The organism is Sphingomonas pseudosanguinis (genome assembly GCF_014196255.1).
Classification (GTDB): Bacteria; Pseudomonadota; Alphaproteobacteria; order Sphingomonadales; family Sphingomonadaceae; genus Sphingomonas; species Sphingomonas pseudosanguinis.
In genome coordinates this window covers 1-57,671 of the sequence record NZ_JACIDH010000012.1, presented here as the reverse complement: position 1 = coordinate 57,671, position 57,671 = coordinate 1, and the positions used below count along the sequence as shown (strand labels likewise).

The following is a 57,671-nucleotide window of genomic DNA, read 5'->3' as shown; positions in this document are numbered from 1 at the left end:
GGACAGGCAACGCTCGACAACATTCTCGACGTGACCGAGAAACTCGCCTTTATCCAGAGACTTGATCTTCCCCATGATCTCCTGACGGCTACGGGCAAGCCATGGGTCGATCAGATTGTTCGCCGCGTTGCCGGTGAAAAGGCCTCGGAGATGCGCCGGCATGCGCCGGCGCGACAGCTCGGCCTTTATGCGATTTATCTAATGTCGCGGGAGGCGCAACTCACTGACGCGATGATCGACCTGCTGATCGAAACCGTTCACAAGATCGGAACGCGCTCGAAACGCAAGGTGGTGGGCGATATCGCGAAAGACATCGAGCGGGTCTATGGAAAGGAGCGCCTGCTGGTCGAGATCGCCAGCGCCTCGATCAATGAACCATCGGGGCGCATCTGCGATGTCATTTTCCCGATCGCCGGTAAGGCCAAGCTGGCGGCGATCGTCAAGGAGAGCCATGCGAAGGGCGCTCTGGACCGGCGCATCTACAAGGTGATGCGTGGTTCCTGGGCCAATCATTACCGGCGCATGCTGCCAAGCCTGCTTTCCGTACTTGAGTTCCGGTCGAACAACGCGGTGTGGCGGCCGGTCCTGGCGGCCCTCGACTGGATCAGGAGCAAGGTGGATGGCGGATGCCGCTTCGTGCCATTGCAGGATGTTCCGATCGATGAGGTGATTCCAGCGCGATGGCGCAGTTCCGTCATTGATGACGATGGGCGGGTAAACCGGATCAGCTATGAGCTTTGCGTCCTGACGCAACTGCGCGACCGCATCCGCTCCAAAGAAATCTGGGTGGTCGGGGCGGATCGCTATCGCAATCCCGATGACGATCTTCCCAAGGACTTCGAGATCAGGCGAGATGCGTACTATTCCGGCCTCAGCCTGACGCCAGATGCGCAGGCGTTTTGCGCCTCGATCCGGGAGGAGCTTGAACGGGAACTGTTGCTCCTCAATGCCAATATTCCACAAAACGACAAGGTCCGGCTCCTGTGGCGCGGCGACAACCGGATATCGATTACACCGTTCAAGCCCTTGCCCGAACCGAAGGGTCTCGCTTCGATCAAAAGCGAGATCGGTCAGCGCTGGCCGATGACCGGACTGCTGGACGTGTTGAAAGAGGCTGCTCTGGACACGGGATTGATGGATGCTTTCGAAACGTCGGCCTCGCGGGTTACCCTGTCGAAAGCAGCCTTGGCTCAGCGTCTTTTGCTGTGTCTCTATGGCTTGGGCACGAACGCCGGGCTCAAGCGGGTCGCTGGCGCAACACCCGATGTCAGTTACGAGGAATTGCTGCATGTCCATCGCCGTTTCATCCACGCGCCAGCGCTGAGGGAGGCGTGCGCGCGGGTAGCAAACGCGACACTGGCAATCCGCAATGCCGCAGTATGGGGAGATGCGGGCACGGCATGCGCGTCCGATTCAACGAAGTTCGGCGCGTGGGACCGCAACCTGATGACGGAATGGCACGCCCGCTATGGCGGCCGTGGCGTCATGATCTACTGGCATGTGGAGAAGCGCGCGACCTGCGTTTATTCCCAGCTCAAGCGGTGCTCTTCCTCGGAGGTCGCCTCCATGATCGAAGGCGTGCTACGCCATTGCACCGACATGGAAATCCAGCGCCAGTACGTCGATAGCCACGGCCAGAGCGCAGTCGGCTTTGCGTTCTGCCGACTCCTTGGATTTGAGCTTGCCCCGCGGCTGAAAGCAGTGGCACGCCAGAAACTGGCCCTTCCCCAAGCCGGCATGCGCACGCGGCTTTCCAATTTACTGCCGATCCTCTCCAGCCCGATCGACTGGGACGAGATCGAGCAACAATATGACGAAATGGTCAAATATGCCGCTGCCATGCAATCGCGCACCGCCGATCCGGAAGCGATCCTGCTCCGGTTTGCCAGAGCCGAAGTGATGCACCCGACCTACAAGGCGCTGAGTGAACTCGGCCGCGCGGTCAAAACAATCTTCCTATGCCGGTATTTGCGTCAGGAGGCATTCCGCCGCGAGATCCACGAAGGGCTGAATGTGGTTGAGAACTGGAACGGCGCTAATGGTTTCGTGTTCTTCGGCAAGGGCGGCGAGATCGCCACCAACCGCATCCATGAGCAGGAAATCTCCGTTCTGGCGCTACACCTCCTGCAAGCGTCGCTGGTGTATGTGAACACCCGCATGCTTCAGACCGTACTGGTTGAGCCGAAGTGGGCGGGGCGGATGACGCCGGAAGATTATCGTGGTCTCACGCCGTTGATCTACAGTCATGTGAACCCTTATGGCCGCTTCGACCTCGACCTGAACGACCGGATTGATTTTGGACGGCTTGCAGCGTGAGGCGGCTGATCGGCCTATAACATTTGGGTACACCCCAGAGTGATAGGGCCGAGTGACACCATTCGTCTGTCACAAAAGGGTGGGTTTGCGCTCAATGTGACGATACACTGCAAGAGCCACCCTAATGTGACGGATTTTGCACTTGGCTCGTATCGGATATGCCCGCGTCAGCACCACGGACCAGGATCTGGATATCCAGATTGGCCGCCTCAAGAATGCAGGTTGCGAAATTATCCGTTCCGAGACCGGATCGGGGGCCTCGCGGAGCGGGCGCACGGAACTGGAAACGATCATGCAGTTTATGCACACCGGCGACGAGCTGGTCGTGCTGCGGCTCGACCGGCTCGGCCGCTCCACGCGCGATGTCCTGAACCTGGTGCATGAGCTTGATGAAAAGGGAGCTTCGCTGCGCATCCTTGAGCCAGAGGTGACGACGGCGGGCGACATGGGGCGAATGGTCATCACCATACTCGGCATGGTCGCCGATATGGAGCTGAAGTTCATCAAGGATCGTCAGCGCGCCGGGATCGAAGCGGCGCGCGCCGAAGGCGTTTACAAAGGCCGGAAGAAGAACGTCGATGACGATGAAATCCGCCGTCGCCTTGCCGCCGGCGCCAGCAAGGCCCGCGTTGCCCGCGACCTGAAGGTCTCACGAATGACCGTCTATCGGGCGCTCGACATTATTCCGTCACAGACCAAACTGCCGGAAAAGCCGCCCACTGCCAGCATCGCCCTGCATCTGATTATCGAGAACTTCAACAAGCGTGGAAGAGGTAGAAAACCCGCTCGGGAGCGGATTGAGGCGATGCTGGAACGCGACTACGCCATGGTAAAAAACGGCAATTGTGATTACAAACTGACCGTCGCCTATGACCCCGATCCGGATGGCATTTCCCTTGATGAGGAAATCCAAAGCCTCCTCTCCGAGATGTTCAACATCGCAGAGAGCTACAATTGCTCCATGGAAGCCGATATCTACGAGGTCGGTGGTCAGCAACGGTCCTGGTAGAATCAATCAAGCGTTCAGTGTTCGTTCTTCAACCTGGCCAAAATCGCAGCTTCGGGCCGACTGGGCCTAATCGGTGGTGACGGTCAGTTGCGCCTCGCCGGCGGGCAGGCGGACGATGGGGCCATTGGCGGTCGCCTTGATCCCCAGCGTGTCGGAGGTCGCACGGCTGCGGTTGACGAGGCGCTGCGCCGCGATCGCCGGATCGATCGGTGCCATGGGATCGCCGCCCGCATCGATCGCCGCCTGAAGCGCCCCCAACGGCACGCCCGTCTCCGAACTGTTCCGCGAAACCAGCCGGTCGTAATTGCCCGTCACCGCCCAGCTCCAGCGGCGGACATCACCCAGAAGCGTGCCGCCCGCATGCAGCGCCATGCTGGTCGTCCGCTGGTGCAGCACGCTTGCGGGCAGATAGCGATAGAGCAGCGCATCATTGGCGAAAGGCAGCGCCCCCGCCCCGCCGGGCACCCGCAGTACGGCCGGTGCTAGCCCGTTCAGCCCGCGATTCTGGCTCGCCTCCATCGACAGGGTCAGCGATCCCGACAGGGACTTGCCGAGCGGGCTGGCAATGCCGGTTTCGGCATGGATGGTGTCGGTGCGAGGGATCAGGGTGCGATAGGGCCCCAGATCGGTGACCGCGACCGGGGTCGTCGCATAAGCCGCCAGCGACGCTCGCGCGGCCGGATCGACCGGCACCCCCGACAGGGTCACCGCCCGCCCCGCCAGCCGGTCGAGCGCGGGGTCCAGGCCGGCACCGTTCACGCCCGTCACATTGCCCGTCGTCGCGAACAGCGTCTCGGGATCGGGCACGACATCGCGCTCGCTCTGGAGGACGGGGTTCTGCCGGAAGTGCGACAGGTTGAAGGTCAGGCGGCGGGGGCCGTCGATCCGGGCCGAGGTCAGCTCGGCATAATTAGTCTCACCGCCTCCGTCCGTCGCGATACCGGGCAGGACCTGAAGCGTGACCGCGCGGAATTTCTTCTTGGTGATGAAGTTCATCACCCGCACCGTCGGCGGATAGCCGAAGCGCGCCGCCTCCTGCTCGGGCAGCACCTCGATCCGCTCCATCGCCTCATAGGGTAGGTTCTGGAACTCGGCGAAGCCCGACACGCGCCGCCCGTTGAGCAGCATCACCGGCTCGCCCCCGCTCGCCGAACTGGTCAGCGACTTCACCCGCTTGAGCAACTCGGCCAAGCTGGGCGCGCCCAGCGCCGCAATCGCCTCGGTATCCAGCACCGCGACCGGCTCGACCGCGCCGATGACGGAGCCGGGAATGCGCTTGCCGGTGACGGTGACTTCCGCAGGGGATGCCTGTTCGCCGGGATCGGCTTGCGCCATCGCCCCTGTCGGTATCGCTAGTCCCAGGACGACCGCCGACCATCCCACGCCGCCCCTCGGCCGCGCGCGCTCCCTGTACCCCATCGTCCAGCCACTCCCATCGCCGACGTGATGGCGATGTTTAGTGTGGCAATCATGTCACAATTAAGGCTCATGGTTCGCCATATCGATGAATATCGCGGCGCAACCCTGTCGTGGTTTTCATAACTGACGTGAAGATATGGCTTGTTTACCCGTCCGACGATCGTCGAATAAGGTCAAACGATCGCGACGACATGCAGGGAGAAGCGCCCGCGATGAGCATGAATGCCGCCGCCAGAGTGGGTGATCCGATCGGCCACAGCTTTAGCCAGAGCCTGTTCGGCGAAGCATTGGACGGTTTGTTCTTTGCCCGTCGCAGCGAGGTGGACATGCGCGCGGGCAATCTCGGCCGGCTGATCGCGCGCGGACTGAGCGGCGGACGCTGGGCGCCGGCCGATGGCCAGCTGACGCTCGGATCGTGCGACGTCTTCATCAATGGCCGCCCCGCCACCATGGCGATCCGGTCGACCGGCCAGTGCCGCCAGCATAGTGGCCTGCGCAAGGTCGTCAGCGGGTCCCGTACCGTCTCCATCAACCAGCGCGAGGCGGCGCGAGTCTCCGACACGTTCGATTGCGGTGCTCTCATCCTGGAGGGATCACCCGATGTCCGGATCGGCCAGGGACCACCGCCCTCGACCTGCGACCTGTTACGTGCGGAAGCCGCGAAAATCGCGCAATTCCTCGTCGAGGCCCAGGCCGCGCAGGCGGTCTATGATCCCCCCGGCGAACGCACCCCGCCGCCCGGCTATCGCAATGCCACGCCCGAGGATCTGCGCCGGTTGAACCTGACGGAAGCGATGCTGGAGCATCCCATCGATCCCACGACGGGCGAACCCACCGAGTTTCGTGCTGTCGTGTTCGTCAACAATGCCACGGGCGCGCCGCTGGTGGCTTTCAAGGGGACGACCATGACCAGTGCTTCGGATTGGGGGCAGAATTTTGCCCAAGGCCTGGGGATGGATGCGTTCTATTATACCCATGCACAGAATATCGGCGATACGGTCGCCAATGCACCAGGCGGCATGGGGCGAAACGCGCGTTTCACTGGGCATTCATTAGGTGGTGGCATGGCCTCAGCAGCAGCGCGCTCGTCTGGCCTGCCAGCAACGACGTTCAACGCGGCAGGTTTGCGCAGCGACACCGTACCTAACGCGCTACCATCCGAAATAGACGGCGTTTATCTCAAGGGCGAAATATTGCGTTCCAGTCAGGCAATCCCGGGAATGCCGCGGACAGCTGAAACCCGCGCCTGGCCGTTGCCCCCAGACGAACCCGACATAAAAGATGGAATGCGTCAGGCTTATGAAAGCGACGGTATCGTAGCCGCCGGTAAATATGCCGCGATGCGCTCGGTCAATTTGCACTTGATGGACGAGGTTATCCCAGCGCTCCATATGAAACAGCGTTCAATTGCACTCGATCTAGTCATCAACGGATGCGGTTAGGACAGCTTATGCGACGTTACGTAATGATGATGGCTGGCAGCTTGCTGGCAGCAGGATGCTCGGGAGAAGACACGGTGACGAACAAGCAGGCGATCCAGCCGATGTTAGGTGCCGTCATGCATGCCAAGACCGATGAGGTGCGTCGCCTGGCGGATCAGGGGGTCGGCCTGAACGAACGCTATTACACCAACAATGACACGCCGATGATCTTTGCCGCAGGCTCAAACCAATGGACCGTGGTCGAAATTCTCATTGATCACGGGGCCGACATCTGGGCCTATAATCAATTCGGAATAACCGCAGCTCAGCGTACCGAAACGAGCCGCGTCATTCCCGGATCAAACGAGGACCAGGCACGACTGCGCGTGATCGCCAGGCTGAAGGCGCGTGGCTATCCCTTTCCGCCACCGAAGAGCGACGAGGTGCTGAAGCTGGTCGAGGAACGACGCTGGCCACCGACGGGAGCGCAGTCATAGGTGAGCGAAGGGTATGAAAATCATTTGGCAGGTCTATGCCGTGACGATCGGCTGCCTATTGGCGGCTGGGTGCTCGGGGGAGAGCACGGTGACGAACAATACGGCAATACAGCCGATGTTGGGGGCTGTAATGCATTCCCGGCCTAAAAGGGTTCGCCAGCTAGCGGAACAGGGCGTCGGCCTGAACGAACGCGACCCGGCCAATCAAAGCACGCCGATGATTGCCGCAGCTGAGACGATGCAATGGGGCATGGTCGAAACCTTGATCGATCATGGGGCCGATATCTGGGCGCACGACGAGTTTGGCATAACGGTTGCGCAAGAAGCCGAGACCAGCCGCGTCATTCCCGGATCAGACGAGGACCAGGCGCGGTTGCGCGTGATCGCCAAGCTGAAGGCGCGCGGCTATCCCTTTCCGCCGCCCAAGAGCGACGAAGTGCTGGAAATGGTCAAGGAAGGGCGCTGGCCACCGGCGGGGGCGCGGTCGTGAGCCGGGCGCAGGGCATGGAGATCGCTTGCCCCGAGGGATGGGCCGACCGATCGATGCTGGTGCTGACGGCACCTCCCGGCGCATCGGGGATCGCGGCCAATCTGGTGGTGACGCGTGACGTGCTGGCGGGCGGCGGACAGGCCCCTGCCGACATCGCCCGGCGGATCGAGGCGCATGTCGAGGGTGAGATTAGAGCGGGATGACGTGGAGCTGAATCATTGGGGATACACGCGGGTGCGCTGATCTGATTCAATGTGCAGGCTGGGGAAGGAGGCCGGGCTGCATGGCGAAGCCGTATTCGATGGATCTGCGTGACAGGGTTGTTCGGGCGGTCACCGCAGAAGGCATGTCGTGCCACGCGGCAGCGGCGCGCTTTGGGGTTGCGCCGAGTTCGGCGATCAAATGGATGCGGCGCTACCGCGACACGGGCAGCGCGGCTCCCGGGCAGATGGGCGGCCGCCGATCCAATATCCTGTCCGGCGCGACACGGGACTGGCTGCTGGAGCGAGTGACAAGCGACTTCACGCTGCGGGGTTTGGTGGCCGAGCTGGCCGAGCGGGGCGTAAAGGTCGACTATGTCCAGGTCTGGCGGTTTGCTCATGCCGAGGGTCTGAGCTTCAAAAAAAAGCGTGCTGCCCGCCGAACAGCTCCGTCCCGCGATCGCACGGCGTCGGGCGCAGTGGAAGAAATACCAAGGTCGGCTTGATCCAAAGCGCCTCGTCTTCATCGACGAGACCTGGGTGAAGACGAATATGGCCCCCTTGCGGGGCTGGGCACCTGTCGGTCGGCGGCTCCATGCCAAGGTTCCGTATGGCCACTGGCGCACCATGACCTTCCTGGCGGCGCTGCGCTGCGACCGGATCGATGCACCATGCGTGCTCGACCAGCCGATCAACGCCCAGAGCTTCACCGACTATGTCCAGCAGTGCCTCGTGCCGACGCTGTCGCCAGGTGACGTCGTCATCATGGACAATCTGTCCAGCCACAAGAAGCCGGCCGTCCGAAGCGCCATCAGGGCCATAGGTGCCAGGCTGGTCTTCCTGCCGCCTTACAGTCCGGACCTAAACCCCATCGAGCAGGTCTTCGCCAAGCTCAAACACCTCATGCGAAAGGCAACCGAGCGATCCCACGAACGCACCTGGCGGCGCGTCGGAACCCTGCTCGACACCTTCACACCCGACGAGTGCCGCAACTATCTCGTCAATGCCGGATACGGGTCTGCTTAATGTCATCGCGCTCTAAACGCTGGAAGGGCAAGCCGGGCTATGCGGAACTGATGCGCCGCCACGCCACGCCCGACCTGCCGACCGCCGAGATGCGGCTCGTCTGGACCGATGGTGTGGAGCCGCTGGCGCAGTGGCTGTCCTTCCTGCCGGCGGACCCCGATACGGTCGTGGTCGCGGCGGCCACCGCACCGCGCGGCGACATGGCCGCGCTCGAACCCCAGTTTCATGCCATGCTGGAAACGCTGCGGCTGACATAGCGCGACAAGCCTTATACGCCGGGCTCAGAGCTGCGGCGCGACCGGGACCTCGATATGCGGTGCGGGTGCCGGCACGGTCCGGCGGTGCAGGACGGTGCGCATCACGCGGACATAATGGTCCGCGCCATGTTCGATGGTGAAGCGGCGCGCCTGGTGCAGCGTGCGCTGGGCGTTCTGGGCCTGGGGGCGGGCGGCGCGGATGGCGGCTGCGAAGCCCGCTTCGTCGCCGACCGGCACCAGTGCACCCAGCACGCCCTGTTGCAGGAGGGCGGCCATCGATCGGCTGCAGTCGGTGGAGATGATGCCGATATTGGCGGCCAGCGCCTCGAGGATCACCGCCGGCACTCCCTCATAATGCGAGGACAGGAGCAACGTATCGTAGCGCGACAGGAGGCTGGCGGGATTGGCGACATAACCCCGGAACGCGATCCGGTCGGCCACCCCCAGCTCCACCGCCAGCGCCTCCAGCATCGCGCGTTCGGGGCCCTCGCCAAAGATGGTGAGCGTATCGGCGGGCGCGGCACCGCGCGCGAAACCGCGCAGCATCAGCGCCAGGTTCTTCTGCGGCGCCAGCCGTGCGACGGTGACGAAGCGGTGGCCGGTGCCGTCGCGCGGCTGTGCGACCGGCGCATCCTGGCGCAGCGCCGCGATCTGCGCCTCGGACAAGGCGGGATCGGGGATGATGGCGACGCGAGCGGGCGAGACGCCGATGCATTGCACGATCTCGGCGCGCATCGGCTTTTCCATGCCGACGAAATGGTCGATCGCCAGCCCCTGGATTCGCAGCCAGAGGCGGTAAAAGATGCGGTAGACCCAGGATGCGTCGGTGCGGTCGAGATTGTTGCTGATCTTGGCGACGATCGGCGGGCAATCGCCCCCCAGGATCAGCTTCAGCATCACCGCGACAAAGGCATAGGTATTGCCCGCGCAGAACAGGACGTCCGGCCGGATCGTCCGCACCGCGCGCGGCAGCGTGGCGACCATCCACAGCGTTTCCCAATGCGCGATGCCCGGCCAGCGACGTCGCGGCGTCACGAAGTCGAGGTCGGCGCCGACATCGCGCGCCATCGCACCATCGGTCCGCCCCAGGAACAGCGGCGCATCGACGCCGGTCGCGCGCCAGCGATGGACGAGGCGCAGCGCGATCCGCTCCACCCCACCCGGTTCGAAACTGTGCAGGAAGGTCAGGACGCGCACGTCATCCGCCCGCCCGATCCTCGTCGATATGGCCCATGATCCCGCTCATAGGCCGCCCGGATAGCATGACCGCCCCGTCCATAGACAGCCCCCCATGACACAGGCGTCATAAGGGACTGTCATCGCAGCCCCGACGCATTGCCGCTTGCCTTCGTGCGCAAAGCGACCCACCCGCTGGTCGTATGAAGGACGGGCAGGGTCAGCGGGGATGGACGGCGCGGCGCAGCCGGAACGGGCAGGGCTGGGGCGGGCAGGGGATCGTGCTGCTGCTCCTGACGCTGGTCGCGCTGGTCGCCCGCGCGCGGACCTTCGGCAATCCGGTGATCGGGTTCGACGAGCAATTCTATCTGCTGGTCGGCGACCGGATGCTGCACGGCGCGCTGCCCTATGTCGACATTTTCGATCGCAAGCCGATCGGGCTGTTCCTGCTCTATGCTGGCGCGCGGCTGCTCGGGGGTGACGGGTTCCTGGCCTATAAGCTGGTCACGACCGGTTTCGTCATCGCCACCGCTTATGGCGTGCACCGGGTGGCACGGCGGTTCGCCGGCCCCATCGGCGCGGTCGTGGCGGCGATCCTCTACATTCTCTGGCTGAACCTGATGGAGGGGGAAGGGGGCCAGTCCCCCGTCTTCTACAATGCGCTGATGCTGGTGGCGGCGGGTGCAGTGCTGCGCGCGGTCCAGGGGCGGGGGCGGCTGTGCGTCCAAGGCGCGGTCGCAATGGCGGCGATCGGGATCGCGCTCCAGATCAAATATTCGGTGCTGCCCGAAGGGGTGGCCTTTGGCTGCATCCTGCTCTGGCACGGGTGGCGCATGCGGGTGCCGATGGCGCGACTGGCCGGCATGGCGCTGGGGTGGATCGCGCTGGCGCTGCTGCCGACGCTGGTCGTCTATGGCATCTATACCGCGATGGGGCATGGCCCCGCCTGGCTGTTCGGAAATTTCCTGTCGGTCGGCGGACAGGCGGCGCGGCCGCTGACTGACGAACTGGAAGGGCTGGCGGCCTGTGTCGGCATCCTGTCGCCGCTGGCGCTGGTGATCGCGCTCGGCCGGCCCTGGCGGCGGGTGCCGGGCGAGGCGCGGGGCGGCTTCGGCGTGCTGCTGATCTGGCTGGCGGTGACGGTCTTGGCGGTGCTGCTCTATGGCCGGTTCGGCAGCCCGCATTATGCCATGCCGATCGTCCTGCCCGCCGTGATCGTCGCGGCGCCCGTGTTCGACCGCTGGCGGCGGACATGGATCATCGCCTTCGTCCTCGCGATCGCATTGGCCGGACAGATCGTGCTTTTCTTCAGCGAACGTACCAAGGGCGGCGCGGCCGAGGCGATCGCGGTCGCGCACGCGGCGACACCGATCAGCGGCTGCCTCTATGTCTATGACGGCTATCCGGCGCTCTATATGCTGACCCATAGCTGCCTGCCGTCGCGCTGGGTCTTTCCCGGTCATCTCAACACCCGCGACGAGGCGAGCGCGGCCGCGATCGGCACCGATCCCGTCGCCGAGATCCGCCGCATCCTGGCCCAGCGACCGGGCGCGATCGTCGACGATTATCCGCGCTTCGCCTTTGGCAATGCCGCCACCCGCGCGGTGCTGCGCGGCGTGTTGGCGCGCGATTATCACCTAGCCGCCTGCGTGCCGACGGGGCCGCATCGGATGCGGCTGGTCTATCGTCCGGGGCCGGGCACGACGCCCGCGCACTGCCCGTCACGCGCCGCTCTGGACAGCCCGACTTAACCCAGGCGAAGCGGCTACCCCCTTGTCGCCCCACGATATTGCACCCTAGGGTCCCTCCCACGTTCGCACTGAGCAACTTTCGACCACCGTCCCGATGGCGCGGCCCATCCCCCGGACGACCGATGGAGGGCACAATGCCGGATCGACTACAAAGCTATCGCAACCAGGTGAGCGATGCGGTGGATGCGTGGCAGGCCAATGTCTGCAACCCCTATATCATCGCCTACAATACGGCGTACAAAAGCTACAACGACACCTTCAAGAAGCAGAATGACAGCGACAAGGCGCGCGCCGAGCTGTTCGTGACCGCCGCGGCGATCCTGCCGGGATCGATCCTGATGGCGACCGCCGCCACCTCTTCGCTGCGGGTGCTGGCCAATCGCGGCGCGCTGCGCCTGCTGGCGGGGCGCAGCACCACCCGTGCGCTGAACGTCTATAATGCGGTGGCCGCCAATGCGACCGCCACCTTCGCGATCGGCAAGGCGCTCGACATCGTCAAGGACGAGACGGGCAAGGTCATCAAGGACTCGATCGTCAAGGCGATGAGCAACAGCCGCGACCTGCTGGCCACCGACCCGCTGAACCGCGACAAGCAGCTCAATTCCTGGCTGATCAACCACAAGCTGCTGGCGTTCGAGGCGGCCGACGCGATCGAGCGCAGCGGCTCGCTGAGCGAGCGTGACAAGGCGCGCGCCTATGACTCCTTGCGCGCCGCGCCGATCGCCAACAAGCCGAATGGCAAGATCGATCCCGCCCGGCTGGCGCCCAAGATCGAGCTCGGCTTCTATATGGTCTGGGTACTCGATTCCGACGAGTTGGTGACCCAGACCATTCCAGGCAACATGCACAGCCTGACCAGCAAGCCGATCGATGCGCTGCCCAGTTCGCGCGACTATCCCCGCGGCAATACCGATCCCTCGCGCGGCCCCGTGCAATGGGTCGGCGTCACCCGCCCGGGCGGCGATGTCGAGGATCAGATCGACAAGGTGCACAAGCATGTGCGCGGCAACGCCTTTTATGCCCCCGGCGGCTGGTTCAGCAAAAGCGATGCCGGCCAGGCCCGGCTGAAGGAGGTCGCTGCGGCCGAGCGCACCCTGACCTGGCTGTCCGACATGACACAGCCGCTGGCGCCGCTGGGGCTGCGGACGTGACCCGCGCGCTGGTCGCCGGACTGGCGCTGCTCGCCGCATGCAGCGAAGGGGCGAGCCAGCCCCAGCCCAGCGGCGAGGCGCTCGCCCAGATCCGCGCGCAGGTGGGGGGGCAGCGGCAATGCGCACCGCTGCTGTCGGGCACATGGCCGATCGAATTCAGCGCCGATGCGCTGAGCGGCCCCAGGGTCGACGCGTTGGTCGCGGCCGGGCTGATCCGCCGTGTGGCCTTGCCCGACACCGGCGATCGTCCGCGCGTCCGGATCGAGCCGACCGAGGCGGGCAAGCGTGACCTCTGGTTACGTCGCTTGGACCCCGGCAGCCCGGCCGAGCCTCTGCTCTGCTACGGCCGCAAGCAGGTGGTCGCGGTCCGTCCCAAGGCACGCGATGTCGGCACCGCGACCGGTCCGGCGGTCAAGGGTGAGGTGCTGCGCTACGACTATCGCATCGTCCAGCCGCCCGCCTGGACTCAGCGTGCCGACGTCCGCGCCGCCTTCCCCTTCCTCGTCCGTCAGCTGGGCGAGGTGCATAGCGCCGAGCAGGCCGCCACGCGCGAGGGTGATCGCTGGGTGCTGAACGGGGATACGGGGCCGGATGCCAGCGCCGAACTCCCCGCCGATCAGGGCTTTTTTCCGTAGACCTGCCGACCAATCGACATGTCTACATAGCATTAGGATTGTATACTATTGCCTTTCATAGCGGCGTGATTGCGATATCATGCCGCCATGACGATCCCTGATGACGCTCCACTCCGCTCGCCGACTCATCGCGGCAGGAGGGGGCGTCATGCGATCCTGCCCTTGCTGATCCTGCTCGTCGGTGCCGCGACGCCGTCGCCCGAGACGATCCATAGCCGTGGCAATCCGATCCTCAGCGACGGCCGCTTCTATTCGACCGACCCCGCGCCGCTGGTCGATGGCGATACGCTCTGGATTCTGGCGGGCCGCGACGAAGCCCCAGACGGCGTCAACGACTTCATCATGAACGAGTGGCAGCTGCTGTCGACCGACGACCCCGCCAGCGGGCGATGGCAACACCACCCCGCCATCGCCCGGCCCGAGACCGTTTTCGCCTGGGCCGAGCCGGGCCGCGCCTATGCCGGGCAGATGGTGAAGGGGCGCGACGGCCGCTTCTATCTCTACGCCCCGGTCCTGCAGCGCGAGAGCCAGAGCCAGGCCAAGGACCGCTTCGCGATCGGCGTGGCGGTCGCCGATCGGCCGACCGGTCCCTGGCGCGATGCACATCCCGCCGGCCCGATCATCTCGCAGGAGACGCCGGTCGCGAACGACATCCAGAATATCGATCCCACCGTCCTCATCGACGATGACGGCCGCATCTATATCTATTGGGGCACCTTCGGCCGGCTGCGCGCGATGGAGCTGGCGGCGGACATGGTCACCCCCAAGGGGCCCGAGCATATCGTCACCGGCGCGACCGGCTTCTTCGAAGCGCCTTGGCTGATGAAGCGACGCGGCACCTATTATCTGCTCTACGCCGCCAACAATGCCGGCCCCGACAGCCCCTGCACCCCGACCCTCTACCATGCGTGCCAGGCCTATGCCTCGGCCCCATCGCCCCTGGGACCCTGGACCTATCGCGGTGTGATCCTGCGCCCCGTCTCCTCCACCACCTCCCATGCCGGCGCGGTCGAATTCAAGGGGCGCTGGTACCTCGCCTATCATACGGCGGACGCGAAAGGCGGCGGCCATTTCCGCCGCTCGGTCGCGCTTGATCCGATGACATGGGACGACAGCGTCTCCCCCGCCGCCATCCGCCCGGTACAGCCGACCAAGGCCCCCGGCCCACCGCCACGCCCTACCCGCAATATTGCCCCAAGCGCTTCGGCTGCCGCCTCCAACGTGCCGGTGCCGGTGCAATATTGGCTCGCCGCGCTGAACGACGGCGTGGTGCGCGCGAACCCTCTACCGCCCGACATGTGGAGCAACTGGACCAAACAAAACCCCGCCACCGCATGGATCGAATATCGCTGGCCCCACCCCGTCACCCTGAACGCCAGCCGCATCCGCTTCTTCGCCGACCACCCCGCCGGCTCGGACGAGGGCATCGCCCCGCCAGCGGCCTGGCATCTGGAATATTGGGACAAGAGGTGGCGGCGGATTGTGGGTACCTATCACACTGGCGTGGACGGGTTCCAAGAGATCCGCTTCCGCCCCGTCACCACCCGCCATCTGCGCGGTGTGCTCGATGCGGCAGGCACAAAGGACCGTCATGCCGGTCTGGCGGTTGAGGAATGGGAAGCTCTGACGCCGAATGCGAAAATTTCGCCTTAAAGGATCGGGCCCGGATCGGGACGCTGCTACCCGGGCTGAGTGACATTCGGCGCATTCGACGCCTTGTCGATCACCCCAATGACGTGCTCCCCAAAACTCTACCAGTCATAACTGGAGTCCGGGGTTGGTATGGTGCCCCTCGGGGCGGTGTTGCACAACCCGCCTGGCAGCATCGGCGGGCGTCAGCCCGCCAACACCACTATGCGGGCGCACATGGTTGTAGTCGTCGCGCCATAGCCGCAGCACCGAGCGGGCATGGCCAAGCGACACGAACAGCGTCTCGTTGAGGCATTCGTCGCGCAGGCGGCCGTTGAAGCTCTCGACATAGCCGTTCTGCTGCGGCTTGCCCGGCGCGATGTAGTGCCACTCGATGGGGCGCTCTTGCGTCCATCTCAGGATCGCCAAGCTGGTCAGTTCGGTGCCGTAGCACATTGGGAAGCGCTGGTTCGGGAGCCGCTATGGCCCTGATGAAGACAAGGCCGCGTAGCGGCCGCAGACTTCATCAGGGCAAGCCATGGCCGGTCAGCAGGTATCTAAAGTGAGGTTGTCGAGACAACACTTTGGAGGCCGACCGACCATGACCAAGCTCACCTCTACGCCTGCCGGCGCCGTGCTGGTAGCCATCGACATGTCCAAGAGCCGACAGGAGGTTCTCATCGAGCGACCGGAAGGCGGCCGGCGCCGGCGGATGACCGTCATGGCGACCAGGCAGGACTATGACGGCTTTGCCGAGCAACTCGCTGCTATCGGGCGCCCTATCATCGTCGGGTTCGAGGCGACGGGTAATTACCATCGTACGCTGGCGCACCGGCTGCTGACGGCAGGGTTCGAGCTGCGCCTCATCTCGTCGGTCGCGCTCGCCAGAACGCGCGAGGCGCTGCACAACGGCTGGGACAAGAACGACTCCAAGGACGCGCAGGTCATCCTGCACATGCTGCGGATCGGTGCGACGCAGCGCTACGTCGACCCGCTGGTGGCCGGAATCAACGACCTGCAGGAGCTCTCGAAGACTCACGAGACGATCTCAAGGATGAAGACGCAGACCTGGCATCGGATCCTGACCCACTACCTGCCGCTGTACTTCCCCGAGATCGCCCGCTTCGCAGGCAACAGCCGGTCCGACTGGTTCCTGGCGCTCATCGAGCGGTTTCCGACGCCGGCCACCATCACGGCGCTGGACCGCGAGGCGTTCTCGGCCGCGGCATGGCCGCTCATCGGCCGCAAGGTCTCCAAGGCACGCCTCATCAACGACATCTACGAGACGGCGTCCGCCTCGACGGCACTGCCGGTGCCGGAGAACTCAGCCGCCATCACCATGTTCCGCATGGTCATCGCGCAGGGCCGCAGCCTCATCCACCAGCGAGACGAGATCGAGCGGCTGGCCCATGCGCGGCTCGCCGATGACGTCGACTACCAGCTGCTGCGCAACATTCCGGGCATCGGTCCGATCAACGCGCTGACCATCCTGGCCGAGGCCGGTGATCTGCGGCGCTTCAACCATCATCGTCAGTTCCTGAAGTTCTGCGGTCTCGATCTCGCAACGTGTCAGTCAGGCACGTTCCGTGGCCGCACGAAGCTGTCCAAGTACGGCAATGCGCGCCTGCGCCGGACCTTCTGGATGGCTGCCCAGGTCGCCGCGCGTCAGCGCGACAACAGCTTCCGCGACAAGCTCGGACGATATGTCGCCGGGCACGCGGACGATGCCGACCGTCGCCGCAAGGCGATGACGGCGCTCACCGCCAAGATGGCGCGCGTGGCTCACGCCGTCATCAAGACGGGGACAGAGTACCGGCCGTTCCTCGAACGGTCGGATGCCAGGTGGAAGGACCCCTCTCTGCAAGTGCCGTGAGGGCGCTCGTCGAGCGACCCTGTAGATAATGTTCGGGCCTTCCACCTGGGTGCGTATCTCGTTTTAAGGATGGTGAGGACCACGGCCGCCTCGGCGCTGCTGGATCCTGTGTTTGCTATGGCAGGGAGCGATCCCGTTGACGGTGGGAGCCATCTGGCTCAGATTGCATGCCGCGCCGACGGTTGTCGGCGCATGGATATCTGCTGGCCAAAACCCGCCGCTGCTTCCCGACATAGGACGTTGTCGCTGACGATCATCAGCGGCGGTCCGCCTCGGACGGCGATGATGGCGTCGAGCTCACGAGCGACACGCGCGCCTGACAGCGAGGTGTCGGCCACCAGCGCCAGGCATTCCCGTGTGAAGTCGTCGACCACCGCCAGGATGCGGATGCGACGGCCGCTGATCAGCGTATCGCTCACGAAGTCGAGGCTCCAGCGCTGGTTTGGACCTTGCGGCAGCGCCATGGGCGCTCGGGTGCCCATGGCTCGTTTGCGACCGCGCCGGCGCCTGACCCGCAGGTTCTCCTCGCGGTATAGCCGCAGCAGCTTCTTGTGGTTCATGACCAGCCCCTCACGGGCCAGCATGATCCCCAGCCGCCGGTAGCCGAAGCGGCGACGCTCCGCCGCGATCTCCCGTAACCGCGACCGCAGGTCGCCATCATCACTACGCCGGGGCGCGTAGCGCACCGACGTCCTGTCCACGCCGAAGATCGTACAGGCCCGACGCTCGCTGATGCCGAACAGCTGTCGAGCGTGCTCGACAGCTTTCCGCTGAGCGGCGGGCTTCACCAGTTTTTTCCCGCCACCTCCTTCAGCACGGCGTTGTCGAGCATGGCATCGGCCAGCAGCCGTTTGAGCCGGCCGTTCTCCTCCTCGAGCACCTTCAGCTTGCGTGCCTGCGACACGTCCATGCCGCCATACTTCGCCTTCCACGCGTACAGCGTCGCGCTGCTGATGCCGTGCTTACGACACACATCGGCGGTCTTCATCCCGCCCTCCTGCTCGCGCACCACCGCGATGATCTGCTCCTCGCTGAACCTCGTCTTCTTCACGTCCGTCTCCTCACGAAGCCGGACTCTAGCTCAAACTGGCAGAGTTTCAGGGGAGCACGTCACCAACAGGCACGAACAAATGTGATGCTCGGCTTAATAGACCATTATCCGGGCACCTCGGCTTCGTCGGTCAAAAAACGACTGCCAACTGCCCCAATCCTGCCCTCGTTACATGCAGGCATATACTCCTTATATTTGATATGATAAAAGACATTATCATATAAAGATAACACCTGCATTTTTGATATTGAGGCTCGATCCGAGCCAGAAGGTGACCACGATTGTGATGATCCCCCCTGAGAGGAAGTTGACGGCAAACCGTTTAGCCACTTGCCGGCATGATAGTCCACCTTCAACAGCCGCTTAATGGTACAGCATTATAAAATCAGCGGCGTGCTCGTCCAGATAAACGCACCTGATCGCCGGCGACCCTAAATGGGGAAGTTGAATTGGCTTGAGGATCGTAATACGGATCAATTCTATTGCGAATTCTTGACTGTACCCGATTTTGGATCCGGTTATTGATTCTTGCCATTGGTTCAATGCCCGCATCCTGCGAGATTATTTCACGCGTTTGGCGTTGCCCGGTTTGCCCAACAGTCGAACGCGCCGTTTCACCTTGGCGTGTTTCAGGCAAAGATTGCGGTGCCTGCTGAATTTGATCTGGTTCTTGATAGCGATCTTGCGCCGCAGCGGGAGTCGCTAGCCCGATTAAAAAAAGGAGACTTTTTTTCATTCTAGCCACTAGAATTATCTGTCGCACAGCATAGTCAACCCGCATCTGGTGTCAGCCGAACGTCTACAATTTGACCGGTAAAACCCGATATAGATTCGGATGGGCGAGCGACAAAAAGCAATTGCTGAATTGGGCACCCTGCTGGCACAACAAAGCGCCCAGAGAACCGGCCATGATCTTGGGTGGAATTAAATACGCTCACGCGACCAAGCTCTCGTCCCTCAGCACAAGTTAGCGTCCAATAAGGCAAAGCCTCAACCGACTGATTTATACCGACACTACGTCCTTGAAGCACGTAATTGCCTGGCATCAATAACTGTGTCTGGCGCAATATCGGTCCGCCAATAGTAGATGGTACGGCAAAATCAAAAACACCGCCGCGTTCACCATGCTGAATTGTAGCCGAAACCCCACTGTCAGTAATCGGCTGCCAGTCAAAGGAGGTCGTCGATACAGGGTTGGCTGTGAAGTCGGGATCTCGTGAACTTTGACGATTGGCACCAGGCCTGATCACCGCATAGAGGCGCCAAGCGTCATTAATATAGTTTTCGCCAAGCAACCGCGTAATCAGAGCGGCTGTTGATCCGGCGGGAAGGGCAAGGCCTCGGCGTTGCATAGCCTCAAACAAGAGCGCTGTTGCCTTTGCATCAGGTCCATTGCCCGAAACATACCCAATGAATTGATCACTCCACGCTGGCCGCTTTGCGAGGATCGTGACGAGGCCCTTACGAATCTGCTCATCGTCGATGGCGGATGCCAGCAACGGGAACATGAGATCTGGCGCAATGCGCGATGTTCTCATCGCAATATCATAATTGCGAAGAGCCCCCAAAATATCACCACGTGCCACCGCGTCCTCATTCGCCCATAACCGGGTGCGCAAATCACGACGCGACAGTTGTTCGGAATAGGCAAAAATGCGCCGGGCAGTAGCCGTATCCCCCCTGGCTTGGGCATTGATTCCCAGTGTTGCCACTGCGGCTACTGCGGTTGCATCCTGCCGCAGGGCAAGCCGAGCAAGCTCATCGGCTCGCTTGCGGTCGGCCGCGCTGGCCTTTGGCCCCGAAAGCTGTTCGGACAGTAGCGCCGTTATTCGACCATCCCAAGGCACCAGAGCGTAGGCCCGGGCCGGGTCGCTCCCACGAATCATGTAAGCCAATGAATGCGCGACCGAAAGATAGCCAAAGCCAGCGGCTAGCATCGCCAGCACACTGCGCACCGTCCATTCGGTTATAGACCGCTGGGAACGAGTGCTTCGGCGCGGCATCAGCCCTTAGCCTCACTCGCCGCCTTGTCTCGGCCATAGCCGTAGCCATATTCATAGCCATAGCCATAATGAGCCTTGCGTGCCTCGAATTTGGTAAGAACGCCACCAAAGATGCGCGCATTAGCGGAAGCAAGTCGCGCCAGAGCGGTTTTGACCAGAGTCGAACGGATACCATGCGATTCCACCGCATAGACGACGCCTTCGACCCGGCTTGCGATCAAGGGCGCGTCAGCCAACCCCATGACAGGCGGGCTGTCGATAATGACATGGTCGAAATGCTCATATAGCCGCTCGATCAGCACCGACAAACGGTTTCCGGTGAGCAATTCGGCCGCGTTGGGGGGAATTGGACCAGCCGACATGGCCGTAAAGCCTAGATCGCTCATGTCGAATGTGAGCGGCACGATATCATCCTGTCCCGTGAGGAAGTTGCTGAGGCCATTGTCGTGGCTCACCCCGCCCAAATGATGAACCGATGGCGAACGCATGTCTCCATCGACCAAAATCACTCGCTTCCCACTGCGGGCCAACATGGTCGCAAGCGCAAGTGCGGTGGTCGATTTACCCTCGGCGGGACGGGTCGAGGTTACCGACAACGAGCGAGGCACACCATGTTCAGTGGTAAACGCTAGGTTCGTTTGGATCGCCAGATAGGCATCGACGAGATCGGACTTGCGATCAAGCAACGCTTCCCGGGGGGTGTTGCCATCGACCTTCGGCACGGCCCCCAGTAGCGGCAGACCGAGCCGCCGCTCGATCTCGGCAGGATCGGCAATAGCCTCGTCCATTTGCTCCAGCGCGAATGCCAGTGCTACGCCCAGCCCCAGACCGGCAAGCAATGCTATCGCTAGGTTGATCAGCAAACGCGGGCTGGACGGCTTCTGTGGTACGTCTGCCTGATCCACCACGGATACGTTGTTGACACCCACGCCGCCAGCGACGCCGATTTCCTTGAACCGTTGCAGAAGTCCATCGTACAGGGCGCGATTAGTGTCCACTTCCTGCTGGTAGATATTATATTGGATCGAACGCCGACGTAGATCGAGATAACTGCCTTTCAGCCGCTCGACCCGTGCTTGCAACGCCCGTTCCCGCTCGACAGCTCCACGATAGTCAGTTTCAATCGACCCCGTCACGCGGCGCTCTTCGGCGGATATGCTGCGATCAAGCTGATCGATCTGCGACTTCAGTGCCTTGGCAGAGGGATATTGGGGTTCGAACTGCGTCAGCAGCTTCTGGTAGTCGGCCGCCAATTCGGCTCGACGTTGACGCAGCATATTAATGGCCTGGTTGCGCAAGGCTTCTGTGGACGCACCGGCACGGCCACTCTCACGATACCGTGCTTCAGCGGCAATACGGTCGGCTGTCGCTTGGCTTAATGCGCTATTGAGCGATGCCAAATCGTCAGCGACGATCGAGCGTTCCGAGGTTGAGCCATCCGCATTCGACTGCGCAGGAAGATTGATAATCCGTTCCTGCGAGGCGTAGGCGACCAGCTGGCGTTGGCTCTCATCAAGCCGCTCCTTCTGCTGTGCCAACTGACGCTTTAGCAGGTCCCGACCGTAGGAGGTTGCCTGAACCTTCCGCTCGAGATTGGTTTGAATGAATGCTTCGGACCAAGCATTGACGACCTTGGCAGAAAACTGAGCGTCCGGGCTCGTGAACCGAATGTCGACCAGACGCGACAGTCGAGTCGGCGCCACGTTAAGATGATCGAGAAGAATTTGAGCAGCTACGCGTTGCCGGGTATCACGGCCAGCGGCGGAATAGCGACCGTCAACCACCTGAAACGCCGGATCCGCTGAAGAGATACGGAACAGCTCATAAAATTTTGGATCGTCGATCAAACGAAGCTGTGTTGCCACACGCTCAGATAGCGAATGCGATTGCAACAGTCCGTACTGGGTCTGATAGAACTCCTGATCCGCGACGCTTGTTTCCCGTTCAACGCCTTGGAAGTTCGTAACTTGACTCGCCTCGCGTGAAATCTCGATCGTGGCTGATGCCGTATATTTTGGCGTCATTAAAAGAGTCACGATTAGTCCAAGCAGAACGAACACTATTGTCGTCCCTGCGATGACATAGCGCCAACGTCTCGCAATTCTCAAATAGTCCCGAAGCATGGAACTGTCGTCCTTGCCCGGCAGGCTCAACGCGGGCGATACCTGACCGCCCCGTAGACCGGAAATCATGGAAGTCATGTAGACAAGAACCTTATTGCAGGATCGCGATCAGCGGGGCCGCAAGTAGCGGCGAGAGCGAAACGAAGTCGCGGAACAGGCGGCGCTGCGGGGAATCGCCGACGACAATCACGTCATTGGCAAAGACAGGCGGATCGTCATAGGTACCTTGCCGGATGGCAGCGACGTTATACAATCCGGCCATCCGTCGATTACCAACGGTCCGCAGAATTACGACATCATCCTGGCGCGCGAACTCGGACAACCCCTTGGCGGATGCAATGACCCGCATGAGTGTCATCTGATTGGTCACCGGGTACAGGCCAGGCTCCACGACCTGCCCATCGATGGTCACCACTTGGCTGACCGAGCTCTTGATGTTGACGGTCACCTCGGGGTTGCGAACATAACGTGCCCGCAACGCTGCATCGATCGTCTGAGCCAGCTCGCCTGCTGTCTTGCCCCGGGCATCAATCGTTCCAGCGAGCGGCATGGCAATGCGACCACTGGCGTCCACCTGCATCTCACGGCTGAGATCGGGAACGTTGAAAACGTCCACTTGGATGGTGTCGAGCGGCCCGATAAGAGCGGGACGATCTGCAGCGGTGAGATCACCGCGATCCGGCGCCGGTAGAACCGAACTGCCTTCGACCACTGTCAACCGATCGGTCGATTCCAAACGCTGCGGACCAGCGCATCCTGATGCAATTGCGGCAATCAGGAGGGCAATACAAAGCTTACGCATGCGCTCAAATATTCCACGACATGAAACGAAATGTGGAGGCTATAGTTCGTGGCCCCGGCGAGGTAAAGCCGCACCCTCTTCTCGGTGCTGCTCGCCTAGCCAAAGACCCGACAGCGCGATCACTGCCATAATCAGCGGGGTTCGGGCGGGATAATCGAAAAAACTAGCAATCATAATAAGAAAAATTATCGACGATCCAAGTCTTGGCAATGCGTCATTTCCCTTATTTTGCCATACCAATGCCGTCCTAATTGCCCACCAGACTGTCGCCAATAATAAAACTATTAATCCTAATAAACCACCATCAAGAATTATCTCAATATAATCATTATGAGCATGGTTGAAATATGTAAGTTTTAGCAATTCAAAAGGCTCATGAATTCGAAAGACTGGATCGAATCCGCCAAATCCTGAACCAATGGGAAAGTATTCATAAGCCATGTGCATAACGGTTGGCAACGCACGCAGCCGCATATCTTCATTGCCATCGATCGATACGGCACGATTAATTGAAACCGCTCGGTCGGTGAAGATGAATAGACCTACAAAAAAAATTAAGATTAGCACTGCACCGGTTACCAGCGACGGCAACAGCCAACGCGGCCCCTTGCGAGTCAGCTTCCGTAACGCCGGCCACGAGAAGAGCAGGGCGATGATGATCGCGACAGCACCTACCATCAGACCGGCGCGTGACCCTGTGGCCAAGATCGTAAGGGCAAATAGAAGAATGAATCCAGAGGCTACTGGCAGACGCCAACTGACGAGCGTGACGCGCGTTGCCCAAGCCGGAGCGATCAGACAGCCCATTGCCAAAAACAAGGCAAAGTGATTGCGATTGGCGAACAAGCCGCTGACCTGACCGGGCGTGTCATTAACGAATGGATTGGAAAACCCCGCTCCGGAAAATTGCAAAAGCCCAATTAGAGCGGCCGCCCCGACCAAACCCAACAAGAGGGGCAGCATGTGCGACCGCTCGTCCGGACGCACCATCGTCGCCAACAGCAGGACAACGCCTGGTACGACTAAGGACGACAACGCATTCAATGTTGCTCCGGGAACCATCGATATAGGCCGCCAGACGTCGCCACTGTCGGCTCCGACAAGCATCATCCGGCCTGGCAAGGCCTTCCACAGGGAGGGGGGCAGCGGAATCAGTTGAATGAAAACGAGCATGCCCGCTAAGGCAAAGAAAAGGCCCGCCGTTCCCATTCTACGCAACGGAACTCTTGGCGCAAACAGAATCGCTGCGAGCAACACGCTCCAAGCCACGGCCTGAACAACGATCTGCCCACCTACGTCTGCACGGGACGCCCCTCCTGCGATCAGGAGAGTGACGAAAAGCCCGCACAAGAGCATGAATGCCAGACTGGGCGCTGGCACAGGACCGGAACGACGATGAAGTGGCATATTGGTAGGCGCCTATGTCTTTGGACGGGCCGGCACAACCTCGATAAGTCAGGCCGCTTAATATTGGCCGGCGACGATACGCCAGAAGGGCTTCGATCGCCAAACTCGGAACAGGCTCGCCAAGTGCCAGCGCAGATGGCGCATCGACTTATGGCTATCGCGCCGGGCATCGTGAATCACCTCAAGGTCGCGGATTAATTCGACGCGATTACCCGCGAGGCGCCATCGTGCGCATAGATCGTAGTCTTCGCAATATAGCCTGTACCGGTCGTCAAAGCCGCCGAGATCACGAAACCTCGCGATCGGCGCAATCAGGAACATACCGGCCAACCAGAAGAAGTCCGACGCGTCGGGATCCGCTTCCCATCCAGCCAATCGTCGATTCCTTCGAGCAAGCAGGTTGGGAACCGATAGATTGCGCCGGACCGAGTCCTCCTCAGCACCGTTCGGCGCGACCACTACCGGCGCACGCAACGGCGATCCCGTTGTCCAGTCCAGTGCTGCCAGCTTTTCTAGGAACCTGTCATCGGTGATGCGGATGTCAGGATTGACGATCGCGTACAACTCGCCTTCCGCCTCTATGGAGGCAGCATTATGATTGGCTCCAAAGCCCTTTGGAGAGTCGTTAGAAATCACCTTCATTCGAAGCCGGGGTACTAGCTCGAACGGCTCGGAAATATTCAATGTGACGATGACAAGCCAATGTTCGATATATGTCTGGCGAGCGAGATCCTGCAGGAGTTTACTAACGAGAGGACCATGCCCATGGCTGACGATCGAGATAGTTCCTTGAACGGAAGGCATGGAGCAATTCCTATTATATGCGGCCACAACTAATCATCACCGATAGTCGGGGCTGGGTACCGGGTCTTTATGTGGAGAAAGCGACCGTTCGCCCGCTTTCGGGACCATCAGATAGAGCGCGTCATTCGAAATGGCGGGCATAAGGATAATTGGCCATCGCCAAGGCCGTGTCCCTAGCTTGCAGACTGACTTTCTGCTGCAGTATGGGGTCAGCCATTACCGATGCCATGCGTCGAGCATCGTTTCCGACGTTCATGGATAGCATGAAGCCGTTCTGCCCATCCTGAATCATTTCGCCCATGACGTTGACGTCCGTCGTCCAGACAATACGCGCACGTCGCAACGCGTGAATCACGCTGCCGCTGGCCGGCATGACATGCTTGTACGGCGTATAGGGCAGAACTACATGCGCCGCCTGCTCGAACAAAAGGTCAAGATCGGCGTCGGGCACATAGCCGTGGAACGTCACATCAATCTTGTAACGGTCTTGCAAATCACACAGATAGCGCTCGGCGGCCAATCCGCTCGCCTGACCTACCACATGCAACTGAGTGGTAGGACGAATGGCGCGTACAGCTTCGTGTAACTCCAGCACATAATCCAGTCCCTTATTGGGACCGATGAAGCCGAAATAGATCATTGCTGGTGCCAGGGAAGCGGTTGGCGGCCATATGCGATCGGGATCTACAATATGTGGAATGACGATCACATTGGCCCTCGGAGCTAGGGCAAGTACCCTTGCCCGTCCACCTTCCGAAAGCACGAAGACCCGTCTCAATTTTTCTATCATGCGGCGCTGCGTTCCGAACGCCCCGAGATACCAATCCATCCCTCGCGACAATCGCATCAGTAAGGGCGAATTGAATTGAAAATAAGGAAAGGTTACAAAAGGCGGATCATGGATGGTCACATCAATATTGGCATACCCTGCCTGCAAGAGCCGAGTAATTGCTATGCGCTCACGATGTTGGAAAATTCCTAATTGCACATGAAACTGTGCCCCTTTCGGTATTTTGCCGATTGCATCAATGATATCTTGGGGGTCGGTTAGTATATAACCTTTAGAGGCTAGAACTTTTTCATGAAAAATTCTTGCATAATCCGTGATGCCCGAACGTGAATGTGTCGTGCAAATATGAATCTTTGGAGTGCTAAGCGAGTGATATTCAAGCATTAGCCGTGCCTCCATTACTGGTACGGTCATGGAAAATGATCGTAAATCCTAAAAATATGATTGTGTTCAGCAATAGTAGAGAGAACTCGTTAGCGACGCCGCTAGTTAGTGGATAGACCAGCATACCTAGGCCAAAGACACGAGCTATGCCTCCACCGAAATAACGCGACAGCCAAAGTATGGCGCACGTGCTGGCGATGATCGCAAACAGGTTAAGAAGGGCAACCCAGGGAGAAACATACCAAGCCATTATTAGATTACCAGGCACCCCCGTCATAAAAGTCGAGTAACCCTCATATGACTGGGATCCAGCGATCAACAAACGCTCGGGCGTCATAGTTGGTGCGATCCCGCCTAGAACCCCCGAAAGAGCCTGCTTAGCGTAAAACAATGGTTCCAAAGCGCTTGCGGACCATTCAAATGACTGGTGATTTTGGACTACATAAGCAACATTTGAAAATGAGGAAAGCCGTCCTACGAAACGCCCCATCAGCATGTCTAATATGCTAAGTTCAATGTGAACATCACCACGCAAACTACTACGAAATTCGTAGAGCTTACCAATCACAATAGGTAATATTGTAACACTTGAGATAACTAGCCAAGGTGCACGCCGAAATATGATGATCATTTCCACACTATACTTAGCACACATAGCAATCGCGACATAATTGAATACACCAAGGCCGGCTCTCAACAGGCCTATCGATATCATAATTATCACTGCCATCAGATCGGTTGACAGTCTCTTCGGCGTCGACAGAATGAAGAATGCTCCAAGATAGAACGGATCTATTCTATTCAAGACTTGGATAAAAGGCATTATTGCGCCCGGGGCAGTATAAACCTCCCTATCCATCACACCGACACCAAATAATATGGTGACCACGGCATGAGCGAGGCTTACGATCCCGAAAAACATAAGATTCGTCTTGAACGGAAGTTTGTAGACGTTTCTTGGCGGTATATTAGAGAAAACGCCAGCAACCTTCCAAGCGAATATATATGGCGTTACACATATCGCGGCAACAAATACCAGCTGTCCAAATGTAAGATAAACAGGGTTAGGGAAAAAATCACCGTTAAACTGGCCTGTAATTAAACAATAAAGACAACTCATCACTGTCGCTATAACGAACGCGCCATAAATTATGAAAAGTTGTTGCTGAACAATAGGCTTGGACGTCGTAGTCATCCAGAAATTCCAAAGCTTGAACGGCGTATTACAGGCCAACTACCACGGAAGAGTCGTAAAAATAGGATTCCGTTTGCGGCCAGTCCCATGGCACAAAACACTGCAAGAACGACGATTCCCACCAAGGGCCGTTCAATCCATGGCAGTATGAAAGCCACAGGCAGGATCACCATCACACCTGTCAGCAATGGCAAAGCCGCGGTTTTCCATAGCCATTCCGCGAGGTGGGGCCCAAGAAAGCGAGGCGTGATGATCGCAGCCAGGATCATTGCGGCCGAGGCATTCATAGCCACCCAGGGGATCGCCGCCCCCAGCAAGCCATATCGGGATGCACCGAAAAACATGGCGACGGGGAGTAAGACGGCCGACGCTGCTCCGAACATAATGTTTGTGCGGGTGTGTGCGTTGGCCACCGCCAAGTGATAGGGCATATATTGCACGGCCAGCAGTGCCCCCCCCCCTCCGAGAATACGGCTTATCATTACAAGCTCTGGACTTGGCTTTCCACCCTTAAGCAAAGCGAGAATATGGGGCGCGCCAATCACGATTCCAATTGTAGAGCAAAACGCAACTGCAGAAATGAAAAAGGAATACTGCATATATGTCTCATGGAGGCCAGAACGGTCACCACGTGCAGCCTGGCCTGTAAGCCTTGGAAGAACGGTGATTGCGAGTGGCAGTGCCAACATTGATGGAATTTGGCCAATTAGACTTGCGATAGAATACAAGCCAAGAACGTCAAGCGAGAATACTTTACTAACTACCAGCTTGTCTGATTGGGTATTGACCGCAGAGATTAACGCAATACCGAACATGCCACCCGCAAATGCCCAGATAGATTGCAATGCTGGCATAGAGAAGTGTGGCTTGTTGGGCGTTCCGATAACGCGCCATATCGTGCGCCGCAACGCCAACAGAGTTATCGCCGATACAGCGAGTTGCCATGCAAATAGGAACTCGACCGAAGGCCAGAAATAGAGCGGGATCAAGACGATGCCTGATCGGATCACGCTAAATCCAATCTGATATCCGGCAGCAGTGACGTGACGGCTCGCGCCCAGAAGTCCGCCGATATAGAGCGCCAGCATGACTTGCAAGATAGCCGAGACGATCATCAAGCCAACGCTCCATCGCACTTGAGCAGGCTCAAGTCGGGAGGCATTTAACCAATGATCTGCGATCGGCCCCGCGCCAAATATAGCAACGAGGATAACAACCAGCACGATAAGCATATAGAGCCACTCAAGGGATCGCAGTAAATCTCCGAGCTTCTGTTTATCTATTTCGCGAGCCATTTCCCTCGCAAATGTATTCGACATTCCCATGTCTACGACAAATACTATGCCTAGTAGGCTCGTACTGAATGTGACCAAGCCGAATGCTTCTGATCCCAATATCTTGATATAAAGAGGGACGAATACAAACGTCGAAAATCCCGCCCAAAGGCGCGATGCGTAATTGGCGAGGATGTTTCTGTTTATTTTCATTATGGTTAATAAGCCAGGCAACGTACTTTTATGATACCAATTGGCATCAGCAAACCTGAGAGAGCGTCCATTTCGCAAAAAGCTTCATGAAACGTCTGCAGATTGCCTTTACGGTTGCGAGTCAACGCTCCATTACGCATTCGAGCAAACGAGTCCCGCTAACAATCCGAGCTTTCCCAGACGTCCGTAAGCGGATGCGGCCGCATTGACCAGCCTTTAGTGAGCCTTCAAGCTTGCAAGGGCAACGAACCAGCCTCTTATCCCGACGACCATATCGGCGCATCGCAGCTGACTTTCGCGCGTTGGAAAGGTCATGATAGCTTCACCGCCACACACCCTCCCCCCCCCCCCCCTCACTTCCCTTCTGTTTGGTGACATTGAGTTATGAATCGACGACAGGCAATCGCAGGCGGTGCCGGATGCATGGCGATCGCTGGCCTCGCAACCGCCCGCATGTACATCGATCCCAAGCCCAGGAGTCAATCTCCAAACCTTTCCGGCAAGACTGTAAATGTGCGAGACTTCTGTACTGCCGATGGCCTGCACAGTGACTCAAAGACCTATCAGGCGTTGATTGATAGCCAGCCTTCAACTATTATTTATCCTGATAATACAACGCTTATACTGGATGCCCCCATAAGACTGAACAGCGACCAAGAGCATATTTTTGGATCAAATGTCCGAATAGAGGCTGATGTCGAAGGCTTTGCGCTATCCGCCACAGGTCTTACAGGACAAAACTTAGGTGCCTTGGTACAACCAATAGATCGCTATTCTAAGTCCATTATTCTGGATAGAAATCCTGAGATAAACCCTGGTGATGTCATCATTCTTGCCAACTTATCCAACCCCAATAGCATAAACAATGACATCAACATTGTCGACAAAGTTTATGCTAATACTATAACCACAAGGCACCCAATTGGACGGGATTTCCCTACGGAGAAATTTGCAATTTATCATGTTTATTATGTAATCAAGAATTTAACACTTCGTGGAAATTTACGCATAAAAAACCAAAACCCCTTAGGCGGAATAATCCGCTTTGTTTATACATCTAATATAGTAATTGATGGAATTGATATTGAGGATTCCGGCTATATAGGAATATCTTTTGAAAATAGTATGAATGGCCGGTTCGACAATATAAATATTAAAGGCGCAGGGGCATCTGGACTGGGATTTCGCTCATCGAAAATTATTAGCATTAATAATCTTACAGCAAATGGAATCCGCTCTGATGAGGCTCTGACATTTTATGACAATGTATCCATAGCAGATGTTAAAAATGTTAATATAAATCAGTATAATTTCAAAGATCGCAAAAAAGGGGAAAGCGCTGGAAACAATATTCTAATTGATATGTACTGTTCACATATAAAATTAGACAATGTATTCTGTCGAGGGTCTTCTACTTATAATTTTATGATAAATAACAATAGTAATTATTGCTCAATATCAAATTTTGACTTGGGTGACTCGAATCTTGGAGGTATAAGAATTTCAGATTTCAGTAAATACAATAAAATAGGCAGTGGAAAAATATCTGATATTATCGATATAAGTGACCAAGAAGCAGGGAAATTGGTTTCCGGTATAAGCATTGGTGAAAGCTGCACTGGTACCGAAATTAGCCCCAGCATTTCCTTTAAAGGGATTTTGACAGGTAAGCACATTATGAGGTGGTCCGACACGCGAAGGCTCTGAAAATGAGTGTCGCCCCCTCATTTCGCATTTCATGCACCTTGGGTTAGGACAAGGTGAACGCTCAGTTGCCACGCTAGGATATGCCCTTGACCGCGCCCGACGACGCCCCGCTGCTTTCCATCCTGATACCGACAAAAAATCGGTATGAGACGTTGCTGCCAGTTGTATCAGAAATTTTGGCCAAGATTTCGGATCCGCGATTGCAAATCGTCATATGTGACAACTCTTCACCTAGGCAGGACGTGGTCGATACCCTAGTCGCGTCTGATTCGAGGATATCCTATCACTACTTTAGCGATGAAATCTCTATTGTCGACAACACTGAACGCGGCTTGGACCTCTGCCAAGGTGAATATTTATGCTTTATAGGTGATGATGATCTGGTTTCTCCATACATCATGCGGATCGTTGGCTGGCTTAAAAAAATTGGTGGAGATTGCCTTATTTATCCGCCCGCCCGCTATTGGTGGAGTAGCGTCGCATTCGCCAAGGAGAGTCAATATCTTCACCCTGGCGCATTCTGGCTACCAAAAGCGCGAAACGGCGCAGTGCGGCAGTTGGACTCCGCCTTTGAACTGGATCGTGTATTGAAACGGGGCGGCGTCGCTTATCTGGATCTGCCTCGACTGTATCATGGCATTGCGTCCAAGCGCGCCGTTGAAAGGGTCATGAAGCAATTTGGGCGCACCGTCCCTGGATCGTCGCCCGACATGGCACTATGCGTCGCGTTGGCCCTGACCAATCGCAACCATTATTCGATAGACTATCCGGTCACAGTATTTGGGGCGTCACGCAATAGCGGCGGGGGCTGGACAGCAGCAAAAAAGCACCATGGGCGCATCGAAGACCAAAAGCATCTTCCTCGTGATATTCTAAAGAACTGGAATGATAATCTTCCTCGAATTTGGACGGAACAAATTATATATCCTCAAACCATCCATGAGGTAATGTCTCGGATCGGGCGTAAACCGAATTTGTCATATGCTACGACATATGCATCAATAGCGGCGTATGAACCCCATGTGATATCGGCACTTATTCCGATCGCGTCACGGTACCTTTCTAGTAATCCCGGTCAAATTCCAAAAACATTTTTTCAGGCTGCCTTGAAGGTTGCAGGAAGAATTCGTGTTTCGATCAACAACCGGACCGGCATCGCCATGCCATTTGACCTGTACAAGTTTCAAACAGTTGCAGATGTCATGTCATTTTCAAAAAATATTCCTCTCCCTGAGGTAGTTTTGGAGATTTTGTAGAACAAGGCTGCCTAGATATTTGGCATTTCGCTCCTTCCCTTGCGAACTGAGGCCTTTACGCATAATGACAGGGTACGACGCCTCTGTGACGTCGTAGTGGATTCCGCAATGTGGGTTTCTCGCGTTACACGAAACGGTCATGAGATGACCCCTGAATCTAAGAACGAGATCATGACAGCAATCATCGGCTTCAACCACCTGTTCATTGATTCAGGTTCCTTGACCGGACCTGGTTATTACGCCATCCAGCTACTCGAAACCGCATTGCGCCTGCCCGAGATCACCCGATCGCCGTTTACATTCAAAGTCTTTGTACAACATGGCACGACGCACCATTACTCGACAGCAGCGAAAGCACATTTGATTGAAGTTCCAGCACTGTCGGGGCGTGTATCACGCGTCTTATGGGAACAGTTTAAGCTACCGCTTTTGGCGAAGAGAGAAAAAGTCGACCTCCTGTTCAGCCCTGGCTTTGTTTCTCCCGCCTTTGGTGCGCCGATCCTCGCTACGACCATTCACGACATGTACTATCGAGCCGTACCTGATTTGGTCGAACGCTATCAGCGTCACTATTGGCGTGCGATGATTCCGTTGACTAGTCGTGTATGCGACCTGATTCTGACGGTTTCAGAAAGCAGCGGACGTGACATCGAGCATTTTCTTCCTGCGGCACGCGGGAAGGTGGTCGTAACGCCTTTGGCAAGCCGCTTTGCTCCCATTGAAGTGCTGCCACCTCGCCCCATAGGCGGCACCCCTTACATGTTGATGATCGCCAACCTCACGCCGAACAAGAACGTCACGCGCGTTGTCGAGGCGCTGGCGCTACTCCGCCATGAAGGGCGAAACGTCGACTTTGTCCATATCGGTGTCGATCTGCGCGACGAACTGGCGCAGGCGATTGCCACATTCGGCATGCAGAACCATGTTCGGATGCTGGGCAAGGTCGACGATGCAACGTTGGTCGATACGGCCGTGAACAGTCTGTGTGTGGTCGTACCTTCGCTTTACGAGGGGTTTGGTATGCCAGCGATCGAGGCCCATGCGTTAGGAGCACCCTTGGTCTGTTCAAACCGGAGCGCCCTGCCGGAAGTGGCTGGAGATGCAGCACTTTTGGTCGATCCAGAAAGTCCCAAGTCCATAGCTGCTGCCATCGCCAAACTGATGGATGACCCTGAACTTCCAATGACGCTACAGCGCAAGGGTTTGGAAAATGTTCGGAATTTTTCGTGGGATCGCACCGCTTCGTTGACGCTCGCTGCCTTCACGCGGCAACTCAATCGAAAGCGCAAATGATGTAGGGCTGCGGGCCTGCCCATAACGGCAGAGCCCACATGGCTTCAAATCACGCCCTCAGCGCGGCTTGGACATAAGGAAGCGTCAGCAGCAATTCCTTGGTCTCGTTCACGTCCAAGCGATGGGTGTTATGCGACGTGTAATCGTCAATCTCGTTAAGCGCCTGCGACCCCTCGGAGATGTAGAGCTCATAGTTGAGATCGCGATTATCAGCTGGAACCCGCCAATAGCGCCCCATGTCGTCGGCTTTCGCCATTTCTTCACGCGAGACAAGCGTTTCGTACAGCTTTTCTCCATGGCGCGTACCCAGTATACCGGTGTTAAGCGGCACTTTGAAGAGCTCGCTAATGGCTATTGCCAAAGTTTCAATGGTACAGGCTGGTGCCTTTTGAACGAAAATATCACCCTGCTGTCCGTTCTGAAAAGCATGAAGTACTAGGTCGACCGAGTCTTCGAGCGACATCATAAAACGGGTCATGGCCGGGTCCGTGATCATCATCGGCTGGCCGCTCTTCAGCTTCTCAATAAACAGCGGGATAACCGATCCACGCGACGCCATAACATTGCCATAGCGGGTTGCGCAGAGCACCGGACCGTCCGAACCGATCGCACGGGCATGCGACACCAGCACCTTTTCGGCCATCGCCTTTGAGATGCCCATTGCGTTGATGGGGTACACGGCCTTGTCCGTGCTAAGCAGGACGACCCGCTTCACACCATTGTCGATCGCAGCGCGCACGACATTGTCCGTACCCGTCACATTGGTACGGACCGCTTCCATCGGATAAAATTCGCAGGACGGAACCTGCTTCAAGGCGGCGGCATGGAAGACATAATCGACGCCGCGCATTGCCGTATTGATCGACTGCGGATCGCGCGTATCGCCGATGACGAACTGAACCTTCGAGCTCTTCAGGGCGATCCGCAGATCTTCCTGCTTTTTTTCGTCGCGTGAGAATACGATGATCCGGCGCACGCCGGTTTCGATGAAGCGGCTCAGCACCGTTGTTCCAAAAGATCCGGTGCCACCGGTTATCATCAATGTCTTGCCGTCGAGCATTTTCGTTCCCCTTGCCGCATATCAGCGGCATTGATTTCTTACGGTAGCGATGCGTTACCGCCCCTTAGCATCCGCGCCCACAACGTCCACGATCCGTGCCAGATCGTCTTGCGATAACCACCAACCGGCCGGTAGCGCGAACATCTCACGTTCCATCACATCCGTACCCGGCAGATCGCGAGACACCGCATTGAAACCACTATAGCGATCATTGCGATGGTGGAGGCGAGAGCATTGAATGCCGCTTGCCTTAAGCCGACCCATCAGCGCATCCCGACGCGGGCTACGTACTAGCGCGACCCAGAAGACGCTGTGCGCACCTTCGACCTCTTCAATAAATTGGAAGTCGCCAATACCACTAAGCGCCTCACGGATGTCTCGCACGTTCTGTCGATTGCGGTCGACACGCTCGTCCAGATCCTCGCAGCCCTGTAGGGCGAGCACCGCATTGACATGCGACAAGGAAGCCGACACCCCAATCTCGGGTACGTCCAGCAACGGATCAATCTCACCATCGGGGGTACGAAACCGCACCGTGTCGATACCAAAACGTCGCAGACGTCGTGCGCGGGTCTCATTTTCCGGCCGACAGACAAGCGCCCCCCCCTCGATCCCGTTGAGCTGACGGTTCGGGTAGAAGGACAGGATCGCCTGGTCGCCAAAGATACCTGCGGGCTGGCCGTTCCATCGGGCACCCAGCGCATTGTTTGCGTCCTCAATCAGAGGCAGGCTGGCATCGTCGCACAATTGCCTCAACGCGGCGAGATCGCCAACATAGCCCGCCACATGGTAAATCACTACCGCCCGTGTTTTGGGACCGATGCAGGCTGCAAGATCGCCGAGATCAACCACAGCCGTCCGCGGATCGACGTCGACCCAGACGGGTGTTGCACCGACCATGGCAATCGCGCTGTTCGACGACATGCAGTTCAGGGCCAGTGTTACGACTTCGTCACCCGGGCCGACACCGACCAACCTCAAAGCCAAGCAAAGGGCTTGGGTCATATCGCTGGTCGCCACGACCGGACGACCGTTGAACCTGTTGCTCAGTCGCGCCTCGAGCGCACCGACGCCCGGCCCCGCAGCAAGAGCTCCGGAGTGCCATAGCGGATCCAGAGCGGCGAGTCGTGTTGAATCGACACGACAATCGAATAGCGGGATCGACATCGACTTATCCCTTTCGCAAGGCCGTCACGATTCGCTCACGATCATCGTCACCGACCCACCAGCCACATGGAATGTGGACGAGACGCCGGTAGAAAATGTCCAGCCCCGGCAATTCGCGGCGATAGGGCGCGAACACCGAATGGAAGTGGTTGGGCCGATGCAGTTTCGATGCCGTCACCCCAATACCCGCCATGCAACGCTCGACCGCGTCTGAGTCGTCAGCCAGCAGAGTATAGAGCCAATAGCTTGGCTCGCTACCAGCCTCGATGGCCACAACCGACAGGCCGGAAATATTGGACAGTTCGGCATCAAAAAACCGACCATTGTCGATGTGCCGCGCGATCGCAGGCTGGATCACATCCAATTGCGTCAAGCCGATCGTCGCAGTGACGTTGTTCATGTTATACTTGTAGCCAGCCTGCGTAATGTCAACTTCGGTCCGCGGCACGCCCTTTTCGAGGCCAAACCACCGCAGCTTGCGCGCCGAACGGAGACGCGTCGGATCGCGCAGAACCAACATGCCGCCGTCCACGGTGGTCATGTGCTTGATCGCTTGGAACGAGAATATCGCCGCATCACCAACGGTGCCGATCGGTGCATCGCCATACCGCGCGCCCAACGCGTGAGCACAGTCCTCGATCAGCGCGACACCCTTTCGATCCGCGATCGCACGGATCTCAGCCAAGGGCACAGGATAGCCCGCATAGTGCACGATCAGGATCGCACGGGTCTTCTCGGTGATCGCCGCTTCAACCGAAACCGGATCCAAGTTGCCTGTATTCGGATCGACATCAGCAAAGACTGGAATGGCACCGACCTGCAGGATGGTGGTGTTGGTCGGTTCGGCAGTCATTGACGTCGTGACGACTTCATCGCCCGGCTGCACACCGCATTCCAGTAGAGCGACATGCAAGGCCGCAGTACCGCTTGCCATGGCTAGGACATTCGAAAGTCCGAACTGCTCGGCAAAACGATGCTCAAATTCGTAGACGGCTTCGCCTTCACCGATCATTCCGCTGTAGAGGACGTTCTCGAGAGCGGTCATCAACCGCGCACGGTCGGGCAAATGAACTTTCACGACAGGTAATATGGTTCCCGACATCAAAAATTCTTTCAAATACGGTAGATCGTTGGAACATCTTGGGGAACAAAAGCCATATCCTGGCATCTAGCCATAGTAAACGCTCCTGGAACCTCCGATATTCTATATCTATGTATAGATAAAACGTAGGCAAACGGGTCGGCACCCATCAGATTAACCGACCATTCTTCATGTCCCGCCGCATGGAGCAAATCTGCGACGGCAACTGCTTCTCCATTCCAATCCAATAGGGTTACGCCTCGCGGCCCCTTTGCGCATACGGCGGTAGCCTGATCGGACGAGTAACGGGTCGCCGATGTCGCGAATGCTGGCAATCCATTGGCAGTGCCGAGAGCGGGCCAGTCCTCAACATGTATACTGTCTCGACTGGGAGCGGCGCCAGTGCCCCGCTTTACGTGAACGAAACGATCGCGTTGGATCGTGGCATAGCCCCGACCAACATAAACCTCGGGCTTACTGGTCCATAGCAGAGCTGCCTGAAAATGCTGATCATCAACCGATGCGTTAAGCGCTTCCATCAACATTCGGCCAAGCCCATGACCACGCCGGGATTGATCAACACACACATACCCGACCATGGCTACCCCGGCCTGCGGGGCAGGCCGAATGATGGCGGTTGCAACGACCGCCCCTGCGTCGAGTACCATGACTGACCGGGTATCAGAATCGCAATACCACGGCAGATGCTGTTCGAAGGTCGTACCGCGCCCTGCCTCCAAAAAAAAGCTTCGCCAGATCAGGCTACGTGCACCATCCGGCACACCTTGCTGAATCCGCAATGACAGAGGAGATAATGCTGACATATCAGCTAACCCTATTTCCCGGCACTTGCCAATACCGGCTCACTTCGCACCAAAGCCGGTCAACATCGTGCTGATCGTTCGCCCAACAATTAAAATATCAATCCATGGGGAAAATTGCCGGATGTAATAGAAGTCATAATAAAGCTTGTCTTTTACGTCCGAAACTTCGGCAACATGCCCCTGATTAACCTGAGCCCACCCAGTCAGTCCGGGCCTGACGATGTGCCGATATCTGTAAAAGGGAATTTCCGCTTCATACCATTCGGAAAGTACCCGCGCCTCAGGGCGTGGGCCGATCCAGCTCATCTCGCCTTTTAAGATGTTGAGTATCTGCGGCAGTTCGTCGATCCGGGACTTGCGCAGGAAATGCCCGATGCGGGTAATCCGCGCATCCGCAGATTTTGTCTTGGCAGCATCGAGAGCGCCGGCTGTGGGCTTGTCCGACACCATAGTCCGGAATTTGTAGACTGTGAACGGAACACCCCGATAGCCAATGCGGATTTGGCGGAAGATTGGTGACCCGGGAGAGTCCAGGCGTATCGCGATGGCTAACACGATGAGCAGCGGTGCCAGAATGATCGCCATGACAGCGGCCATGATCCAATCACCGATATGCTTGACGGTCATGAATGCCGAGACTGGCGATAGAGTCCCAAAGCTGTTTTCGGACAGATGCTCCAGTTGGACCATACCGGTGATGGATTCAGCCAGATGCTTGGTATGATAAACTGGAACACCCTGCAGTGCATAATCCGCGAGCTTGCGATCCCAATCCGCCGACAGATCGACGCGCAGGTCGGCAGTGATTGCGTGCAATCCTGAAATATCCTGATCCGGGCTAGTCAGGACCACCCAGCGAACGCCGCTAAGTGGCAAAAGCCCCTCGAAGTCCCCTTCTGGTACAACACCGATCGAAAATGTCTGACGCCGAACGGCGATGACATGCAGCCCCATGAACCAGATCAGGACCAGCACGAAACCGACGATCAACAGCACGCGACTATAGGACAGGCGAGCGAATATGACCGCGATCAGCATGAGGCCATAGGATATGCCGAAGGAAGGCAATGTATACGCGCTAGCCTCGACGCCCGGATACTGGCTGATGCTGCGCAACAACACAACGCCGAGCAACATGGCCGCAACGCCGTAAGCCCAGGTAGCCAGCACCACATGGAGGTCGACGAACGCCTTGGGGTTCAAGCCCCAGAGCAACAGGAAGGGCAGCAGTGTCACGACCAGCGCACCCCCAATCTGATACCGAAGGCGCAACCAACCCGCCCCCACGCCGCGAACACCTGCATATCTCATGAGATCGAACGTTCTTCCGCCTTGCAGTCGTGGCAGATAGCCACCGCTATCCCATGCAAAATACCAGAGGCCGTCAGCACGTGGCTTACCTGGTAACCGTTGGCCGATGGGGTGCTATCAATTATGGACCGTCTAGCAAACACCCCTTAACCTGACAAGCGACAGCCCTATGGCTGGCCTAACGCCTTGCTATTAAGTGCGTGCATTCAGGAAGCTTGATCGTCTAAAGACAGGCGTTTCTCCGCTTAAGGAGAGCCTTTGCCGACTAAAACAAAATGGTGACTCTATGACCACCCGACGCGAGATTGCTGATATCGTCGTACGCCGCATGACCGATGAAAAGGAGCGGATGGCCGAGCAATATGCCGTCTCACGTGACGGCATTGGCCACTTCTATATCGATGATCTCCTACCAAAGGAAATGGCGCTTGCGATTCACCGTCAATTTCCTAAGCCAGAAACTATGAAGCTCAAGAAGACGCTTCGGGAATACAAGTATATTGCTGCCCAGATGGATCAGTATGACCCTATTCTGGAAGAAAGTGTTTACGCATTTCAAGACGAACGCGTTGTTGAGTTAGTCAAAGACATATGTGGCATGGCATCGGCATATCCCGACGTTCACCTCTATGCCGGTGGCATTTCGATGATGGGCAAGGATCAATACCTTAATCCACATCTTGACAACTCACATGACAAGGATCGCAATCGCTGGAGAGTCTTGAACCTTCTATATTACGTCACGCCGGACTGGGATGAGCCGAATGGCGGCAATCTCGAGCTATGGCCAAACGGCGTGGAAGGCGGCCAGACAACCATACACAGCCGTTTCAATCGCCTGGCGGTCATGGCGACGCACAATAATTCCTGGCACTCGGTTAGTCCGATCAAGGCCGACGGTTTCCGTTGTTGTGTATCCAATTATTATTTCGCCGACGAAGCGCTGCGTTCGGATGATAGCTTCCATGTTACCTCGTTCCGTGGGCGCCCCGAACAAAAGGTTCGCGACATGGTGCTTCGTGCCGACGCGGGTGCCCGTATGGCTATCCGCAAAGTCTTTACAAAGGGCGTGACCGAAGCAGACCACGTCTACAAGCGGGATCAGTAAAAAAAGGCTGGTCGGTCCTCATACCATGAGAACCGACCAAGTCGATTGATCTGCGCGATTGGATGGCCCTTTCAGGGTGACGGGGCAGAGAACAAATATTAGCGAATGTCCATGATTGAAAATCCCATCCAACTCATTCGCCCCAAGCGCTTTGGTGATGCGCGGGGCTGGTTTACGGAGGTCCACTCCGTTCCAGCCTTCGCCGCGCTTGGCATCACCTGCACTTTCGTGCAGGACAACCACTCCTATTCCGCCCCCGCCCTCACCCTACGCGGGCTGCATTTCCAGACGCCGGATCGCGGTCAGGACAAGCTGGTGCGCTGCATACGCGGACGGATATATGACGTGGCGGTCGATGTGCGACGGGGCTCGCCGACCTATGGCCAGTGGGTCGGGACCGAACTGTCGGCAGAGAACGGCAACCAGCTGTTCGTGCCCATCGGCTTTGCCCACGGCTTCCTCACGCTCGAACCCGACTGCGAAGTCACCTACAAATGCTCGGACACCTATGCACCGCAGAATGACGGCGGCATTCGCTGGGATAGCGTCGGCATCGACTGGCCGATGCCGGGCGACACCACGCCTGAGCTGAGCGACAAGGACAAGGTCCAGCCGACGCTAGCCGAGTTCGACAGCCCCTTTGCCTATGACGGCCGTCCGCTGGCCCCGCTTTCCTAAAAGGAATTCCTAAGATGCGCATCTTCATCACCGGCGGGGCCGGGTTCATCGGCTCGGCGCTCGTCCGGCATCTCATCGAAAACACGACCCATGAGGTCCTGAACTTCGACAAGCTGACCTATGCGGGTACGCTCTCGACGGTCGAGCGGGTTGCCGGCAGTGATCGCTACCGGTTCGTCCAGGGCGACATCTGCGACGCTGAGGCCGTGCGCGCCGCGATCGCCGAATTCCGCCCCGACGTCATCACCCACCTGGCGGCCGAAAGCCATGTCGACCGCTCGATCGACGGGCCGGGCGCTTTCGTCCAGACCAATGTCGTCGGCACCTATGTGATGCTGGCCGAGGCGCGCAGCTACTGGCTGAGCCTAGACGACGACGCCAAGGCCGCGTTCCGCTTCCACCATATCTCGACCGACGAGGTGTACGGCACGCTGGGCGAGACCGGCCTGTTCACCGAAGAGACGCCCTACGACCCGCGCTCGCCCTATTCGGCGTCAAAGGCGGGCTCGGACCATCTGGTCTCGGCCTGGGGGCATACCTTCGGGCTGCCGGTGCTCATCACCAACTGCTCGAACAATTACGGGCCCTATCACTTCCCCGAAAAGCTGATCCCGCTGATGATCGCCAAGGCACTCGATGGCGAGAAGCTGCCCATCTACGGCAAGGGCGACCAGGTACGCGACTGGCTGTATGTCGAGGACCACGTCCGCGCGCTGCAGGCGGTGTTCGAGCGGGGTGAGCCGGGCCGCACCTACAATGTCGGCGGGCATAACGAGCGCCAGAATATCGAGGTCGTGAAGACGCTCTGCGCGATCCTGGACGAATTGCGCCCGCGCGCCGACGGCCGCCCCTATGCCGAGCAGATGACCGAGGTTGCCGACCGTCCGGGCCATGACAAGCGCTATGCGATCGACGCGTCGCGCATCGGTGCCGAGCTCGGCTGGGCCCCGGACGAGACGTTCGAGACGGGCATCCGCAAGACGGTCGAATGGTATCTGGCCAACGAGGCCTGGTGGCGTCCGCTGGTCGCCGCCAAGGCGTCCGAGCGTCGCGGCGTGGCCGCCTGATGTCGGGCACCAGCCCACGCGCCATCCTGGTGACGGGCGCCGGAGGTCAGCTCGGCACCGAACTGCAGCGCTGCGCCTGGCCGCAAGGCTATGAGATCGTGGCGATCGACCATGACACGCTCGACCTGCGCGATGCGGGCGCGATCGCGGCCATGGTCGCCTCGCGTCCCATCGCCGCGGTCATCAATGGCGCGGCCTATACCGCGGTCGATAAGGCCGAAAGCGATGTGGTGACCGCCTGGGCCGTCAATGCGATGGCCCCGGCCGCCTTTGGCGAGGCCTGTGCGAAGGCGGGCATCCCGCTCGTCCAAGTATCGACCGACTATGTCTTTGCCGGGGACCGTCAGGGCGCCTGGGAGGTGAACGATCCGGTCGCACCGCTGGGCGTTTACGGGGCGTCCAAGCTGGGCGGCGAGCTGGCGGTGCGCACCTCGGGTGCACGCCATGCCATCGTCCGCACCGCCTGGGTCGTGTCGGCGCATGGCCACAACTTCATCAAGACGATGCTGCGGCTGGCCGAGACTCGCGACACGCTGTCGGTGGTCGCCGATCAATATGGTGCGCCGACGAGCGCGGCCGATCTGGCGAATGTGCTGATGAGGATCACACTGCGATTGGTCGAGGACGAGGACGCCCCCACCGGCACCTTCCACTTCAGCAATGCGGGCGCGATCAGCTGGGCCGATTTCGCCACCGAAATCTTCCGCCAGTCGGCCTTGCGCGGCGGTCCCTCGACCATGGTCGTGCCGATCCCCAGCAGCGACTATCCCACCCCTGCGGCCCGGCCGGCCAATTCGCGGCTGAGCCACAACGCCATCCACGCCGCTTACGGCATTGCTCCGCGCGACTGGCAGGTGGCCCTCAGCGACATTCTCGACGAATTGATCGGAGCCACGAAATGAAGGGTATCATCCTAGCCGGAGGCTCGGGCACCCGGCTTCACCCGGCCACCCTGGCGGTCAACAAGCAGCTGTTGCCGGTCTATGACAAGCCGATGATCTATTATCCGCTCAGCGTCCTGATGCTGGCGGGGATTCGCGACATCCTGATCATCTCGTCGCCGGAGTTTCTCGACAATTATCGCCGCCTGTTCGGTGACGGATCGGCGTTCGGCCTGACCATGTCCTATGCCGAACAGCCCAGCCCCGATGGCTTGGCGCAGGCCTTCACCATCGGCGCGGACTTCATCGGTGACGACAACGTCGCGCTGGTGCTGGGCGACAACATCTTCTTCGGCGCACACCTGACCGATCTCTTGGCCAGTGCGGTCGCGCGGCCGAAGGGCGCGACCGTGTTCAGCTACCGCGTCGAGGACCCCGAGCGCTACGGCGTGGTCGAGTTCGGCGAAGGCGGCCGCGCGGTCAGTCTGGAGGAAAAGCCTGCTCATCCCAAGTCCAATCATGCGGTGACTGGGCTGTACTTCTACGATAATCGCGTCGTCGAATTCGCTCGCAATCTGAAGCCTTCTGCGCGCGGTGAACTAGAGATCACCGACCTCAACCGCCTCTACATGGAGGCGGGGGACCTCTTCGTCGAACAGATGGGCCGTGGTTATGCCTGGCTCGACACAGGTACGCATGACAGCCTGCTGGAAGCCGGAGAGTTCGTCCGGACGCTGCAGCATCGCCAAGGCGTCCAAGTCGCCTGTCTGGAAGAGATCGCCTATGAAATGGGCTTCATCTCGGGCGATCAGGCCCGGGAAGCCGGTGAACGGTTCAAGAAGACGGCCTATGGTCGGGCGATCCTGAACGCGATCAAGAATTGAATATGTGAAGGGAGCGGCACGGCCGCTCCCTTCACTCTCCTACCGGGCTTTCCCCATATTTTCTGAGCACATCGTTAAAAGCCTCAGCCATCAGCGCTTGAAGGCTTCGACCTTGGCGTCGCGCCATCATATGCATCGCCAGCGACATGTCGGGCGTGAAAAAGCCTGCAATCTGTTTGCGGCCTTCACGGCTGGCGGGGCGCGGTGCCTTGTCTTCGGTCGATGCGATGGGAGGGATTTGCGCAACTGGCGCAGCGCGATCCCGCAGATTGGCGAAGCTGGGTTTGCGGCTCATGCGATAACTTTCTTGAAACGGGGGGCAGGCAGGTCGAGCTGTCGACATGTCCACTTGTAGAGTTCACGGATTTCCTCGGCCGCCTTGCCTGCCGGTTCGGTTTCCATGACGGTGCGCCCCTCCGCCGAGGCGTGGCGGTACGCGGCGCGGTCGGGGATCAGGATCGGGCATGGCGGAGTGCCATAGCTTTCGACCAGCTCGCCCGCCTCGGCATAGACGCGTGGGGCGTTGGGGTTGCCGGCGGTGAACACCACGAAGGCGGGTTTGCGGAGCAGCTGGACCAATTTGGCGGTCGTCTGGATCGCCGAGAGGTCGAAGGCGCTCGGGCGGCAGGGGATCAGCACTAGGTCGGCTGTTTCGACTGCGGCGCGGGCGGCGCTGTCGGCGTGGGGGGGCGTGTCGATGACGATCAGCTTGGCCCCCTGCCCCCTGGCCTGTTCCACCTTGGCGGCAAGGCGCGGGGGTGGGCTGTCGATGACTTCGGGGGGCGCGTCCTGGCGCCAGGACGCCCATTGGCTGGCGGTCGCCTGGGGATCGGTGTCGATGATGAGCGACACCTGTCCCGCCTCCTGTCCTGCGGCGGCAAGATGGATGGCCAGGGTCGTTTTTCCCGCACCGCCCTTTTGGCTGATGATCGCGATTGTCGGCATGTCATATGGACTACATGTCGACAGGCCGACGTGTCGAGAATGAATCGACATAAGAGCGACCGGTCATTGCTATTTCTACCTTCCATTTCCACACGACCTTGCGCGGCGAAAGACCGGCTGGCGTATCCGCTTGCTCCTCCTAGGGAGCATGGCGACGGCGAAGCCGGCGCTTCCTGGCGGTTCAGCAGACTGTACCGTTCGTGGCGCTTATTTCGCTCAATCCTCGATGAGAAAATGGCGTCTCACCCGACAAGGGTGAGGCATCAGTCTCTCTTTCAAATAAGTTGGGAAGGGGTTCAGGATTAGTGTGAGACTCTCGCACTGGCGTCTGTCGATCGAGGGCCCCACCCAGCCGAGCCAGTACACGGCCCAGCGCTCCGCCCACGGTGAACCGCGCCAATTCGCGGCATGTCAGTTGCGCCTTGAGCCGTTCCTGCTCCTCGGCCTGCTCGGCCACATGCTGAAGGGCATCGTCGGGAACCGGGGCGGGGCGGAGCCAGCGGGGCAACAGCGATAACAGCCGCTTGGGCACCACCGGGCGATAGGCGTTGGAGGTCTGTTCCCAGCGCGGCCCCGGCCCCTCCCCTTCCACCCGCCGGAACCGGCGCTGGCGGACGAGGAAGCCAGCATCCTCCAGGATCTGGAGCGCACGCGCGACGGTGGCGCGGCCGAGCGCGGTCGCGGCCGCCAGGCGGTCATAGCTGGGATAGACGCGACCCGCATTGAGCCGGGCGAGCGTGCACAGCTCCTCATAGACCCGCACGGCACCCGCCGTCAGGCTGGCCAGCGCCTGTTCGGGGCCGGTCAGCGCCCTGCCCTGCCCCCGCGCCTCGCGCTTGATCCGCCGACCGGCATCGAGCGCGGTGCGCGCCATGCGGATCAGCCGGTCGCATTCCCCCTTGGCCGGCGTGGCGAAGAACATGTCCTCGAACGTCCCCGCCTCGATGCTGTCACGGCGGACACGCGCGCCGGTGCGATGGCCCACGCGCACAGATGTCCCCGATCGCGTGGCCGCGGCCTGCGCAAGCGCGCGCGTCGTCGCTTCACCAAAGGTGAACGCCGTCATCTTCCTTCCCCTTATTTCCGGGGCCGGACCAAAAAAAGACGAGAAAGGGCGTGGCGCGAAGCGCGCATCCTTGAACCGCAGGGGCGACAGGCGTATCAGGAGGGGGTGTGTGATGCCCCGGATCGACGTTTGGCGACGTCGCTCCTGTAATACCTGGGATGCCCGGCCTTCGTGCCGGGCTTTCCTTTATGTGGTCACGACCGCTCCCATATGCTGCCTTCACAGGTCTCGACCCGCGATATGGGTTAACCTTGCAGTAAATCTCCAACAAAGTAAGCCGTGACGATTCGTGCTTTCGAGTATGAATTCAAAAAAACAGCGCTCGAATCGTGAAATTCGAGCGCGTCATTCGTGCTATCGGATATGAATTCGGCGAAGCATTCGTGCTTTCGAGTATGAATTCAACCCGACAATTCGTGCTATCAAGTATGAATTGGATCGCGCCCCGCGAATCACGCCTCAATGGGCCCCGATGTGATTCGCGGCGTCTCCGAAACCTCCTCCGCCAAGGCCGGCGGACGCGCGGTCACGATCACCCGGGCAGAGGGCGCGCGCCGCCCCCGCCCCCTGCCCTCGGCGGGTTCCTCGGCCTCGACATCCTCGATGACTTCGACCTGGTAATCGGGAATGGCGTCGGCCTGCGCGATCGCCTTCATCGCGGCGCGGAAATTGGCGAGCGGGTTCTGATAGCCGATCTGAAGCCGGAAAGTCGCCAGGTCGATCTCCAGCCGCCCCTCCTCGGCGGTCGCGCGCGCGACCTCGTAGATGCGCCGTTCGACCGGGCCGAGCTGGAAATAGGCCGCCGCATAGGCCAGCACCTGCCGATCGCGCAGGATGGCGCGGTGGAGCCAGTCGCATAGCCGCACCTTGACCGCCTTCAGCCGCCGTTCGCCGGTGCGCGTCTTGGAATAATGCAGCCGCGCCTCGGACAGCCAGGAGAAGAAGCCCTCCTCCCCCTCGCCGCCCGCCTCGATATTGGTTTTGATCTGCGTGCCCTGCAGCCGCTCCAGCGCCTCGGACAGCCGCTGATAGGAGCGTGCCGAATGGTTGGAGCTCGTCACCGAGAACAGGTCGTGCGCGGTGAAGATGAAGTCCTGCCCCACCTCCTCGCCGCGCTCGATCTTCCCCGCCATCAGGCTGGCGATGTAGAGGACGATCTCCTTGTCATAGATGGTCGCCACCCCCCGCGCCGAGGGCCGGACGTCGATCGAGACATTGGCGTGATGATAGGTCAGCGGCTTCATCCACGCGGTCTTGCTGAGCGCGAAGAAGGGAAAGGCCATCAGCGAGCGCTCGCCCCGGATCTCGCTGGTCAGCGGGCTGTCGAGGTGGAACAGGTCGCCCTGCGGGCGGGCCGGCGATCGGGGGGGACTGGCGTCCTTCTTGCGCGCGGAGGTGGGCGTACGGGTCATGTTGGATTTCATACTCGAAAGCACGAACTTTGGGGAGGCCCAGCGCCCTGCCCCTTGGGAAATCAGCCTCGTGGGCGGTTGAATTCGTGCTTTCGAGTATGAATTGGGCCGGGGCCGCGGTGCTTCTATCGATGGGGTAGCATGGCGCCATCCGGCTGCGACCACCGGAAGGAAAGGCTCGACAAAGCGAGGCTTCAGTCCCGCCGGATGCGCAGGCCGGGCCCCCTGCCCCGCAAGAGCCGCAGGACCAGGACACCCAGCCAGAACCACAAGGCCGGCAGCACAGGAAAAACGGCCCCCAGCGCCAACGCGATGAACAGCGCCGGCAAGCCATAAACCGCTTGGCCATTATAATGGACCGTGCTGCCGCCCATCATGCCGATCAGCCCGAATAGCAGGCTGACGGGAAGGACCAGCGCGAGATGCGCGAGATAGGCAAAGCGCAGCACCGATCCCGCCGTCAGTCGGTTCGCCGTGACATTCTCCATACCCCACCCCCCTTTGAAGACATGTCGACAATCCGACACGTCAGATAATCACCCGCTCCACCTCATCCAGCGTCACCGTGTCCGAGCGCCGGTCATAGAGCTGGGTGGTGCGGGTGGAGGCATGGTTGGCCATCGCGGCCGCGCGCTCGAGGGTACCGCCATTCTTCAGATAGGCGGTGATCCCCGTCGCACGGAAACAATGGTTGTTGATCGCGGTACCGATCCCGGCCGCCAGCGCCCGCCGGCGGACCATCTGATAGGCATTGGCCTGGGGCAGCGGGGTCTGGGACAGCCGGCCGGTGCCGCGCGCGATGGTGCGGAACAGATAGCCCTTGCGATCCTCGGCCAGCCCGCAGCCGTCGATATAGGCGTGGAGATATTCGTCGAGATTGTGATGGCACGGCATCTCATGCCGCTTGCCGCCCTTTTCGTGCAGCCGCACCCAGAGGCGGCGGTTCTGGACGAACACATCCTCGACCCGGCACGCCAGCGCGGCGCCGACCCGCGCGAAGCTATAGACCATCAACCCGATCAACGCGCGGTCACGAAGGCCTATACATGTCGACACGTCGATACTGTCGAGCAGCTCGCGCGCCTCGATGGGATCGAGCACCGGCGTCTTGCCGCGCCGTACGCTATAGGCCGGCCCCCGTACCGAGATCGCCGGATTGGCCGGCACGACATGACAGCGGACCAGCCAGTCGAACAGATGCCGTATCCCCGCCAGTCGCTGCTTGACCGTCGGCACCGACAGTTCGCGGCCCAGTTCCTCGATCCAGGCGGCGACATGGATGGGCTCGATCTGGGGGAGGGCGACGACACCCCGCTCGGCGCACCAGGCGAGGAAGTCGGACACGCCGCGCGCATAGGAGCGCCGGGTATGGGCATTGCGGATGGTGGCGACGAAGAATTCGAGGAAATGCTTCTGCGCCCGCTCGTCCGCTGCGGCAACGATTGCGGGCAGTTGCAGCGTGGGCGAGGGGAGGGGGGACAGCCGGGCCATGAGACGGCAGCGATGCTAGCAGCCCCACAAGCCCGCCACAAGTCTACATGTCACGGTGTCGACATTCATACATGTCGGACGAGCATCCACAGCGCCATGCCGATCATCATCAGATTTTCGGTCAGCGACAGAAAGCCCAACGGCACGTTGCTCGATCCGCCGACACAAGCGCATTTCAGTTCGCGCCGGTCGATATAGACCGCCTTGATGACTGACACCGCGCCGATGCCACCGATGACCAGCGCGATCGGCACCGAGGCCCAGACCGCCACGCCGGCAATCATCAGGATGCCGGCCAGCCCTTCGGCAAAGGGATAGACATAGGAATAGCGGACCCAGCGCTTCGCGAGCAGGTCGTAGTTCAGGAACATGGTTGCGAAGCTCTCGACATTCTGGAGCTTCAGCAGCGCCAGCACCGCCATGCTGAACGCGACGAACCATTCGGCCGCGCGGGAAGTGAAGGGCGTCGCATAGACCGCTTGCGACGCCGCCAGCGCCATCAGCGCGGTCATGGCGAACAGCGCCACTACCGGGCGATAGGTCGTCGCCTTCGGGTCGGCGACGCGCTTGCCGAAGAAGCGACGCAGATCGTCATAGCCGCCCACCCGCTCGCCCCCGATAAAGACCTGCGGCGTGGTCTTCACGCCATGCTCGGCCTTGAAGGCGTCGGTTTCCTCGCGGGTCCGCAAGGCATGATCCTCAACCACGTAACCCTGGCGTCGCAGCAGGTCCCTGGCCTTCAGGCCATAGGGACAGACATGCGTGTCCATCACCATGCGGTACAGGGTTGCGGTCCTGGGGGCGGCGCTGGCCATCGTTCTTCTCCGATCAGGGTGCGCATCCCATATGGCATCCGTACCATGGTACGGAGTCAATGGTAAGGCGTCTTGCCAACTTCATCATCGCCGACGATCCCGCATGTTAACACGTCGACATGTCCACTTTACATTCCGAGCGGACTGATACCCACCGTTAGAGCAAGATTGGGACAGCTAGGCGGGCAAATATCTGCGTTTCTGTTGCGCCCGCGAACCGAGCGTCGCATGACGTTTTCAACATCGAAATTGATCGCCTATTTTGCAAATGGTGCGACAACACAAGGAAGTCTCCATGAACATTTTGATCGTGCCGGTAATTCTGTCCGGCGGGTCCGGTACGCGTTTATGGCCAATGTCCCGGCCGGAAATGCCCAAGCAGTTGCTAGCGCTGACATCGGACGAGACGATGCTGCAATTGACCGCGCAGCGGACCAACACCGATGGTTTTGCAACCCCGATTGTCGTGGCGGGACAACGCCATGCCGATCTGGTCGAAAGCCAGCTGACCCAAGCAGGCACCCCGCCCCAGGCGCTGATCCTGGAACCGGTTGCCCGCAACACCGCACCCGCCATCGCACTGGCGGCTCTTGTCGCACAGCCCGAGGATGTGCTGCTGGTCATGCCATCAGATCACGTCATCGAAAATCTCGATGCATTCCACAGCGCCATTCGAGCAGCGCTACCCATGGTATCTCAAGGCTGGCTTGCCACCTTCGGCATTTCGGCGGACACGCCCGAGACAGGCTATGGCTGGATCCAGGTCGGTCGCGAGATTGCCAAGGGTGTGCATCAGGTTGCTCGCTTCGTCGAAAAGCCTCAGCTGGAACGGGCGGAAGTCATGCTCGCGCGGGGCGACTACGCCTGGAACGGCGGTATCTTCCTGTTCCGTGCCGACCGTTATCTGGAAGAACTTGGCCGGCATGCGCCGGAGATGCTCGCCGCAGCCAAAGAGGCGGTTCGTACCGCTAAGCACGACGGCAAGCGCATCTGCCCCGATGAGGCCGCCTTTGCCGCATGCCCGTCAGATTCGATCGACTATGCCGTGATGGAACGTGCCGACCGTGTTGCGGTAGTCCCTGTCGCCATGGGCTGGAACGATGTCGGCAGCTGGGATGCCCTGCACGCCATCAGTGAGCTGGACGGCTTCGGCAATGCCCATCGCGGCGAGGTGCTGGCCATCGATACCACGAACTGCCTGATCCGCACTGACGGCGTACGTGTTGCGGCGGTCGGCGTACAGGACCTGATCGTAGTCGCAAGCGGCGAAGACATCCTGATCCTGCCACGTGGACGTAGCCAGGACGTCAAGAAGCTGATTGAAGCCATGAAGCGCTAAATCACGGGGCCGATGATCCGGCCCCTTATCTCGCCGTGGTTGGCGTCCAGCGATAACAGGCTGACAAACTCTCTAGCATTTATCCGCACAAGGTCATTGGCAGGTTGGAGTAGCATCATGGCCGACTGGACGATCGCGGGGCTGGCGCGTGAGGGCGGGGTAGGGGTGGAGACGATCCGCTATTACCAACGGCGCGGCCTGCTTGGCACGCCCGAGCGACCTCAGGGGCCGGGCAGGGCGGGCCGCATCCGGCGTTATGGCGAGAAGGATGCGCGGCGGCTCCGCTTCATTCGCGCCGCGCAACAGGCAGGCTTCACGCTGGAGCAGATCGGCGCGTTGCTGGCGCTCGATGCCACCGATGACCGGGCGCAGGTGCGCGAGCTGGCGCGGGACCGGATCGCGGCGCTGGATGCGCAGATCGCCGCGTTGCAAAAGGCCCGTGCCTCGCTCGACCATCTGGCGCGAGAATGTGGAAGCCGGGCTGCGGGGCCTTGCCCGATCCTGACATTCTTCGACCACTAGACATGTCAACAGTCCGACATATTGCGCGGCCACGATCACCGGTGCGGGGTGGCGAGGTATAATCGCTCATCAACCCTACACGTCGATATGTCGACATGTCGGATCAGCTCGTAGGCGAGCCTTCCTTAGCCTTGGCGCGCTGCTCGGAGATATAGCGCAACTCGTTCTGCGCCTTTGCGTCCTTGGGATCGAGCGCGAGGGCGGCGCGGTACCGCGCCTCCGCTTCGTCATAGCGATGCAGTTCGATCAGCGCATAGCCCTGACACCGCAGCGCGGCGCCCTGTTGCACGGACTTGATCCCGGGTTCGGCGATCCCGGCGTCCTCTTGCGCCCGGGTGCAGATGGCCAGCATGCGCGGCCAGTCTTTTTCCAGTCGGATCAATTAGCCATATTCGGTCCGGTACTGCGCATCCATCGGCGCCAGCGTCAGCAACCGCTCATAAATCGCCTTGGCCTCCGCAATCCGACCGAGGTCGACCAGCGCATAGCCTTTCAGATACAGCGCGGTGCAATAACCGGGCAGCAGGACGACCGCGCCAACCCTGTCCCTGGCCCCCATGCCCGCATAGAGGATCGCTTCCTGCAGCGACGTGCCGCAATAGATGCGCCGGGTTTCCGTGGCATGATCCGCCTCATAGACGGCAATGACCAGCGCAAGGCGATCGAGCGCAGCCTGGGGTCGATGCTCGCGCACCGATTGCGCGGCCGCCTCGATCTGTGGTGTCATCCGGTCCTCCAACGATGGAGGCTTGGCCGTGGATGGCGCGGGAGCCGCTTGTATCGCCAAGGCCAGCGCCGCGATCAGATACAGCATGATCCTTCCTCTCGCCCGCGCGCCCATTCGGCAGCGTGCCATACCCATAGCCCTGACATAGTGATGGATCGCTGACACGCGCGTAACATCCCACAGGAAGACATGTCGACATGTCTTCCTATCGACACCTCGATCCTCATGCTCCTGCAATTCCCCGGCCAACGGAACCAAGCCGCACACGCACCGCTATGCCGGGCATGGCGAATGACGATGACAAGCCCGGCAACGTGACCCACCGTGCCGTCCCCAGCGGACGCTTCGCCCGCGCCGGCGCGTTTGGCCGGCTAGCGGGTGGGGTCGCCGGCGGCATGCTGGCCGAGGGCGCGCGGCGTCTGGCGCAGGGCGAGCGGCCGAGGCTGGGCGATCTGGTCCTGACCCCCGGCAATGCCGCGCGCGTCGCCGACCGGCTGTCGCATTTGCGCGGTGCGGCGATGAAGCTGGGGCAGATGATCTCGATGGATGCGGGCGACCTGTTGCCGCCCGAACTCCAGACCATCCTCTCGCGCTTACGCGATCAGGCCTACCGGATGCCGCCCGCGCAGCTCGACAAGGTGCTACGCGCCGAATGGGGGGCCGACTGGCGTCGCCGCTTCCGCCATTTCGAGGCCGCACCGATGGCGGCCGCCTCGATCGGGCAGGTCCACCGCGCGACCCTGCCCGATGGCCGGGTGCTCGCGATCAAGGTCCAATATCCCGGCGTGCGCGACAGCATCGGCTCGGACGTCGACAACGTCGCGACGCTGTTGCGCGTGTCCAACCTGATCCCGCCCGCGATCGACCTCAAGCCGCTGCTGACGGAAGCCAAGACCCAGCTCGCCGAGGAGGCCGATTATATCCGCGAGGCGGACCGGATGCGCCGCTTTGCCGAGCGGCTGGCGGATGATCCGCGCTATGTCGTGCCCAGGCCGGAGATGTCGCTGACCACGCCGCTGGTGCTGGCGATGGACTATATTCCCGGCCAGCCGATCGAGACGCTGGTCGATGCCGATCAAGCGACCCGCGACGGCGCGATGACCGCGCTGATTGATCTGGTCCTGCACGAACTGTTCGATTTCGGCATGATGCAGACCGATCCCAATTTCGCCAACTACCGCTGGCAGCCCGATACCCGGCGCCTCGTCCTGCTCGATTTCGGCGCCGCGCGCGACGTGCCGCCCGAAACGGTCGCCTCCTATCGCCGGCTGATCGAGGCGGGGCTGGCGCATGACCGCGACCGCATCCGCGAGATCGCGGTGGAGACGGGTTTTCTGGGCGAGGCGGCGGTTGCCGCACACCGCCCGGCGGTCGACCGGATCATCGCCGCGATCGACGATACGATGGCGCGACCAGGTCCCTTCGACTTCGGCGACCGCGCCTTCGTACCGGTGGTCCGCGAAGAGACGCGTCCGATGATCGCCGACCGCGACACCTGGCACGTCCCGCATGTCGAGACGCTGTTCGTCCAGCGCAAGATCAGCGGCAGCGCGCTGCTCTGCGCACGATTGAAGGCGCGGGTCGATGTGCGCGGGCTGGCCGCAGCCGCGATCGGTGCGGACATACCGTCCGTTTAGTCATTCTCCGCCACCGGCGTCTCATTCGTGAGACAGTGATGTGTCCAAGATGGGCAGACGGAACCCCTTGATCTAAATTGGCTTCGTCGGGGCGATGGGGTTGTGCCCAACCACGTCCCCTTCGTCCCGCGCCATTCCTCGATCAAAGTTCCTTATCGTGATGCTGCGCTTCCCCAAGGTGTCGCTGGCGCTTCCGTTCGTGCGGACGCGCAGCTGGCGGACGGTTTTCGTCCTGTTTCGGGTCGTGACCCTGCAGGATGATCATCGCCGTCATGTCCTGCTCTGCCAATCGGTCCGGCGCCGCTATTCGGTGACGCACCGGAAATGGCTCTGGGCCAGCGTCCGGTGATCGTCGGCCCCCATCCCATGGCCGGCATGGCGCCTCCGTCGACCGAGCGCGCGACGCTGGAGCGGACGGCGAGCGAGCTGTGCCGCGATTTCGCCATTGCCCAAAGCGGGCAGGGGTCCTGGGGCGCCTGGTCGCGGTTGCAGGACCTGCGCGCCGGCGATCCCGCCTTCATCCTGCGTCAGGGTGGGGCCGGCCTCATCCTGGATACCCAGCGCTGGGACATCAGCGGGGGCGAGGCGTGCTGGCCGACCACCCAGATCTTCAGCCTGTCGCTGCCCTGGTGGCGCCGGCTGGCCGAGCGGCCCGCGCAGCGCTGCCTGATCCCGGTGACCGCCGCCTGTATCGCGCTGTCACCCTCGGGCGTGCGAAGCGGGCGTGCGGCATGGTTCACGCTGGCGGATGCGCCCCTGTTCACCGTGGCGGGGCTGTGGCGCGATCATGGCGGTGCGCGCTGTTTCGCGATGCTGGGCTGTGTAAGCGGCCATGCCCCCTGGTCCAGCCTGCCGATGATCGTCGCCCCTGAGGACCGCGCGCGGTGGCTGGACGGCGACTGGGACGACCTATCGACTTTGCAGGCCGCCTGGTCCCCCGAACGGATCCGTATCGGGCTTTCGGATGCGCCGTCCGCACCCTATGACGGGATCGACCCGATCGACGCCTGGCAACAGGATCGCGCCATGGGGGCACGCTGACAACAGGACGGAACCGGATTTGACCCGATCGGCGCCACGCAAAGGCTATGGCGTCGCGCTGCTGATGGCGCTGGTCCATATGCTGGCGGTGGGCGATCGTTTCCTGCTGTCGATCCTGATCGAGCCGATCAAGACCACGCTCAATCTGGGTGACGGTGCGATCGGCTTTGTCCAGGGGCCCGCCTTCGCGCTGGTCAACGGACTGGCGGTGATCCCGATGATCATGGCCGCGCGCCGCTGGCCGCTCGCCCGGCTGCTCGCGCTGGCGCTGCTGGGATCGAGCCTGGCGACGCTGGCCTGCGGATGGGCGGGGTCGGTCGAGGCGTTGATTGCCGCCCGGATGCTGATGGGCCTGGCGCAGGCGGCGATCGGTCCGGCTGCGATCGGTCTGATCGTCCTGACCATGACCCCGGCGCATCGCGGACGGGGCATCGCCTTCTTCACCGCCGGCGCCTCGCTGGGGCGGGGGGTGGCGATGATCGGGGGCGGGGGGCTGCTCGCGCTGTTCGCGGCGCTGGCCCCGCAAACCGGGATCGCGCCGTGGCGGCTGGTGCTGATCGTCGCGGGGCTGCTGGCGCTGCCCTTCAGCCTGACTTTGTATATCTGGCGGGAACCGGTGCGCCATGCCCGCCCCGCGACCGCACATATGGGATCGGCGCTGCGAGGAATGATCGCCGACCGGGCCGCGCTCGCGCCGCATATCCTGGCCGCCCTGTGCGGTGTCCTCGCGCTGCAATCGCTGACCAGCTGGTCGGCCAGCCTGTTGATCCGTCAGCATGGGCTGACGCCGCCCCAGGCCGGCCTGCAAGTGGGGCTGGCAATCATGCTGGCCGGGATGGCGGGGCACGGGCTGGGTGGATGGCTGTCCGACCGGCTGGGGCAGGGGGCGCGCGTCGCGCCGGGGTTGATGCTGCTGGGGCTTGGCCTGTGCGGCCTTACGCTCTGGCCGCTGACGCACAGCCCCTCGACCGCGATGGCGCTGGCCGCGCTGACGCTCGCGGTTGTCGGCCTGTCGATGGCGCTGGCCAATGCCATGATCGGGCTTCAGGCGCGGACCGACGCCGGCCTGCGGGTCGAGGCGACGGCGATCTTCCTGACGATCGTCACGCTGCTGGGCACCGCGCTCGGCCCCTGGGCGGTCGGACTGGCCAGCCAGGCGCTGGCGGGGCTGGCCGATGCGGTCGGCATGGTCTTGGGGGTGACCTGTATGCTGGGCTGCGCGGCCGCAGGGATTGCGGTTCGCCGGGCGCGTTAGTCGAGTTCGCGCATCCAGCCGTTCCAGCGCCGCGTCCCCGTCTCAACCATATCGGCCTGCGTCTGGCGCATGGTCCGGCGATAGCTGTCGGGATCGATCCCGCGATCGGCGCGAAAGGCGCGGGTCAGCGCCCCGGCATCGCCCAGCCCGTAACGGCGCGCCAGCTCGGCCAGCGGGACCACGTCCTCTCCCTCCAGCGCGCGCCGCACCGCATCCACCCGGCGCCGGCGGACATGCTGCGCGATCCCGCCAGTGCGCTGATAGAGGCGATAGAGCGTCGCGCGCGACACGCCGACCCGCTCGGCGATGACCGCACCGGTCAGGTTGGGATTGTCGATCTCGCGCTCGATCAGTTGCTCGACCGCCTCGCGCCGCAGATGATCCTGCCGCCGGGCCTCCACCGCCACGTCGCGCGGGCCGCCCAGCGCCGTGGGGAGAAGCTCGATCAGCGCACGGGCAAAGGCCCCGTCATGCCGGTCGTCGAGCGTGGACGCATGCCGAACCAACGATTGCAGGAAATCGCTCAGCATTCCCGTCTCGGGTGCCCCCACGACCAGCCCGTGCAGCGCACCCAGGCTGCCGAGCGCGGCATGGATCATGTCGCGTGCGATGCTGACGGTGATGATGTGCAGACCGTGCGCCTCGGTCCGGTGGCCGCGCCGCGTGTCGAGAAAGACGATGTCCCCCGGCCCCGCCTGCTCAAACCCGCTGCGCGCATGGCCTATCAGCGTGCCCGCCAGCACATGGTGGAGCACGATATGGTCGAACCCGTCGGCCTGCACCCGCTCCTCCCGGGCATGCGCCATGCCCGACAAATGCCGGTCGAACAGCAGCATATGGCGAAACCGCCAGCCGGTGACGCGCGCATGAAACGGTCCGTCCAGCCGCTCGACATCGGCACCCTGCGCGTAAAGCTGGCGATAGCGGGCGAAGCCGGTCTCCGCATCCATGCCCTCGCTGGAAAAAGCGATGGTTTCCTTCACCTTGGCGAGCCCGCTCCCGTTGCCGTTCCCTCTGCTGGGGGACGGGGCAGACTAGGGGCTTTCGCGCACTGTGTCGCCCTTGAAGTGCAGGCGAAAAACAAGCATATTATAGGCAAGGAGTTTGCACATGCTCGCCGCGTTTCTGGACGATATCCGCGATCACGATATGATCGCCCCGCGTCGCATGGCCGAGCGACTGCGCCTCCCGCTGACCCGGCTGGCCAAGCTGGCGCAGATCAACCGCAACACCATGGCGGCCAAGCCGGGCAGCCCGGCGGTCCAGGCGCGCCTCGGCGAGATCGCGCAGATCATCACCCGCGCGGCCGAGCTGTCGGGGGACGAGGGTCGTGCGATCATCTGGTTCCGGCACCAGCCGCTGCCCGGCTTCGGCAAGACGCCCGAGCAGCTCGTCGAGGAAGGCCATGCAGCGTTGGTCCTGCGCGACCTCGATCGCATGGCCGAAGGGGTGTATTCTTAAGGCCCGAAATGCTGCCGGTAGTAGCACGCTGGCTGATGGCCATCCAAATGACCCCGTCTTTCGCATGAGACGAATTTAGCGTCTCCGTCATGACCCATTGAGCTGCCCCCTTCTGAGTGGTCCATCGACTATGACAGTCTGGACCAGGGAAGGGACGAAGAATGCCTGCGAAGAAGCACAAGCCGGAGGAGATCATCGGCAAGCTGCGTGAGGTTGAGATCGTGCTGGGCCAAGGCGGCACGACCGCCGAAGCGTGCCGGCGGATCGCGGTCAGCGAGCAGACCTACTATCGCTGGCGCAAGGAATATGGTGGCCTGAAGACGGACCAGGCGCGTCGGATGAAGGATCTGGAGAAGGAGAACGCCCGGCTGCGGCGTGCGATTTCGGATCTGACGCTGGACAAGCTCATCCTGCAGGAGGCGGCGAAGGGAAACTTCTGAGCCCCGCACGGCGCCGGCGCTGCATCGACCAGGTCCGGGAGGTGCTGGACGTGTCCGAGCGGCGGGTATGCCGCGTGCTCGGCCAGCACCGGTCAACGCAGCGCAAGGTGCCGTGCGGGGCAGATGATGAGCAGGCGCTCACCGACGACATCGTCGCGCTGGCAAAGCAGTATGGGCGCTACGGCTACCGCCGGGTGACCGCGCTGCTGCACGCGGCGGGCTGGTCGGTGAACCACATGGCGTAATCAGGAGCGGTGCTCGTTGGGATAGCCTGTCGTCCCCTGAAGAGGAGGACGGAAGATGACCT

53 protein-coding genes and 4 pseudogenes (1 of these 57 running past the window's edge) are annotated in these 57,671 nt (G+C 60.4%); 29 read left to right on the top strand and 28 right to left on the bottom strand.

Annotated features, from left to right (window positions below; genetic code table 11):
* Both GGR48_RS12795 and GGR48_RS12790 read left to right on the top strand, forming a co-directional pair.
* Window positions 1–2,316, top strand: partial view of a Tn3 family transposase gene (locus tag GGR48_RS12795; RefSeq protein ID WP_048938210.1) — the 3' portion only. Its footprint begins 594 nt before the window's first position; 2,316 of the gene's 2,910 nt are visible here — the last part of the coding sequence; the start codon falls outside the window, past its left edge; the stop codon is at window positions 2,314–2,316.
* Window positions 2,317–2,458: 142 nt separating this feature from the next.
* The gene (locus GGR48_RS12790) at window positions 2,459–3,325 is read left to right on the top strand and encodes a recombinase family protein (RefSeq protein WP_006953933.1); all 867 of its coding nucleotides are present in this window, start codon (window positions 2,459–2,461) and stop codon (window positions 3,323–3,325) included.
* Window positions 3,326–3,391: 66 nt separating this feature from the next.
* Here GGR48_RS12790 and GGR48_RS12785 read toward each other — a convergent pair whose 3' ends face one another.
* A complete protein-coding gene (locus GGR48_RS12785; RefSeq protein WP_183952272.1) occupies window positions 3,392–4,660 on the bottom strand; it encodes a TonB-dependent receptor in 1,269 nt (422 codons plus the stop codon).
* Between the two features lie 296 nt (window positions 4,661–4,956).
* Between GGR48_RS12785 and GGR48_RS12780 the strand changes: the two genes are divergently transcribed.
* The 6 genes from GGR48_RS12780 (at window position 4,957) to GGR48_RS12755 (ending at window position 8,635) form a co-directional block, all read left to right on the top strand.
* Window positions 4,957–6,186, top strand: coding sequence for a Tle-like phospholipase domain-containing protein (locus tag GGR48_RS12780; RefSeq protein ID WP_183952271.1), 1,230 nt, complete (start codon window positions 4,957–4,959; stop codon window positions 6,184–6,186).
* A gap of 26 nt (window positions 6,187–6,212) precedes the next feature.
* Complete coding sequence (locus GGR48_RS12775) at window positions 6,213–6,662, top strand: ankyrin repeat domain-containing protein (RefSeq protein ID WP_206362566.1); 450 nt, start codon at window positions 6,213–6,215, stop codon at window positions 6,660–6,662.
* A gap of 13 nt (window positions 6,663–6,675) precedes the next feature.
* Window positions 6,676–7,152: an ankyrin repeat domain-containing protein gene (locus GGR48_RS12770; protein ID WP_183952269.1), complete on the top strand. Its 477-nt coding sequence runs from the start codon at window positions 6,676–6,678 to the stop codon at window positions 7,150–7,152.
* Window positions 7,149–7,355, top strand: a complete 207-nt coding sequence (locus GGR48_RS12765) for a DcrB-related protein (protein WP_221211506.1) — start codon at window positions 7,149–7,151, stop codon at window positions 7,353–7,355. Before GGR48_RS12770 ends, GGR48_RS12765 begins: the two co-directional genes overlap by 4 nt.
* An 80-nt stretch (window positions 7,356–7,435) precedes the next feature.
* A protein-coding gene (locus GGR48_RS12760) for an IS630 family transposase (RefSeq protein WP_420854087.1) occupies window positions 7,436–8,378 on the top strand; the annotation gives its coding sequence in 2 pieces (ribosomal slippage) (window positions 7,436–7,782 and window positions 7,781–8,378; 945 coding nt in all).
* The gene (locus GGR48_RS12755; RefSeq protein ID WP_183952266.1) at window positions 8,378–8,635 is read left to right on the top strand and encodes a hypothetical protein; all 258 of its coding nucleotides are present in this window, start codon (window positions 8,378–8,380) and stop codon (window positions 8,633–8,635) included. The genes GGR48_RS12760 and GGR48_RS12755 overlap by 1 nt, the downstream gene beginning before the upstream one ends.
* Before the next feature lie 24 nt (window positions 8,636–8,659).
* Here the strand turns inward: GGR48_RS12755 and GGR48_RS12750 are convergent, their stop codons facing one another.
* The gene (locus tag GGR48_RS12750) at window positions 8,660–9,832 is read right to left on the bottom strand and encodes a glycosyltransferase (RefSeq protein WP_183952265.1); all 1,173 of its coding nucleotides are present in this window, start codon (window positions 9,830–9,832) and stop codon (window positions 8,660–8,662) included.
* Window positions 9,833–10,014: 182 nt separating this feature from the next.
* On the opposite strand from GGR48_RS12750, the gene GGR48_RS12745 reads away from it, so the two are divergent.
* The 4 genes from GGR48_RS12745 (at window position 10,015) to GGR48_RS12730 (ending at window position 15,001) form a co-directional block, all read left to right on the top strand.
* On the top strand, window positions 10,015–11,562 hold the full coding sequence (locus GGR48_RS12745; RefSeq protein WP_183952264.1) for an ArnT family glycosyltransferase: 1,548 nt from the start codon (window positions 10,015–10,017) through the stop codon (window positions 11,560–11,562).
* 134 nt (window positions 11,563–11,696) lie between these two features.
* Window positions 11,697–12,713 carry a hypothetical protein gene (locus GGR48_RS12740; RefSeq protein WP_183952263.1) on the top strand — a complete coding sequence of 339 codons (1,017 nt, stop codon included), beginning with the start codon at window positions 11,697–11,699 and terminating at the stop codon, window positions 12,711–12,713.
* A complete protein-coding gene (locus GGR48_RS12735) occupies window positions 12,710–13,348 on the top strand; it encodes a helix-turn-helix domain-containing protein (RefSeq protein ID WP_183952262.1) in 639 nt (212 codons plus the stop codon). Before GGR48_RS12740 ends, GGR48_RS12735 begins: the two co-directional genes overlap by 4 nt.
* A gap of 87 nt (window positions 13,349–13,435) precedes the next feature.
* A complete protein-coding gene (locus GGR48_RS12730) occupies window positions 13,436–15,001 on the top strand; it encodes a family 43 glycosylhydrolase (protein ID WP_183952261.1) in 1,566 nt (521 codons plus the stop codon).
* A 105-nt stretch (window positions 15,002–15,106) separates the two neighbouring features.
* On the opposite strand, the pseudogene GGR48_RS12725 reads toward GGR48_RS12730, so the two are convergent.
* Window positions 15,107–15,424: pseudogene (locus tag GGR48_RS12725) on the bottom strand (integrase core domain-containing protein); the annotation flags it as partial.
* 154 nt (window positions 15,425–15,578) lie between these two features.
* Between GGR48_RS12725 and GGR48_RS12720 the strand changes: the two are divergent.
* Window positions 15,579–16,875: pseudogene (locus tag GGR48_RS12720) on the top strand (IS110 family RNA-guided transposase).
* A 214-nt stretch (window positions 16,876–17,089) separates the two neighbouring features.
* On the opposite strand, the pseudogene GGR48_RS12715 reads toward GGR48_RS12720, so the two are convergent.
* The 10 genes and pseudogenes from GGR48_RS12715 to GGR48_RS12670 all read right to left on the bottom strand — a co-directional run.
* Window positions 17,090–17,901: pseudogene (locus tag GGR48_RS12715) on the bottom strand (IS3 family transposase); the annotation flags it as partial.
* 385 nt (window positions 17,902–18,286) lie between these two features.
* On the bottom strand, window positions 18,287–18,637 hold the full coding sequence (locus tag GGR48_RS12710; RefSeq protein WP_183952260.1) for a hypothetical protein: 351 nt from the start codon (window positions 18,635–18,637) through the stop codon (window positions 18,287–18,289).
* A 34-nt stretch (window positions 18,638–18,671) separates the two neighbouring features.
* On the bottom strand, window positions 18,672–19,847 hold the full coding sequence (locus GGR48_RS12705; RefSeq protein WP_183952259.1) for a hypothetical protein: 1,176 nt from the start codon (window positions 19,845–19,847) through the stop codon (window positions 18,672–18,674).
* A 56-nt stretch (window positions 19,848–19,903) separates the two neighbouring features.
* A complete protein-coding gene (locus tag GGR48_RS12700) occupies window positions 19,904–22,105 on the bottom strand; it encodes a GumC family protein (RefSeq protein ID WP_206362567.1) in 2,202 nt (733 codons plus the stop codon).
* A 13-nt stretch (window positions 22,106–22,118) separates the two neighbouring features.
* Window positions 22,119–22,829, bottom strand: coding sequence for a polysaccharide biosynthesis/export family protein (locus GGR48_RS12695; RefSeq protein WP_183952258.1), 711 nt, complete (start codon window positions 22,827–22,829; stop codon window positions 22,119–22,121).
* A gap of 39 nt (window positions 22,830–22,868) precedes the next feature.
* On the bottom strand, window positions 22,869–24,236 hold the full coding sequence (locus GGR48_RS12690) for an O-antigen ligase family protein (protein ID WP_183952257.1): 1,368 nt from the start codon (window positions 24,234–24,236) through the stop codon (window positions 22,869–22,871).
* 57 nt (window positions 24,237–24,293) lie between these two features.
* Window positions 24,294–25,040: a glycosyltransferase family 2 protein gene (locus tag GGR48_RS12685; RefSeq protein WP_183952256.1), complete on the bottom strand. Its 747-nt coding sequence runs from the start codon at window positions 25,038–25,040 to the stop codon at window positions 24,294–24,296.
* Window positions 25,041–25,161: 121 nt separating this feature from the next.
* The gene (locus GGR48_RS12680; RefSeq protein ID WP_183952255.1) at window positions 25,162–26,214 is read right to left on the bottom strand and encodes a glycosyltransferase family 4 protein; all 1,053 of its coding nucleotides are present in this window, start codon (window positions 26,212–26,214) and stop codon (window positions 25,162–25,164) included.
* Window positions 26,207–27,409 carry an oligosaccharide repeat unit polymerase gene (gene wzy, locus GGR48_RS12675; RefSeq protein WP_183952254.1) on the bottom strand — a complete coding sequence of 401 codons (1,203 nt, stop codon included), beginning with the start codon at window positions 27,407–27,409 and terminating at the stop codon, window positions 26,207–26,209. Before wzy ends, GGR48_RS12680 begins: the two co-directional genes overlap by 8 nt.
* A complete protein-coding gene (locus GGR48_RS12670) occupies window positions 27,406–28,896 on the bottom strand; it encodes a lipopolysaccharide biosynthesis protein (protein WP_183952253.1) in 1,491 nt (496 codons plus the stop codon). Before GGR48_RS12670 ends, wzy begins: the two co-directional genes overlap by 4 nt.
* Window positions 28,897–29,319: 423 nt before the next feature.
* Here GGR48_RS12670 and GGR48_RS12665 point away from each other — a divergent pair, with 423 nt between their 5' ends.
* From GGR48_RS12665 to GGR48_RS12655, 3 genes are all read left to right on the top strand, one after another.
* On the top strand, window positions 29,320–30,603 hold the full coding sequence (locus GGR48_RS12665) for a hypothetical protein (RefSeq protein ID WP_183952252.1): 1,284 nt from the start codon (window positions 29,320–29,322) through the stop codon (window positions 30,601–30,603).
* A gap of 86 nt (window positions 30,604–30,689) precedes the next feature.
* Window positions 30,690–31,859, top strand: coding sequence for a glycosyltransferase family 2 protein (locus GGR48_RS12660; RefSeq protein WP_183952251.1), 1,170 nt, complete (start codon window positions 30,690–30,692; stop codon window positions 31,857–31,859).
* A 144-nt stretch (window positions 31,860–32,003) separates the two neighbouring features.
* Window positions 32,004–33,152, top strand: coding sequence for a glycosyltransferase family 4 protein (locus tag GGR48_RS12655; RefSeq protein ID WP_183952250.1), 1,149 nt, complete (start codon window positions 32,004–32,006; stop codon window positions 33,150–33,152).
* A gap of 49 nt (window positions 33,153–33,201) precedes the next feature.
* Here GGR48_RS12655 and GGR48_RS12650 read toward each other — a convergent pair whose 3' ends face one another.
* From GGR48_RS12650 to GGR48_RS12630, 5 genes are all read right to left on the bottom strand, one after another.
* Complete coding sequence (locus tag GGR48_RS12650) at window positions 33,202–34,212, bottom strand: polysaccharide biosynthesis protein (RefSeq protein WP_183952249.1); 1,011 nt, start codon at window positions 34,210–34,212, stop codon at window positions 33,202–33,204.
* A gap of 54 nt (window positions 34,213–34,266) precedes the next feature.
* Complete coding sequence (locus GGR48_RS12645) at window positions 34,267–35,379, bottom strand: DegT/DnrJ/EryC1/StrS family aminotransferase (protein WP_183952248.1); 1,113 nt, start codon at window positions 35,377–35,379, stop codon at window positions 34,267–34,269.
* A gap of 4 nt (window positions 35,380–35,383) precedes the next feature.
* On the bottom strand, window positions 35,384–36,424 hold the full coding sequence (locus GGR48_RS12640) for a DegT/DnrJ/EryC1/StrS family aminotransferase (protein WP_221211505.1): 1,041 nt from the start codon (window positions 36,422–36,424) through the stop codon (window positions 35,384–35,386).
* A gap of 68 nt (window positions 36,425–36,492) precedes the next feature.
* Window positions 36,493–37,284: a GNAT family N-acetyltransferase gene (locus GGR48_RS18440; protein ID WP_183952247.1), complete on the bottom strand. Its 792-nt coding sequence runs from the start codon at window positions 37,282–37,284 to the stop codon at window positions 36,493–36,495.
* 39 nt (window positions 37,285–37,323) lie between these two features.
* The gene (locus tag GGR48_RS12630; protein ID WP_338110552.1) at window positions 37,324–38,520 is read right to left on the bottom strand and encodes a sugar transferase; all 1,197 of its coding nucleotides are present in this window, start codon (window positions 38,518–38,520) and stop codon (window positions 37,324–37,326) included.
* A gap of 403 nt (window positions 38,521–38,923) precedes the next feature.
* Here GGR48_RS12630 and GGR48_RS12625 point away from each other — a divergent pair, with 403 nt between their 5' ends.
* The 5 genes from GGR48_RS12625 to rfbA all read left to right on the top strand — a co-directional run bounded on the left by GGR48_RS12625 (window position 38,924) and on the right by rfbA (window position 43,213).
* A complete protein-coding gene (locus tag GGR48_RS12625; protein ID WP_221211504.1) occupies window positions 38,924–39,703 on the top strand; it encodes a 2OG-Fe(II) oxygenase in 780 nt (259 codons plus the stop codon).
* A gap of 105 nt (window positions 39,704–39,808) precedes the next feature.
* Window positions 39,809–40,381 carry a dTDP-4-dehydrorhamnose 3,5-epimerase gene (gene rfbC / locus GGR48_RS12620; protein ID WP_183952244.1) on the top strand — a complete coding sequence of 191 codons (573 nt, stop codon included), beginning with the start codon at window positions 39,809–39,811 and terminating at the stop codon, window positions 40,379–40,381.
* 14 nt (window positions 40,382–40,395) lie between these two features.
* Window positions 40,396–41,448, top strand: a complete 1,053-nt coding sequence (rfbB, locus tag GGR48_RS12615; protein ID WP_183952243.1) for a dTDP-glucose 4,6-dehydratase — start codon at window positions 40,396–40,398, stop codon at window positions 41,446–41,448.
* Window positions 41,448–42,350 (top strand): dTDP-4-dehydrorhamnose reductase, encoded by a 903-nt coding sequence (gene rfbD / locus GGR48_RS12610; protein ID WP_183952242.1) that lies wholly within the window; start codon window positions 41,448–41,450, stop codon window positions 42,348–42,350. Before rfbB ends, rfbD begins: the two co-directional genes overlap by 1 nt.
* Window positions 42,347–43,213 carry a glucose-1-phosphate thymidylyltransferase RfbA gene (gene rfbA / locus GGR48_RS12605; RefSeq protein ID WP_183952241.1) on the top strand — a complete coding sequence of 289 codons (867 nt, stop codon included), beginning with the start codon at window positions 42,347–42,349 and terminating at the stop codon, window positions 43,211–43,213. Before rfbD ends, rfbA begins: the two co-directional genes overlap by 4 nt.
* A gap of 31 nt (window positions 43,214–43,244) precedes the next feature.
* Here rfbA and GGR48_RS12600 read toward each other — a convergent pair whose 3' ends face one another.
* The 7 genes from GGR48_RS12600 to GGR48_RS12570 all read right to left on the bottom strand — a co-directional run bounded on the left by GGR48_RS12600 (window position 43,245) and on the right by GGR48_RS12570 (window position 48,942).
* Window positions 43,245–43,508, bottom strand: a complete 264-nt coding sequence (locus GGR48_RS12600; RefSeq protein ID WP_183952240.1) for a ribbon-helix-helix domain-containing protein — start codon at window positions 43,506–43,508, stop codon at window positions 43,245–43,247.
* Complete coding sequence (parA, locus tag GGR48_RS12595) at window positions 43,505–44,158, bottom strand: ParA family partition ATPase (RefSeq protein WP_183952239.1); 654 nt, start codon at window positions 44,156–44,158, stop codon at window positions 43,505–43,507. Before parA ends, GGR48_RS12600 begins: the two co-directional genes overlap by 4 nt.
* Before the next feature lie 181 nt (window positions 44,159–44,339).
* Window positions 44,340–45,224, bottom strand: coding sequence for a helix-turn-helix domain-containing protein (locus GGR48_RS12590; RefSeq protein ID WP_183952238.1), 885 nt, complete (start codon window positions 45,222–45,224; stop codon window positions 44,340–44,342).
* A gap of 452 nt (window positions 45,225–45,676) precedes the next feature.
* On the bottom strand, window positions 45,677–46,636 hold the full coding sequence (locus tag GGR48_RS12585; RefSeq protein ID WP_183952237.1) for a replication initiator protein A: 960 nt from the start codon (window positions 46,634–46,636) through the stop codon (window positions 45,677–45,679).
* A 194-nt stretch (window positions 46,637–46,830) separates the two neighbouring features.
* Complete coding sequence (locus GGR48_RS12580; protein ID WP_183952236.1) at window positions 46,831–47,124, bottom strand: hypothetical protein; 294 nt, start codon at window positions 47,122–47,124, stop codon at window positions 46,831–46,833.
* Between the two features lie 40 nt (window positions 47,125–47,164).
* Window positions 47,165–48,127, bottom strand: a complete 963-nt coding sequence (locus GGR48_RS12575; RefSeq protein ID WP_183952235.1) for a tyrosine-type recombinase/integrase — start codon at window positions 48,125–48,127, stop codon at window positions 47,165–47,167.
* 65 nt (window positions 48,128–48,192) lie between these two features.
* Window positions 48,193–48,942: a glutaredoxin family protein gene (locus GGR48_RS12570; RefSeq protein WP_183952234.1), complete on the bottom strand. Its 750-nt coding sequence runs from the start codon at window positions 48,940–48,942 to the stop codon at window positions 48,193–48,195.
* Between the two features lie 295 nt (window positions 48,943–49,237).
* On the opposite strand from GGR48_RS12570, the gene GGR48_RS12565 reads away from it, so the two are divergent.
* Both GGR48_RS12565 and GGR48_RS12560 read left to right on the top strand, forming a co-directional pair.
* Window positions 49,238–50,281 (top strand): mannose-1-phosphate guanylyltransferase/mannose-6-phosphate isomerase, encoded by a 1,044-nt coding sequence (locus tag GGR48_RS12565; RefSeq protein ID WP_183952233.1) that lies wholly within the window; start codon window positions 49,238–49,240, stop codon window positions 50,279–50,281.
* A 117-nt stretch (window positions 50,282–50,398) separates the two neighbouring features.
* Window positions 50,399–50,803, top strand: a complete 405-nt coding sequence (locus GGR48_RS12560) for a MerR family DNA-binding protein (protein ID WP_183952232.1) — start codon at window positions 50,399–50,401, stop codon at window positions 50,801–50,803.
* A 103-nt stretch (window positions 50,804–50,906) separates the two neighbouring features.
* On the opposite strand, the gene GGR48_RS12555 is transcribed toward GGR48_RS12560, so the two are convergent.
* Window positions 50,907–51,155 carry a tetratricopeptide repeat protein gene (locus GGR48_RS12555; protein WP_183952231.1) on the bottom strand — a complete coding sequence of 83 codons (249 nt, stop codon included), beginning with the start codon at window positions 51,153–51,155 and terminating at the stop codon, window positions 50,907–50,909.
* Window positions 51,156–51,185: 30 nt separating this feature from the next.
* Window positions 51,186–51,617, bottom strand: a complete 432-nt coding sequence (locus GGR48_RS12550; RefSeq protein WP_183952230.1) for a tetratricopeptide repeat protein — start codon at window positions 51,615–51,617, stop codon at window positions 51,186–51,188.
* 197 nt (window positions 51,618–51,814) lie between these two features.
* Between GGR48_RS12550 and GGR48_RS12545 the strand changes: the two genes are divergently transcribed.
* From GGR48_RS12545 to GGR48_RS12530, 4 genes are all read left to right on the top strand, one after another.
* Window positions 51,815–53,167: an ABC1 kinase family protein gene (locus GGR48_RS12545; RefSeq protein ID WP_183952229.1), complete on the top strand. Its 1,353-nt coding sequence runs from the start codon at window positions 51,815–51,817 to the stop codon at window positions 53,165–53,167.
* 160 nt (window positions 53,168–53,327) lie between these two features.
* Window positions 53,328–53,516, top strand: coding sequence for a hypothetical protein (locus GGR48_RS12540; protein WP_221211503.1), 189 nt, complete (start codon window positions 53,328–53,330; stop codon window positions 53,514–53,516).
* Window positions 53,492–54,208 (top strand): SOS response-associated peptidase family protein, encoded by a 717-nt coding sequence (locus GGR48_RS12535; protein ID WP_183952227.1) that lies wholly within the window; start codon window positions 53,492–53,494, stop codon window positions 54,206–54,208. The genes GGR48_RS12540 and GGR48_RS12535 overlap by 25 nt, the downstream gene beginning before the upstream one ends.
* Window positions 54,209–54,227: 19 nt before the next feature.
* Window positions 54,228–55,463, top strand: coding sequence for an MFS transporter (locus tag GGR48_RS12530; RefSeq protein WP_183952226.1), 1,236 nt, complete (start codon window positions 54,228–54,230; stop codon window positions 55,461–55,463).
* On the opposite strand, the gene GGR48_RS18405 is transcribed toward GGR48_RS12530, so the two are convergent.
* Window positions 55,460–56,446, bottom strand: a complete 987-nt coding sequence (locus GGR48_RS18405; RefSeq protein WP_183952225.1) for a helix-turn-helix domain-containing protein — start codon at window positions 56,444–56,446, stop codon at window positions 55,460–55,462. The genes GGR48_RS12530 and GGR48_RS18405 overlap by 4 nt on opposite strands.
* A gap of 127 nt (window positions 56,447–56,573) precedes the next feature.
* Here GGR48_RS18405 and GGR48_RS12520 point away from each other — a divergent pair, with 127 nt between their 5' ends.
* Window positions 56,574–56,924, top strand: coding sequence for an antitoxin Xre/MbcA/ParS toxin-binding domain-containing protein (locus tag GGR48_RS12520; RefSeq protein ID WP_183952224.1), 351 nt, complete (start codon window positions 56,574–56,576; stop codon window positions 56,922–56,924).
* A 161-nt stretch (window positions 56,925–57,085) separates the two neighbouring features.
* Window positions 57,086–57,597, top strand: a pseudogene (locus GGR48_RS12515) (transposase); the annotation flags it as partial.
* Window positions 57,598–57,671: the final 74 nt, after the last annotated feature.

Coding starts and splice junctions, on each gene's coding strand:
- GGR48_RS12785 (WP_183952272.1), bottom strand. CDS start 4,660: ATGGCGCAAGCCGATCCCGGCGAACAGGCATCCCCTGCGGAAGTCACC.
- GGR48_RS12780 (WP_183952271.1), top strand. CDS start 4,957: ATGAGCATGAATGCCGCCGCCAGAGTGGGTGATCCGATCGGCCACAGC.
- GGR48_RS12775 (WP_206362566.1), top strand. CDS start 6,213: ATGATGGCTGGCAGCTTGCTGGCAGCAGGATGCTCGGGAGAAGACACG.
- GGR48_RS12770 (WP_183952269.1), top strand. CDS start 6,676: ATGAAAATCATTTGGCAGGTCTATGCCGTGACGATCGGCTGCCTATTG.
- GGR48_RS12755 (WP_183952266.1), top strand. CDS start 8,378: ATGTCATCGCGCTCTAAACGCTGGAAGGGCAAGCCGGGCTATGCGGAA.
- GGR48_RS12745 (WP_183952264.1), top strand. CDS start 10,015: ATGAAGGACGGGCAGGGTCAGCGGGGATGGACGGCGCGGCGCAGCCGG.
- GGR48_RS12740 (WP_183952263.1), top strand. CDS start 11,697: ATGCCGGATCGACTACAAAGCTATCGCAACCAGGTGAGCGATGCGGTG.
- GGR48_RS12730 (WP_183952261.1), top strand. CDS start 13,436: ATGACGATCCCTGATGACGCTCCACTCCGCTCGCCGACTCATCGCGGC.
- GGR48_RS12710 (WP_183952260.1), bottom strand. CDS start 18,637: ATGAAAAAAAGTCTCCTTTTTTTAATCGGGCTAGCGACTCCCGCTGCG.
- GGR48_RS12700 (WP_206362567.1), bottom strand. CDS start 22,105: ATGACTTCCATGATTTCCGGTCTACGGGGCGGTCAGGTATCGCCCGCG.
- GGR48_RS12695 (WP_183952258.1), bottom strand. CDS start 22,829: ATGCGTAAGCTTTGTATTGCCCTCCTGATTGCCGCAATTGCATCAGGA.
- GGR48_RS12690 (WP_183952257.1), bottom strand. CDS start 24,236: ATGCCACTTCATCGTCGTTCCGGTCCTGTGCCAGCGCCCAGTCTGGCA.
- GGR48_RS12685 (WP_183952256.1), bottom strand. CDS start 25,040: ATGCCTTCCGTTCAAGGAACTATCTCGATCGTCAGCCATGGGCATGGT.
- GGR48_RS12680 (WP_183952255.1), bottom strand. CDS start 26,214: ATGCTTGAATATCACTCGCTTAGCACTCCAAAGATTCATATTTGCACG.
- wzy (WP_183952254.1), bottom strand. CDS start 27,409: ATGACTACGACGTCCAAGCCTATTGTTCAGCAACAACTTTTCATAATT.
- GGR48_RS12670 (WP_183952253.1), bottom strand. CDS start 28,896: ATGAAAATAAACAGAAACATCCTCGCCAATTACGCATCGCGCCTTTGG.
- GGR48_RS12665 (WP_183952252.1), top strand. CDS start 29,320: ATGGCGATCGCTGGCCTCGCAACCGCCCGCATGTACATCGATCCCAAG.
- GGR48_RS12655 (WP_183952250.1), top strand. CDS start 32,004: ATGACCCCTGAATCTAAGAACGAGATCATGACAGCAATCATCGGCTTC.
- GGR48_RS12650 (WP_183952249.1), bottom strand. CDS start 34,212: ATGCTCGACGGCAAGACATTGATGATAACCGGTGGCACCGGATCTTTT.
- GGR48_RS12645 (WP_183952248.1), bottom strand. CDS start 35,379: ATGTCGATCCCGCTATTCGATTGTCGTGTCGATTCAACACGACTCGCC.
- GGR48_RS12640 (WP_221211505.1), bottom strand. CDS start 36,424: ATGACCGCTCTCGAGAACGTCCTCTACAGCGGAATGATCGGTGAAGGC.
- GGR48_RS18440 (WP_183952247.1), bottom strand. CDS start 37,284: ATGTCAGCATTATCTCCTCTGTCATTGCGGATTCAGCAAGGTGTGCCG.
- GGR48_RS12625 (WP_221211504.1), top strand. CDS start 38,924: ATGACCGATGAAAAGGAGCGGATGGCCGAGCAATATGCCGTCTCACGT.
- rfbC (WP_183952244.1), top strand. CDS start 39,809: ATGTCCATGATTGAAAATCCCATCCAACTCATTCGCCCCAAGCGCTTT.
- rfbB (WP_183952243.1), top strand. CDS start 40,396: ATGCGCATCTTCATCACCGGCGGGGCCGGGTTCATCGGCTCGGCGCTC.
- rfbD (WP_183952242.1), top strand. CDS start 41,448: ATGTCGGGCACCAGCCCACGCGCCATCCTGGTGACGGGCGCCGGAGGT.
- rfbA (WP_183952241.1), top strand. CDS start 42,347: ATGAAGGGTATCATCCTAGCCGGAGGCTCGGGCACCCGGCTTCACCCG.
- GGR48_RS12600 (WP_183952240.1), bottom strand. CDS start 43,508: ATGAGCCGCAAACCCAGCTTCGCCAATCTGCGGGATCGCGCTGCGCCA.
- parA (WP_183952239.1), bottom strand. CDS start 44,158: ATGCCGACAATCGCGATCATCAGCCAAAAGGGCGGTGCGGGAAAAACG.
- GGR48_RS12590 (WP_183952238.1), bottom strand. CDS start 45,224: ATGACGGCGTTCACCTTTGGTGAAGCGACGACGCGCGCGCTTGCGCAG.
- GGR48_RS12585 (WP_183952237.1), bottom strand. CDS start 46,636: ATGACCCGTACGCCCACCTCCGCGCGCAAGAAGGACGCCAGTCCCCCC.
- GGR48_RS12580 (WP_183952236.1), bottom strand. CDS start 47,124: ATGGAGAATGTCACGGCGAACCGACTGACGGCGGGATCGGTGCTGCGC.
- GGR48_RS12575 (WP_183952235.1), bottom strand. CDS start 48,127: ATGGCCCGGCTGTCCCCCCTCCCCTCGCCCACGCTGCAACTGCCCGCA.
- GGR48_RS12570 (WP_183952234.1), bottom strand. CDS start 48,942: ATGGCCAGCGCCGCCCCCAGGACCGCAACCCTGTACCGCATGGTGATG.
- GGR48_RS12565 (WP_183952233.1), top strand. CDS start 49,238: ATGAACATTTTGATCGTGCCGGTAATTCTGTCCGGCGGGTCCGGTACG.
- GGR48_RS12560 (WP_183952232.1), top strand. CDS start 50,399: ATGGCCGACTGGACGATCGCGGGGCTGGCGCGTGAGGGCGGGGTAGGG.
- GGR48_RS12555 (WP_183952231.1), bottom strand. CDS start 51,155: ATGCTGGCCATCTGCACCCGGGCGCAAGAGGACGCCGGGATCGCCGAA.
- GGR48_RS12550 (WP_183952230.1), bottom strand. CDS start 51,617: ATGCTGTATCTGATCGCGGCGCTGGCCTTGGCGATACAAGCGGCTCCC.
- GGR48_RS12545 (WP_183952229.1), top strand. CDS start 51,815: ATGGCGAATGACGATGACAAGCCCGGCAACGTGACCCACCGTGCCGTC.
- GGR48_RS12540 (WP_221211503.1), top strand. CDS start 53,328: ATGCTGCGCTTCCCCAAGGTGTCGCTGGCGCTTCCGTTCGTGCGGACG.
- GGR48_RS12535 (WP_183952227.1), top strand. CDS start 53,492: ATGGCTCTGGGCCAGCGTCCGGTGATCGTCGGCCCCCATCCCATGGCC.
- GGR48_RS12520 (WP_183952224.1), top strand. CDS start 56,574: ATGCTCGCCGCGTTTCTGGACGATATCCGCGATCACGATATGATCGCC.